Source organism: Tsukamurella asaccharolytica, assembly GCF_007858435.1.
In the GTDB taxonomy this organism is placed as follows: Bacteria; Actinomycetota; Actinomycetes; order Mycobacteriales; family Mycobacteriaceae; genus Tsukamurella; species Tsukamurella asaccharolytica.
The window spans coordinates 111,904-169,574 of the sequence record NZ_VIGW01000001.1 but is presented as its reverse complement, the minus strand read 5'-3'; the positions used below and the strand labels follow the sequence as shown (position 1 = coordinate 169,574).

The 57,671-nt window shown below is 70.5% G+C and carries 51 protein-coding genes (2 of these 51 only partly in view); 35 read left to right on the top strand and 16 right to left on the bottom strand.

The window, feature by feature from the left end; all coding sequences use genetic code 11:
- Positions 1–133 carry the final stretch of a DUF7373 family lipoprotein gene (locus FK529_RS00805; protein ID WP_146558650.1) on the top strand. 998 nt of this gene lie to the left of the window's left edge, so the window shows 133 of its 1,131 coding nt (coding positions 999–1,131); its start codon lies beyond the left edge, outside the window; the stop codon is at positions 131–133.
- 69 nt (positions 134–202) lie between these two features.
- Here the strand turns inward: FK529_RS00805 and FK529_RS00800 are convergent, their stop codons facing one another.
- Entirely contained in the window at positions 203–664 is a 462-nt protein-coding gene (locus FK529_RS00800; protein WP_146558649.1) for an SRPBCC family protein, read from the bottom strand.
- A 254-nt stretch (positions 665–918) separates the two neighbouring features.
- On the opposite strand from FK529_RS00800, the gene groL reads away from it, so the two are divergent.
- Complete coding sequence (groL, locus tag FK529_RS00795; RefSeq protein ID WP_146558646.1) at positions 919–2,541, top strand: chaperonin GroEL; 1,623 nt, start codon at positions 919–921, stop codon at positions 2,539–2,541.
- Between the two features lie 150 nt (positions 2,542–2,691).
- Here groL and FK529_RS00790 read toward each other — a convergent pair whose 3' ends face one another.
- Positions 2,692–3,510 carry a helix-turn-helix transcriptional regulator gene (locus tag FK529_RS00790; RefSeq protein WP_146558644.1) on the bottom strand — a complete coding sequence of 273 codons (819 nt, stop codon included), beginning with the start codon at positions 3,508–3,510 and terminating at the stop codon, positions 2,692–2,694.
- A 102-nt stretch (positions 3,511–3,612) separates the two neighbouring features.
- On the opposite strand from FK529_RS00790, the gene FK529_RS00785 reads away from it, so the two are divergent.
- From FK529_RS00785 to FK529_RS00775, 3 genes are all read left to right on the top strand, one after another.
- On the top strand, positions 3,613–4,359 hold the full coding sequence (locus FK529_RS00785) for an SDR family oxidoreductase (protein WP_146558642.1): 747 nt from the start codon (positions 3,613–3,615) through the stop codon (positions 4,357–4,359).
- 197 nt (positions 4,360–4,556) lie between these two features.
- The gene (gene htpG / locus FK529_RS00780; RefSeq protein WP_146558640.1) at positions 4,557–6,485 is read left to right on the top strand and encodes a molecular chaperone HtpG; all 1,929 of its coding nucleotides are present in this window, start codon (positions 4,557–4,559) and stop codon (positions 6,483–6,485) included.
- 33 nt (positions 6,486–6,518) lie between these two features.
- Positions 6,519–7,031: a mycothiol transferase gene (locus FK529_RS00775; protein WP_146558638.1), complete on the top strand. Its 513-nt coding sequence runs from the start codon at positions 6,519–6,521 to the stop codon at positions 7,029–7,031.
- Here FK529_RS00775 and FK529_RS00770 read toward each other — a convergent pair.
- From FK529_RS00770 to FK529_RS00760, 3 genes are read right to left on the bottom strand one after another with little or no spacing between them, the layout of a single operon-like run.
- Positions 7,009–7,644 carry a hypothetical protein gene (locus tag FK529_RS00770; protein WP_146558636.1) on the bottom strand — a complete coding sequence of 212 codons (636 nt, stop codon included), beginning with the start codon at positions 7,642–7,644 and terminating at the stop codon, positions 7,009–7,011. The genes FK529_RS00775 and FK529_RS00770 overlap by 23 nt on opposite strands.
- 29 nt (positions 7,645–7,673) lie before the next feature.
- The gene (locus FK529_RS00765) at positions 7,674–8,600 is read right to left on the bottom strand and encodes an LLM class F420-dependent oxidoreductase (RefSeq protein ID WP_146558634.1); all 927 of its coding nucleotides are present in this window, start codon (positions 8,598–8,600) and stop codon (positions 7,674–7,676) included.
- A 46-nt stretch (positions 8,601–8,646) separates the two neighbouring features.
- Complete coding sequence (locus tag FK529_RS00760) at positions 8,647–8,877, bottom strand: phosphopantetheine-binding protein (protein ID WP_146558632.1); 231 nt, start codon at positions 8,875–8,877, stop codon at positions 8,647–8,649.
- Positions 8,878–8,991: 114 nt separating this feature from the next.
- On the opposite strand from FK529_RS00760, the gene FK529_RS00755 reads away from it, so the two are divergent.
- Positions 8,992–9,888 carry a siderophore-interacting protein gene (locus tag FK529_RS00755; protein ID WP_146558630.1) on the top strand — a complete coding sequence of 299 codons (897 nt, stop codon included), beginning with the start codon at positions 8,992–8,994 and terminating at the stop codon, positions 9,886–9,888.
- A gap of 94 nt (positions 9,889–9,982) precedes the next feature.
- Here the strand turns inward: FK529_RS00755 and FK529_RS00750 are convergent, their stop codons facing one another.
- Both FK529_RS00750 and FK529_RS00745 read right to left on the bottom strand, forming a co-directional pair.
- A complete protein-coding gene (locus FK529_RS00750; protein WP_231702861.1) occupies positions 9,983–11,011 on the bottom strand; it encodes an iron-siderophore ABC transporter substrate-binding protein in 1,029 nt (342 codons plus the stop codon).
- A complete protein-coding gene (locus tag FK529_RS00745) occupies positions 11,008–17,628 on the bottom strand; it encodes a non-ribosomal peptide synthetase (protein ID WP_231702860.1) in 6,621 nt (2,206 codons plus the stop codon). Before FK529_RS00745 ends, FK529_RS00750 begins: the two co-directional genes overlap by 4 nt.
- 384 nt (positions 17,629–18,012) lie before the next feature.
- Between FK529_RS00745 and FK529_RS00740 the strand changes: the two genes are divergently transcribed.
- The 11 genes from FK529_RS00740 (at position 18,013) to FK529_RS00690 (ending at position 31,409) form a co-directional block, all read left to right on the top strand.
- Positions 18,013–19,320 carry a lysine N(6)-hydroxylase/L-ornithine N(5)-oxygenase family protein gene (locus FK529_RS00740; RefSeq protein WP_146558626.1) on the top strand — a complete coding sequence of 436 codons (1,308 nt, stop codon included), beginning with the start codon at positions 18,013–18,015 and terminating at the stop codon, positions 19,318–19,320.
- On the top strand, positions 19,320–20,255 hold the full coding sequence (locus FK529_RS00735; protein WP_146558623.1) for a methionyl-tRNA formyltransferase: 936 nt from the start codon (positions 19,320–19,322) through the stop codon (positions 20,253–20,255). The genes FK529_RS00740 and FK529_RS00735 overlap by 1 nt, the downstream gene beginning before the upstream one ends.
- Before the next feature lies 1 nt (position 20,256).
- On the top strand, positions 20,257–21,915 hold the full coding sequence (locus FK529_RS00730; protein WP_146558621.1) for an ABC transporter ATP-binding protein: 1,659 nt from the start codon (positions 20,257–20,259) through the stop codon (positions 21,913–21,915).
- Positions 21,912–23,723 (top strand): ABC transporter ATP-binding protein, encoded by a 1,812-nt coding sequence (locus FK529_RS00725; protein ID WP_146558619.1) that lies wholly within the window; start codon positions 21,912–21,914, stop codon positions 23,721–23,723. The genes FK529_RS00730 and FK529_RS00725 overlap by 4 nt, the downstream gene beginning before the upstream one ends.
- A complete protein-coding gene (locus tag FK529_RS00720) occupies positions 23,720–24,589 on the top strand; it encodes a siderophore-interacting protein (RefSeq protein WP_146558617.1) in 870 nt (289 codons plus the stop codon). The genes FK529_RS00725 and FK529_RS00720 overlap by 4 nt, the downstream gene beginning before the upstream one ends.
- The gene (locus tag FK529_RS00715) at positions 24,589–25,338 is read left to right on the top strand and encodes an SDR family oxidoreductase (RefSeq protein WP_146558615.1); all 750 of its coding nucleotides are present in this window, start codon (positions 24,589–24,591) and stop codon (positions 25,336–25,338) included. The genes FK529_RS00720 and FK529_RS00715 overlap by 1 nt, the downstream gene beginning before the upstream one ends.
- Entirely contained in the window at positions 25,335–26,981 is a 1,647-nt protein-coding gene (locus FK529_RS00710; RefSeq protein WP_146558613.1) for a (2,3-dihydroxybenzoyl)adenylate synthase, read from the top strand. Before FK529_RS00715 ends, FK529_RS00710 begins: the two co-directional genes overlap by 4 nt.
- Complete coding sequence (locus FK529_RS00705) at positions 26,978–27,601, top strand: isochorismatase family protein (protein WP_146558611.1); 624 nt, start codon at positions 26,978–26,980, stop codon at positions 27,599–27,601. The genes FK529_RS00710 and FK529_RS00705 overlap by 4 nt, the downstream gene beginning before the upstream one ends.
- A complete protein-coding gene (locus FK529_RS00700; protein ID WP_146558609.1) occupies positions 27,598–28,701 on the top strand; it encodes an isochorismate synthase in 1,104 nt (367 codons plus the stop codon). Before FK529_RS00705 ends, FK529_RS00700 begins: the two co-directional genes overlap by 4 nt.
- An 84-nt stretch (positions 28,702–28,785) precedes the next feature.
- The gene (locus tag FK529_RS00695) at positions 28,786–30,033 is read left to right on the top strand and encodes an amidase family protein (protein ID WP_231702859.1); all 1,248 of its coding nucleotides are present in this window, start codon (positions 28,786–28,788) and stop codon (positions 30,031–30,033) included.
- Positions 30,030–31,409 carry an acetamidase/formamidase family protein gene (locus FK529_RS00690; RefSeq protein WP_146558607.1) on the top strand — a complete coding sequence of 460 codons (1,380 nt, stop codon included), beginning with the start codon at positions 30,030–30,032 and terminating at the stop codon, positions 31,407–31,409. Before FK529_RS00695 ends, FK529_RS00690 begins: the two co-directional genes overlap by 4 nt.
- 11 nt (positions 31,410–31,420) lie before the next feature.
- Here FK529_RS00690 and FK529_RS00685 read toward each other — a convergent pair whose 3' ends face one another.
- Positions 31,421–32,071, bottom strand: a complete 651-nt coding sequence (locus FK529_RS00685; RefSeq protein WP_146558605.1) for a TetR/AcrR family transcriptional regulator — start codon at positions 32,069–32,071, stop codon at positions 31,421–31,423.
- 85 nt (positions 32,072–32,156) lie between these two features.
- On the opposite strand from FK529_RS00685, the gene ppk2 reads away from it, so the two are divergent.
- The 3 genes from ppk2 (at position 32,157) to FK529_RS00670 (ending at position 34,865) form a co-directional block, all read left to right on the top strand.
- Positions 32,157–33,098, top strand: a complete 942-nt coding sequence (ppk2, locus tag FK529_RS00680; protein ID WP_438947161.1) for a polyphosphate kinase 2 — start codon at positions 32,157–32,159, stop codon at positions 33,096–33,098.
- Positions 33,099–33,171: 73 nt separating this feature from the next.
- Positions 33,172–34,038: a hypothetical protein gene (locus FK529_RS00675; RefSeq protein WP_146558603.1), complete on the top strand. Its 867-nt coding sequence runs from the start codon at positions 33,172–33,174 to the stop codon at positions 34,036–34,038.
- On the top strand, positions 34,035–34,865 hold the full coding sequence (locus FK529_RS00670; protein ID WP_146558601.1) for an alpha/beta fold hydrolase: 831 nt from the start codon (positions 34,035–34,037) through the stop codon (positions 34,863–34,865). The genes FK529_RS00675 and FK529_RS00670 overlap by 4 nt, the downstream gene beginning before the upstream one ends.
- Positions 34,866–35,186: 321 nt before the next feature.
- Here the strand turns inward: FK529_RS00670 and FK529_RS00665 are convergent, their stop codons facing one another.
- The gene (locus tag FK529_RS00665; protein WP_231702858.1) at positions 35,187–35,879 is read right to left on the bottom strand and encodes a L,D-transpeptidase family protein; all 693 of its coding nucleotides are present in this window, start codon (positions 35,877–35,879) and stop codon (positions 35,187–35,189) included.
- An 80-nt stretch (positions 35,880–35,959) separates the two neighbouring features.
- The gene (locus FK529_RS00660) at positions 35,960–36,286 is read right to left on the bottom strand and encodes a thiamine-binding protein (RefSeq protein ID WP_146558599.1); all 327 of its coding nucleotides are present in this window, start codon (positions 36,284–36,286) and stop codon (positions 35,960–35,962) included.
- A 215-nt stretch (positions 36,287–36,501) separates the two neighbouring features.
- On the opposite strand from FK529_RS00660, the gene FK529_RS00655 reads away from it, so the two are divergent.
- Positions 36,502–37,005, top strand: coding sequence for a hypothetical protein (locus FK529_RS00655; protein WP_146558596.1), 504 nt, complete (start codon positions 36,502–36,504; stop codon positions 37,003–37,005).
- A 16-nt stretch (positions 37,006–37,021) separates the two neighbouring features.
- Here the strand turns inward: FK529_RS00655 and FK529_RS00650 are convergent, their stop codons facing one another.
- Positions 37,022–39,094 (bottom strand): prolyl oligopeptidase family serine peptidase, encoded by a 2,073-nt coding sequence (locus FK529_RS00650; RefSeq protein WP_438947160.1) that lies wholly within the window; start codon positions 39,092–39,094, stop codon positions 37,022–37,024.
- Between FK529_RS00650 and lpdA the strand changes: the two genes are divergently transcribed.
- The 3 genes from lpdA (at position 39,083) to thpD (ending at position 42,420) form a co-directional block, all read left to right on the top strand.
- Positions 39,083–40,465 (top strand): dihydrolipoyl dehydrogenase, encoded by a 1,383-nt coding sequence (gene lpdA / locus FK529_RS00645; protein ID WP_146558592.1) that lies wholly within the window; start codon positions 39,083–39,085, stop codon positions 40,463–40,465. The two genes, FK529_RS00650 and lpdA, sit on opposite strands and share 12 nt — an antisense overlap.
- 91 nt (positions 40,466–40,556) lie before the next feature.
- On the top strand, positions 40,557–41,390 hold the full coding sequence (locus FK529_RS00640; protein WP_146558590.1) for a DUF4253 domain-containing protein: 834 nt from the start codon (positions 40,557–40,559) through the stop codon (positions 41,388–41,390).
- Positions 41,391–41,547: 157 nt separating this feature from the next.
- Positions 41,548–42,420, top strand: a complete 873-nt coding sequence (gene thpD / locus FK529_RS00635) for an ectoine hydroxylase (protein ID WP_146558588.1) — start codon at positions 41,548–41,550, stop codon at positions 42,418–42,420.
- A 28-nt stretch (positions 42,421–42,448) separates the two neighbouring features.
- On the opposite strand, the gene FK529_RS00630 is transcribed toward thpD, so the two are convergent.
- The 3 genes from FK529_RS00630 to ramB are packed head-to-tail and all read right to left on the bottom strand — an operon-like array spanning position 42,449 to position 44,779.
- A complete protein-coding gene (locus FK529_RS00630) occupies positions 42,449–42,802 on the bottom strand; it encodes a VOC family protein (RefSeq protein ID WP_146558586.1) in 354 nt (117 codons plus the stop codon).
- Between the two features lie 2 nt (positions 42,803–42,804).
- Positions 42,805–43,329, bottom strand: a complete 525-nt coding sequence (locus tag FK529_RS00625) for a carboxymuconolactone decarboxylase family protein (RefSeq protein WP_146558584.1) — start codon at positions 43,327–43,329, stop codon at positions 42,805–42,807.
- A gap of 49 nt (positions 43,330–43,378) precedes the next feature.
- The gene (gene ramB, locus FK529_RS00620) at positions 43,379–44,779 is read right to left on the bottom strand and encodes an acetate metabolism transcriptional regulator RamB (RefSeq protein ID WP_146558582.1); all 1,401 of its coding nucleotides are present in this window, start codon (positions 44,777–44,779) and stop codon (positions 43,379–43,381) included.
- Between the two features lie 401 nt (positions 44,780–45,180).
- On the opposite strand from ramB, the gene aceA reads away from it, so the two are divergent.
- The 8 genes from aceA to FK529_RS00580 all read left to right on the top strand — a co-directional run bounded on the left by aceA (position 45,181) and on the right by FK529_RS00580 (position 53,163).
- Positions 45,181–46,473, top strand: coding sequence for an isocitrate lyase (gene aceA, locus FK529_RS00615; protein ID WP_146558580.1), 1,293 nt, complete (start codon positions 45,181–45,183; stop codon positions 46,471–46,473).
- 152 nt (positions 46,474–46,625) lie between these two features.
- Entirely contained in the window at positions 46,626–47,495 is an 870-nt protein-coding gene (locus FK529_RS00610; RefSeq protein WP_146558578.1) for a 3-hydroxybutyryl-CoA dehydrogenase, read from the top strand.
- A gap of 458 nt (positions 47,496–47,953) precedes the next feature.
- Positions 47,954–48,259 carry a hypothetical protein gene (locus FK529_RS00605; protein ID WP_146558576.1) on the top strand — a complete coding sequence of 102 codons (306 nt, stop codon included), beginning with the start codon at positions 47,954–47,956 and terminating at the stop codon, positions 48,257–48,259.
- Positions 48,256–49,677, top strand: a complete 1,422-nt coding sequence (locus FK529_RS00600) for a hypothetical protein (RefSeq protein WP_146558574.1) — start codon at positions 48,256–48,258, stop codon at positions 49,675–49,677. The genes FK529_RS00605 and FK529_RS00600 overlap by 4 nt, the downstream gene beginning before the upstream one ends.
- 28 nt (positions 49,678–49,705) lie before the next feature.
- Entirely contained in the window at positions 49,706–50,215 is a 510-nt protein-coding gene (locus tag FK529_RS00595; protein ID WP_146558572.1) for a hypothetical protein, read from the top strand.
- 679 nt (positions 50,216–50,894) lie between these two features.
- The gene (locus FK529_RS00590) at positions 50,895–51,257 is read left to right on the top strand and encodes a hypothetical protein (protein WP_158635014.1); all 363 of its coding nucleotides are present in this window, start codon (positions 50,895–50,897) and stop codon (positions 51,255–51,257) included.
- 78 nt (positions 51,258–51,335) lie between these two features.
- A complete protein-coding gene (locus FK529_RS00585; protein ID WP_146558568.1) occupies positions 51,336–52,271 on the top strand; it encodes an NAD(P)/FAD-dependent oxidoreductase in 936 nt (311 codons plus the stop codon).
- Positions 52,272–52,410: 139 nt separating this feature from the next.
- A complete protein-coding gene (locus tag FK529_RS00580; RefSeq protein WP_146558566.1) occupies positions 52,411–53,163 on the top strand; it encodes a class I SAM-dependent methyltransferase in 753 nt (250 codons plus the stop codon).
- A gap of 13 nt (positions 53,164–53,176) precedes the next feature.
- On the opposite strand, the gene FK529_RS00575 is transcribed toward FK529_RS00580, so the two are convergent.
- Entirely contained in the window at positions 53,177–54,061 is an 885-nt protein-coding gene (locus FK529_RS00575) for a LysR family transcriptional regulator (RefSeq protein ID WP_146558564.1), read from the bottom strand.
- A gap of 119 nt (positions 54,062–54,180) precedes the next feature.
- Here FK529_RS00575 and FK529_RS00570 point away from each other — a divergent pair, with 119 nt between their 5' ends.
- Positions 54,181–54,930: an SDR family oxidoreductase gene (locus tag FK529_RS00570; RefSeq protein WP_146558562.1), complete on the top strand. Its 750-nt coding sequence runs from the start codon at positions 54,181–54,183 to the stop codon at positions 54,928–54,930.
- Positions 54,931–55,018: 88 nt separating this feature from the next.
- Entirely contained in the window at positions 55,019–56,257 is a 1,239-nt protein-coding gene (locus FK529_RS00565) for a low temperature requirement protein A (RefSeq protein WP_331456309.1), read from the top strand.
- Positions 56,258–56,432: 175 nt separating this feature from the next.
- Here the strand turns inward: FK529_RS00565 and FK529_RS00560 are convergent, their stop codons facing one another.
- Positions 56,433–57,287, bottom strand: a complete 855-nt coding sequence (locus tag FK529_RS00560) for a polyphosphate kinase 2 family protein (RefSeq protein ID WP_146558558.1) — start codon at positions 57,285–57,287, stop codon at positions 56,433–56,435.
- Positions 57,288–57,457: 170 nt separating this feature from the next.
- On the opposite strand from FK529_RS00560, the gene FK529_RS00555 reads away from it, so the two are divergent.
- Positions 57,458–57,671: the 5' portion of a DUF445 domain-containing protein gene (locus FK529_RS00555; RefSeq protein WP_231702895.1), read on the top strand. Its footprint extends 1,010 nt past the window's final position; the window shows 214 of its 1,224 coding nt (coding positions 1–214); its start codon is at positions 57,458–57,460; its stop codon lies beyond the right edge, outside the window.

Sequence of the window (57,671 nt, the reverse complement as noted above, 5' to 3'; positions counted from 1 at the left end):
GAGTTCCAACTCGAAGGTGACGTGGTGTGCGGTCGCGGTCGGGCGGTACACGGCGGAGTTCAGTTCCTCGCAGCGGCAGCAGGCTCTCCAGGGTATCGGCGCCGCCTATCTCGTTCTGAAGAACAACTCCTAGCGCAGTAGCCGAGACGACGAAGGGGCGCCCCCGGCTGGCAGGAGCGCCCCTTGCTCGATCTCGGGGAGGCTACTTCGCCTCGGCCTCCGTCTTGATGTGCGAGAGGGTCTGCTTCATCCCGACCAGGAGGCCGCGCTCGAAGTCCTCGTTGCCGCCGAGGAGAGCGCCCACGAGGAAGCTGCTGACGGCTGTCGTCTTGCCGCCCGCCGCCTCGCGGCGCTGGACGACGGTGGTCTTGTCGCCGTCCGGGACCAGGGTGAAGCTCCAGACGGTGTGGTTCTCGGCCACGCGGAACGCGACGCGCTCGTTGGGCGTGAACTCGGTGACCTGGGTGTTCGTGGGCCACACCTTCCAGCCCTGACGGTTGATGTTCAGCATGCGGGTGCCCTGCTTGATCGGGCCGCCGAACACGAACACCTTCTTGCACTGCGGGCTGCGACGGCCCATCGCCTCGAGGTCGGACACGACCGACCAGACCTTCTCCACGGGCGCGTCGATCACGACGCTCGACTCCAGAACAGCGGTTGCCATGACTTGAGCGTACCGGGGAGGGAACGAGGGTCCTCGCTGCCAGCGGCGACGACCTTGCACTCGACCCTGTCGAGTGCTAGAAACGACTTAGCACTCGGATTACGTGAGTGCTAGGTCGAAGAGGTGAGACCGGGCCCTGTGCGCAACCCGCGCAGGTGACACGCCGGGTCGTCCGTCGCGGGCATCGAATCGACCTAGAAGACGTGTCCAAAGTACGGGCCGAACCGGCCCCTATCTGGAGGAATCACTTCGCAATGGCCAAGATCATCGCGTTCGACGAAGAGGCCCGCCGCGGTCTCGAGCGGGGCCTGAACGCCCTCGCCGACGCCGTCAAGGTGACGCTCGGCCCCAAGGGCCGCAACGTCGTGCTGGAGAAGAAGTGGGGCGCCCCCACGATCACCAACGACGGCGTTTCCATCGCCAAGGAGATCGAGCTCGAGGATCCCTACGAGAAGATCGGTGCCGAGCTCGTCAAGGAGGTCGCCAAGAAGACCGACGACGTCGCGGGCGACGGCACCACCACCGCCACCGTTCTGGCCCAGGCGCTCGTGCGCGAGGGTCTGCGCAACGTGGCCGCGGGCGCGAACCCGCTGGGCCTCAAGCGGGGCATCGAGAAGGCCGTCGACGCCGTCACGGAGCACCTGCTGAAGGAGGCCAAGGAGGTCGAGACCCGGGAGCAGATCGCTGCGACCGCAGGCATCTCGGCCGGCGACCCCGCCATCGGCGAGCTCATCGCCGAGGCCATGGACAAGGTCGGCAAGGAAGGCGTCATCACCGTCGAGGAGAGCAACACCTTCGGGCTCCAGCTGGAGCTCACCGAGGGCATGCGCTTCGACAAGGGCTTCATCTCGGGCTACTTCGCCACTGACGCCGAGCGTCAGGAGGCCGTGCTCGAGGACGCCTACGTGCTGCTCGTCGCCGGCAAGATCTCGACCGTCAAGGACCTGCTGCCCCTGCTGGAGAAGGTCATCCAGTCGGGCAAGCCGCTCGCGATCATCGCCGAGGACGTCGAGGGCGAGGCCCTGTCGACGCTCATCGTCAACAAGATCCGCGGCACCTTCAAGTCGGTCGCCATCAAGGCTCCCGGCTTCGGCGATCGTCGCAAGGCGATGCTGCAGGACATGGCGATCCTCACCGGTGGCCAGGTCATCTCCGAGGAGATCGGCCTGTCGCTCGACACCGCTGGCCTCGAGGTCCTGGGCCAGGCGCGCCAGGTCGTCGTGACCAAGGACGAGACCACCATCGTCGACGGTGCCGGCTCCAAGGAGCAGATCGAGGGCCGTGTCTCGCAGATCCGCGCCGAGATCGAGAACAGCGACTCGGACTACGACCGGGAGAAGCTGCAGGAGCGCCTCGCGAAGCTGGCCGGCGGCGTCGCCGTCATCAAGGCCGGTGCCGCCACCGAGGTCGAGCTCAAGGAGCGCAAGCACCGCATCGAGGACGCGGTCCGCAACGCCAAGGCCGCCGTCGAGGAGGGCATCGTCGCCGGTGGTGGCGCTGCTCTCGCGCAGTCGGGTGCCGTCTTCGAGAGCCTGGCTCTCGAGGGCGACGAGGCCACCGGCGCGAACATCGTCAAGGTCGCGCTCGACGCCCCGGTCAAGCAGATCGCGGTCAACGCCGGCCTCGAGCCCGGCGTCGTCGCCGAGAAGGTCCGCAACTCGCCCGCCGGCACCGGCCTCAACGCCGCGACCGGTGAGTACGAGGACCTCCTCAAGGCCGGCATCAACGACCCGGTGAAGGTCACCCGCTCGGCGCTGCAGAACGCAGCCTCGATCGCGGCGCTGTTCCTCACCACCGAGGCCGTCGTCGCCGACAAGCCGGAGAAGGCCGGTGCCCCGGTCGATCCGACCGGCGGCATGGGCGGCATGGACTTCTAAGAAGTCCTCTCCGCTGGGATCTCAGGGCCCGGCATCGTCATTCCCGACGGTGCCGGGCCCTTCCCGTTCAGAAACCGGCGTTCAACGCGGTGACACGGTGAATATCTCCGCGTGGCCCAGTTGAACGCCGGTTTCGGAACGTCTCCGGCATCACGACGAGCGGGCGACCCGCGTCACCAGGGCCTGCAGCGCCCGCTCCGACGCGGTTCCCGCCTGCGCCTGGTACGCCACCACGAGCTGCCCCGGAGCGGCGGCGACCTCGAGGGTGGACCACTCGAGTTCCAGCACGCCCAGGTCAGGATGCGCGATCACCTTCTCGCCGTTGGCCTTCGCCTGCACCTCGCCCTCGCCCCACAGCCGGGCGAAGTGCTCGCTCCGCACCGACAGCTCACCCACCAGCGCCATCAGGCGCGGGTGCGACGGATTCGGGCCGGACAGCGACCGCAGGTTCCCGACGGTCTCCCGGGCGACGGTGTCGTAGTCCAGGAAGACCTCGCGCGCACGGGGATCGAGGAACAGCGACCGGGCCATGTTGTCGCCCACGTGCAGCCCGATGCCGCGGTGCAGTTCCTCCCCGGCGGCGTTCACCGCGATCAGGTCCAGTAGCGAGTTCGCGACGATCGTCGGATTCGGCCACGAGTCCACCAGCCGCCGGAGTACGTCCGAGACCTCGTCGACCACCTCGCCGCGGCTGGCGGGCAGCTCGGCCAACTGCGCGAGGTGGGCGGCACCGTCGTCGTCGAGCTGCAGGACCTCTGCCAGCGCCGCGACGACGGCGGGCGACGGCCTGCGGTCCCGCCCGCGCTCCAGCCGCACCAGGTACTCGACGCTGATCCCCGCCTGCGCCGCCACCTCCTCCCGCCGCAGCCCGGGGGTGCGCCGCACGCCCATGGTGCGCAGGCCGAGCGTCGACGGGTCCACCCGTTCGCGCCGGGCCCGCAGGAATTCGCCGAGCAGGTTCTCGTCCACGGATGACACGGTACCCATTCGCGCAGGTCCAAGCAGGTAGTGCGACTACCCGGCAGCCGCACGGCCTCCCTGTCCCGCGCAGCGGACGAGATCGTTATCACCATGACTGAGACACAGAACCTGAAGAACCGTACCGCCCTCGTCACCGGAGCCGGCACCGGCATCGGCGCGGCCACCGCCGCCGCACTCGCCGCGGCGGGAGCCCGCGTCGCGCTGGTCGGGCGTCGAGCGGACCGCCTCGCCGCGGTCGCCGCTGAGACGGGTGCCGCGTACGCCGCCGCCGACGTCGGCGACCGGGCGGGCCTGACCGCCGCCGTCGCCGAACTCCGCGAGCAGGTCGGCCGGTTCGACCTCGTCGTGGCCAACGCCGGCGCCATGCTCGCCGCGCCGTTCGACACCGCCGACCAGGACGAATGGGACCGGATGGTCTCCACCAACGTCACCGGCCTGCTCAACACGGGCCGCGCGACGATCGACGACCTCACCGCGGCGGCCGAGAGCGGACCCGCCGACCTGGTGCTCGTCAGCTCGATCGGAGCCCACATGGTGCTTCCCGGCTACGCCGTCTACACCGCGACGAAGGCCGCGGTCACCCATCTCACCACCAACCTCCGCGCCGAGTTCGGGCCCCGAGGCGTGCGGGTCCGCGCGATCGAACCGGGGATGACGGAGTCCGACCTGGGGCAGGACATGTCCGACGAGGGCGCGCGGGAGTTCTTGCGGCAGTTCACCGTCGACAATCCGCCGATCCCCGCCTCGGCGATCGCCGACGCCGTGGTCTGGAGCTCCGCACAGCCCGCGAACGTCAACGTCGCGTCGATGATCGTGCTCCCGACGACGCAGGGCTGACCGCGCCTGCAACAGAAATCTCCCGCCGCGGCAGATATCTCCGCTCGCCCCGTGTATTCGCGCGGCGAGCGGAGATATCTGCTGCGTCCGGCGATTCCTGCCTCGCCGGGCACGCGACCGGTACCCCCTGAGTCCGGCCGACACCGAGTTGGCAGAATCGATGCGGCACCGTCAGTGAAGAAGAGGAAGGCGACGACGTGACCGCAGAGACCCTTCAGTTCCAGGCCGAGACCGATCAGCTGCTGTCGCTGATGATCCACTCCGTCTACTCGGAGAAGGACATCTTCCTGCGCGAGCTGATCTCCAACGCCTCGGACGCCCTCGATAAGCTGCGCCTCGAGGCGTACCAGGACAAGGACCTCGACGCGGACGCCTCGGATCTACACATCGAACTGCGCCCCGACGTCGAGGCCCGCACGCTCGCGATCAGCGACAACGGCATCGGCATGAGCCGCGACGAGGTCGTCGACCTCATCGGCACGCTCGCCAAGTCCGGTACCGGCGAGCTGCGGCAGAAGCTGGAAGCCGCGAGGCAGGCGAAGGAGCAGGGCGCGTCGGCGGAGCTCATCGGCCAGTTCGGCATCGGCTTCTACTCAGCGTTCATGGTGGCCGACCGCGTCGTGCTCGTCACCCGCAAGGCGGGCGAGGACACCGCCACCCGCTGGGAGTCCGAGGGCCAGGGCACGTACACCGTCACCGACCTCACCGACGACGACGTGCCTGCGCAGCACGGAACGACGATCACCCTGCACCTCCGCGCCACCGACGGCGACGAGAGCCTCCACGACTACACCTCCGAGCACGTGCTGCGCTCGGTCGTGCGGCGCTACAGCGACTTCATCGCCTTCCCCATCCGTCTGGTGAAGCCCGCGACCGAGGCCACCGGCACCGAGGGCGACGAGGGCGAGGGCGAGAAGGCCGGCCCCGAGACGCTGAACTCCATGCAGGCGCTGTGGGCCCGGCCGAAGGACGAGGTCACCGACGAGGAGTACGCCGACTTCTACCGCCACGTCAGCCACGCCTTCGACGAGCCGCTCGAGACGATCGCGGTCCGCGCCGAGGGCACCTTCGAATACCAGGCGCTGCTGTTCATTCCGACGATGCCGCCGTTCGACATGTTCTACCGCAACACCAAGCCGGGTCCCGCGCTGTACGTCAAGCGCGTGTTCATCATGGATCACTGCGAGGCGCTGCTCCCGCCGTACCTGCGCTTCATCACCGGCGTGGTCGACGCGCAGGACCTCTCGCTCAACGTCTCCCGCGAGATCCTGCAGAACGACCGGCACCTCGTGATGATCCGCAAGCGGCTGGTCAAGCGCGTCCTGCAGACGATCTCGGCGATGCGCGAGAACGAGCCGGAGAAGTACGAGACCTTCTGGACCGCGTTCGGCGCGGTGCTCAAGGAGGGCCTGCTCGACGACCAGGACAACCGCGAAACCCTGCTCAAGGCATCGTCGTTCGAGTCCACGTTCAGCGATACCGGCACCACGGGCCTCGCGGACTACGTCGCCCGCATGCCCGAGGGGCAGGACGTGATCTACTACGCCACCGGCGAGTCGCGGCGGCAGCTCGAGTCCTCCCCGCACCTGGAGGCGTTCGCCGCCAAGGGCTTCGAGGTGCTGCTCCTCACCGACCAGGTCGACGAGCTGTGGACCACGGGCGCGGAGTTCGACGGTAAGCGGTTCGTCTCCGTCGCCAAGGGCGAGGCCGACCTCGGCGAGGACACCCCCGACGCCGAGGGCTTCGAGCCGCTCACGACGTGGCTCGCCGAGGTGCTCACCGACAAGATCTCCGGCGTGCGCCTGACCTCGCGCCTGACCACCTCGCCCGCCTGCCTCGTGGGCGGCGAGTTCGACCTCACGCCGCAGCTCGAGCAGATGTACCGCGCCAGCGGCCAGGAGGTGCCCCGCACCCGCCGCACGCTCGAGCTGAACCCGGACAACGACCTCGTCAAGGGCCTGCGCGACCGCCTCGCCGGCGACGAGGCCGCGCGCGACGACGAGGCCCTCAAGGACGCCGCCGAGATCCTGTACGGCACCGCCGTCCTCGCCGAAGGCGGCGCACCGGCGGAGCCCGCCGAGTTCGCCGCGATCCTCGCCCGCCAGCTCGGCCGCAGCCTGGGCTGATAGTTCGTGGCGCAGCGGCGTACCGTCGGGGACATGGACTCAACCGCTGCACGGGACCTGCTCATCGACTCCTTCGCCCGCCTTCGCGAGCACGCGGAGGAAGTGACGGCGGGCCTCGACCCGGACATCGCGAACCGCCGGATCGTGCCGGAGGCCAACACGATCGCATGGTTGGTGTGGCACAGCGCCCGGGTGATCGACGCGCAGCTGGCGCCGATCGCCCGCGTCGAGGAGGTCTGGACGGCGAACGACTGGTACGGGCGGTTCGCACTCGACCTGCCGTCGGAGTCGACGGGCTACGGCCACAGCCGCGCCGAGGCGGCCGAGGTGCACGGCAGTGACGCGCTGCTCATCGGTTACTTCCGCGACGTGGACGCCATGGCGAGCCGCTACCTCGCGGACGTCACCCCGGACGCGCTGTCCCGCGTGATCGACGAGGCATGGGACCCGCCGGTCACCGTCGCGGTGCGGCTGGTGAGCATCGTCGACGACTGTGCGCAGCACCTGGGTGCTGCCGCGTACCTCAAGGGCGCTCTTCAGGACTGACGCCGAAGGCGCGCGCCCCGGTCGTGAAGGCTGCGAAGGCCTCGAGCATCTCCGTGCGCATGGCCGCCACCGCGGCGTCCAGGTGCGCTTGCGCAGCAGCCACGGCCCCCGCGTGCTCCCGGCACGGTCCGGCGTGCGCCTGACAGTCGTCGCAGTCCCGGCACGGCGCGAATACCGCCTCCGCCGCTGACTGCACCCGGTCCATCGCCTCGAGGATCGAGTACTCGGGCGGCTCCTGCGGGTGGCTGCGAAGGTGGTTCAGCGCGAACCGCTTGGCCTGGGCGGCCACCGTCGCGAGCCGGGCGTGTTCCAGGCACGCCTCTTCGAGTCCGTCCACGCCGGCTGGGCTCGCGGCGACGAGGTCCGGATCCGGGTCGCCCAGCCGCGCCCGATGTGCGTCGTACGCCCACTGGGCGGCCTCGTCCTCCTCGTCGAGCATCAGTTCCTCGATGTACTCGGCGTCGTTGCCGAGCACGAAGGCCGTCTGTGCCGGCGTCAGAGTCCCGGAAGGGCGGTCCAGGTACAGCAACGCCACTCCGCCCGGCCACCCGTCGGCGTCGCGGGCCGTCGGCCAGTCCTCCGAGTCATCCAGCGGGGAATCGTGGGTTTCCATGGCGCGACTCTCCACGCACGCACTGATGACTACAGCCCGGCGACCTGGGGCAGCACCTCGGCGCCGATCCATTCGACGTGGTCGAGGTCGCTCTGGTCGAGCACCTGCAGGTACACCCGCGAGGCGCCCGCCTCGGCGAACGTGCCCAGCTTGTCGACGATCTCCGCGGCGGAGCCGGTGAGCCCGTTCTCGCGCAGCTCGGACAGCTCGCGCCCGATGGTGGCGGCACGCCGCGCGACGGTGACCTCGTCGTGGCCGCCGCACACGACCTGGGCGGCCGACTTGACGATCGACTGCGGATCGCGGCCCGCGGCCTCGGAGGCCGCGTCGATGCGCGCCCACACCGCCGCTGCCTCATCGACCGGCACGAACGGGGTGTTGTACTCGTCGGCGAACCGCGCGGCGAGGGCGGCGCTGCGCTTCTTGCCGGCGCCGCCGAGCACGATCGGCACGTGCTGCTGCGCCGGCTTGGGCAGCGCGGGGGAGTCGACCAGCGAGAAGTGCTCACCGCGGAAGGTGTAGGGGCCCTGCGACTCCCACAGTCCGGTCACGATCTCCAGGGTCTCCTCGAAGCGGGCGAAGCGTTCCTTCACATCGGGGAAGGGGATCGCGTACGCCGCGTGCTCCTCCTCGAACCAGCCCGCGCCGAGCCCCAACTCCACGCGCCCGCCCGACATCTCGTCCACCTGCGCCACCGAGATGGCCAGCGGCCCGGGGAACCGGAAGGTCGCGGAGGTGACCAACGTGCCGAGGCGGATGGTGGAGGTCTCGCGCCCGATCGCGCCGAGGGTGATCCAGGAATCGGTGGGGCCGGGGGCCCCGTCGACGTTCATCGCCACGTAGTGGTCCGAGCGGAAGAAGGCCCCGAATCCGGCGGCCTCGGCGGTCCGCGCGACGGCGAGCTGGTCGGCGTAGGTGGCCCCCTGCTGGGGTTCGACGAAGATGCGTAGCTCCATGAAGACCACTGTGCCACCACACCCCGGGGCGTGTGCGATCGAAGGCCTATCCGTCCACTACGAGCTGCTGCCAGTGGGCCAGTTCAGGCTGCTCCGCGAGGTCGGGGAACTCGATGTCGTCGGCGCCCGCATCGCGCCAGCGCTGGATCAGCGTCATCACCCGCACCGAGTCCAGGCCCAGGTCGAAGAGGTTGTCGTCGTCCGCGATCGACTGCGGGGGCACCTGCAGCAGCTCGGCGATGTCGGCGCGCACGCGCTCAGCGGTCAGGGTGGACATGTCGGACTCCGTCTCCTTAGGGGTAGTCTGCGAGCGATAAGGTAGGTAAGCCTACACTTTGAAATACGAGTTGCGTGTGCCGCCCCCGCGGCGGCCCGTCTGTGGGAGTGACCAATGAAGTGGAACGATTTCGTCCTGACCCTCACCACCACCTCGCAGGTCGCGGAGAACCTTCTGCGCCTCGAATTCGAGGTGGGCGGCGGCACCGCCGGGGGCTACGTCCCCATCGCGCCGGGGGACGAATCGATCGCCTTCTACTTCTCGCCCGACGGTGACGAGCTGCGCGCCCGCCCCTCGGACGACCCCGCGGCCCTCGGCGGCTGGGAGATCGGCGATCCCGAGCGCAGCACGGGGCATCGCAACTACTCGGTGCGCGCGTACGACCCCGGCACCCGGCGCATGCTCGTCGACGTGGCCGAGCACGGTCACGGGCCCGCGATCGACTGGTTCCGCGCCGCCCGCCCGGGCTGGCGACTCCTCGCCGCCGGGCCCCGCTCGTGGTACGACCCCGCGGCGGACGCGTCGCGGCACGTGCTCGCGGGCGACCTCGCGGCGCTGCCGGCCCTCGCTCGGATCCTCGAGGAGACCCCGGCCGGTATCGACGTCACCGTCATCGCCGAGGTCCTCGACCGCAGCGAGATCGCCTATCTCCCCGAGCGCCCCGGCACCGAGATCATCGAGGTGATCGGCACCGGTAACGGCGCCGCGCCCAGCCGCCTGCCGGAGGTGCTGCGCACCGTCGACCTGCCGACGGACGGCTACCTGTGGCTCGCCGGGGAGGCGGCCGACACGCGCGCGGCGAAGAAGCACGTGCGGGGCCTGGGCTGGGCGCGGGACCGCGCCGACGTGGTGGGGTACTGGCGCCACGATGCCGAGGCCTGGACCAAGCGCTTCGAGGCCGCGGGCGAGGAGCGGCTGCGCGCTGTCTTCGCCGAGGCGCTCGCGGCGGGTAAGTCGCGCGACGAGGCCACCGATCTGTACGAGCAGGCGCTCGAGGCCGCCGGCCTCTGACGCCGAGCCCCGAGGCCGAGCCCTGACGCCCGCCTCCGACGCCGGACGCGCGAGGGCTCCGGGAGCGATCGCTCCCGGAGCCCCCCGCGGATCGTCAGCCGGCGTTCTTGGCGGCCGTGCTGAGCAGCGGCAAGTAGCGCTCCAGCAGCCACGGCAGGTTCAGCACGTTCGGCGAGCTCACGGCGAACACCAGCGGCGGATCCGTCAGCGGCACATAGGACTTGCGCTGCGGCGCGGTGAGGCCGGTGAAGACCGGGTTCGATTCGGCCGACTGCTTCTTCGCCGCGTCCAGGTACCACGAGGTGAGTACCTGGGGGTTGTACTGCGGCACGTTCTCCCAGCTCACCGGCGCGGCGAACTTGCCCGGCGGGGTCTGCTCGCGCAGCGCCGCCAGCGACGGCAGCGGCGTGAAGCCCAGGCTCCCGAGCAACTGGGTGCGCGGATCTGTGTCGAAGTAGATGTTGAGGCCGTCCGTGGTGGTGGCGCTCGCAGCGGCGACGGTCTTGCCGGCGAACTCCGGGTGCGCGGCCTTGGCATCGGCGATCTGCTTGTCGGCGGTCGAGACCAGCGCGGCCGCCTCCTTGTCCTTGCCCAGGGCCTTACCGACGGTGGTGGTCTGGTCCTTCCAGGAGGTCTGCCACGTGCGGCCCGGGTACGCCACCGTCGGTGCGATCTTCGACAGGTTCGCGTACTGGTCCGCGGTGAGTCCCGACTGGACGGCCAGGATCACGTCGGGCTTGAGCGCGGCGATCTGTTCGAACGGGATCGACTGGCTCGACTCGGCCAGGAGGGTGGGCTTCGCGTCGCCCAGCTTGTCCTTGACCCACGGCACGACGCCGTCCTCGCAGCCGCAGTCGGACTTCATGTCCCGCATGCCGACGGGGATGACCCCCAGGGCGACGGCCGCCTCGGTGCTGCCCCACCCGAGGGTGACGACGCGCTCCGGCTTCCTGGTGATCTCGGTCGTGCCGAGCGCGGACTGGATGGACACGGGGTAGCCCGCCGTGTCCTGCGACGACGAGGAGCCGTCGGACGATCCGCCCGAGCCGCAGGCCGTGACCAGCATGGTCATGGCCGCGGTGGCGGCGAGCGCGATACGCGCTCGACGGAATCGAAGTGTCACAGGGTGTTCCTTTCCTCTGCCCGCAGGAGTGCGGAGTTCAATGTGCGGCCGATCGCGGCGATCGGTCCGGGCTGCGTCATGTCCTTGTGCTCGCAGTCCACGTCGTGGTTGTCGATGGTGCCGGTGAAGTACGGCCGCCACAGCGGGTACGTCGCCGACGTCGCGGGGTTGCGCGCCGCGGTGAAGAAGACGAGATCACCGTCCACCTCGGCCTGGTACGGCTCGGCCTCCAGGTTCACCGCGTTGGCGAAGTTGTCGATCATGGCGTTGGGCGTGACCTCGGTGATGCCGGCCAGTGCGCTGCCCTCCGATCGCAGCACGTCGATCACGGCCTGCCGGGTGATCCCCTTGTCCACCAGGGGCTGCGGGTCGTAGCCCACCATGTAGAGCAGCGCCCCGAGGGCGTCCTGCTCGGTGGGGACCGACGGCCAGGCGTCCGACGGGAAGGAGTCGAGCATCGCGACCACGCCGACCGGTTCCCCGGCGGCCTGCAGCTCCGCGGCGATGGCGTGGGCCACGACACCGCCGAGTGACCAGCCGACCAGGTGGTACGGCCCGTGCGGGGCGATCTCGCGCATCCGCTCGAGGTACTCGAGCGCCATCGCGCGGAGCGTCCCGGGCGGCCGTGAGCCGGTCGCCAGGTTCGACGCCTGGATGCCGTACAGCGGGAAGCGCTGGTCGAGGTGGCGCAGCAGCCCCGCGTAGCCCCAGCTGATCCCGCCCGCGGGGTGGAAGCAGAACACCGGCGCACCGTCGCCCGTGATGCGGAACGGCAGGACCGGGCCCAGCCCCGAGTCCTCCTCGCCCGCACCGGACTCCAGACGCGCCACCAGTTCGCCCACGGTCGGCGCCGCGAACAGCGTGGCGACGGTGGCGTTCACCTCGAACTCCGCGCCGATCTCCGTCATCAACCGGGCGGCCAGCAGGGAGTGCCCGCCGAGATCGAAGAAGTTGTCGTCGATGCCCACCGCGTCCAGCCCGAGCGTGCGCGCGACCATCGCGCACACGCGCTCCTCGCGCGGGGTTCGCGGCCCGCGGCCCGCGATCTTATGCGCGGAGGCCGGTTCCGGCAGGGACTTCAGATCCACCTTGCCGTTGGGCAGGCGCGGGAACTCGGGCAGCGGCACGAAGATCGCCGGCACCATGTACTGCGGCAGCCGGGAGCGGGCGCGCCGGGTCAGCGCGTCGGCGTCGAACGCCGCGCCCGCGACGCTGGTCACGTACGCGACGATCCGCTCGCCGAGCACCGCGACCGCGACGTCGGCCACCGATTCGTCGGCGCCGACCACGGTCTCGATCTCGCCGAGCTCGATGCGGAAACCGCGCACCTTGACCTGTGAATCGGCCCGTCCGGCGAAGTAGAGCTGCCCGTCTTCGCCCCACCACACGAGATCGGAGGTGCGGTACATCCGCCCGCCCGGCACGAACGGGTCGTCGAGGAAACGCTCGGCCGTCTGCTCGGGCCGGTTGCGGTAGCCCAGCGCCACCGACGGCCCACCCAGGTAGAGCTCGCCGACGGTGCCGGGCGGCACGGGACGCAGCTCCTCGTCGAGGACGTAGCCGCGCATGCCGGGGTCGGGCGGGCCGATGGGTACCGGGCCGGTGTGCTCGGGCGCGATCGTCGCGAGCGTCGCGTTGACGGTGCACTCGGTGGGGCCGTAGGCGTTGAACAGGCGCCGTCCCGGGGCGAACCGTGCGATGAGCGACGGGGTCAGCTTCTCGGCACCGAGCATGAGGTCGATGCCCGGTGCCAGGTCCGCATCGGGCGGGAAGGCCGCGGCGAAGGACGGCGGCACGCCGACGAAGTTCACCCGCTCGGCCTCGATCACCTCCAGCAGCGGCCGGCCGGGGATCCGGTCCTCCTCGCGCGCGACGACCAGCGTCCCGCCCGAGCACAGTCCCCACATCAGTTGCCAGAAGCCGAGATCGAAGCTGATCGACGAGAAGTGCAGCGCGCGGGTGTGCGGGCCCATGCCGATCACATCGCGCTGCAGCACCAGCAGATCGGCGATGCCGCGGTGCGCCACCTCCACGCCCTTCGGGCGCCCCGTCGAACCGGACGTGTAGATCAGGTACGCCAGGTCGTCGGGCGACGGTGCCTCCCGACGGAGGGATTCCACGCCGGCGTCACCCCCGGTCGCGGCCAGCGCACCGCCCGGCGCGAAGGCCGCCACGAACTCCGGCTCGCGGAGGATCACCTTCGGGGCGGCGTCGTCGATCATGTCGGCCAGCCGGTCCGCCGGGTAGCCGGGATCGAGGGGGACGTAGGCCGCCCCCGCCCGCAGCACCGCGACCACCGCGGCGATCATCTCGGCGCTGCGGGGCAGGGCGACGCCGACCACGTCCCCGCGGCCGATACCGAGCGCCACCAGGTGCGCGCCGAGGGCATCGGTCCAGGCGAGCACGTCGCCGTACGTGTAGCGCGCGCCCCCGCAGACCAGCGCCTCCGCGTCGGGATCGGTGCGGGCGATGGGGAGGAAGATTTCCGCGAACTCGCGGGCCGGCTCCTCGTGCGCGGTGTACGACCAGGTGCGCAGGTGGTCGCGTTCGGCGTCGGTGAGCAGGTCGGCCGCGCTGAGGGGCGCCGTGGGCGCGGCGGGCAGTGCGGTCAGCGCGAGGCGGAACCGCTCGGCCAGGCGCTGTGCGGTCGACGGGGCGAACAGCTCGGTGGAGTACTCGAGGTCGATCGCGATCCCCGCGCCGCCGTCGGCGTCGGGTGTCTCGACGCATCGGAACGACAGGTCGAACTTCGCGGTGCCGGTGCCCACGAGGTCGGTCGTCATGCTCGCCTCGGTCGGGCTCTCCGCCCAGTGCGAGAGCATCACCTGGAACAGCGGGTGCCGGCCGCTCGCGCGCGGAGGGTTCACGGCGTCGACGGCCGCGTCGAACGGGACACCCGCGTGCGCGAAGGCGCGGAGGTCGCGGTCCCGGACGTGGGCCAGCGCATCCTCGAAGGTCACCGCCGCGCCCAGGTCGGTGCGCAGCACCACGGTGTTGACGAAGCAGCCGATGAGCGGGTCCGTCGCGGGGTGATCGCGGCCGGCCACCGGCGTGCCCACGCAGAGGTCGTCGCCGGAACCGAAGCGGCGCAGCGTGACCGCGAGCGCGGCGTGCAGCGCCATGAACACGCTGGCGTCGGCCGCCTCGGCCACGGCCCGCAGCCGCCGGTGCTCCGCGGCCCCGAGCCGGGCCCGCACGACGGCACCCTCGCCGGTCGGGAGCGCGGGCCGCGGAAAGTCCGTGCGCCACGACGGCTCGGTGGGGGCGTCGACGAGGGCCTCGCGCCAGAAGGCGAGGCCGCGCTCGTCGCCGGAGCTGTCCCGCTGCCACAACGTCACGTCGCGGTAGGTGGGTGCGTCGGCCGGCCAGTCCGCGCGCGGCTCGCCCGCGAGCCGGGCGGCGTAGGCGCGCCCGAACTCCTCGGTGAACCGCTCGCGGGAGGACTCGTCGCCGATGATGTGGTGCATCGCGACCCCGATGCCCTCCGGGGCGGCGAAGGTGCGGACCGGCGGCGCGGTGGCGAGGTCGAAGCCGCTCGCCAGCGCCTCGGCGACAGCGGCGCGGACGTCGGGGACCGCGGTCGGCCGCGGCGACCAGGCGAGCACCTCCTGCACCGGCGCGCCGTCCCGCACCGGGAAGCGCGTGCGCAGGCTCTCCTGCCGCCGGGCGACGTCGGTGAGGGCCGCGAGCGCGGCGTCCACGTCGAGGGGGCGGCCGCCTGTGGGGCGCAGCACCAGGCCGAGGAGGTAGGCGTCCGCGCCCTCGAGCCGGGAGAGCAGCCACAGGCGCTCCTGTGCCGGAGAGAGCGGGGTGGGGCCCGCACCGGCGGCGCCCGCCGTCGGTCCGTCCGTCGCCCGCCCCGCCTGCGCGCCGTCGCCGGCGAGCGCGGCGAGGGCGCGCGGGGTGGGGCCGGCGAAGACGTCCGCCAGGCGCACGGCGGCGAGTCCGGGCAGCTCGGCGAGGCGGCGCACCAGGCGCACGGCGAGCAGGGAGTGCCCGCCGAGGGCGAAGAAGCCATCGTCCGGATCGACCGCGCCCACGCCGGTGACCTCGGCGAAGACCGCGCACACCTCGCCGACGAGTCCGGTGGCGCGCGGTCCCGGGCCGGCCGCCCCCGCGAAGGCGGGCGCGGGCAGGGCGCGCTTGTCGATCTTGCCGTTGACCGTCAGCGGGAACCGCGGCAGCGGGATCACCCGCGCGGGCACCATGTAGCCGGGGAGCCGGGCCGCGAGGTGGGCGAGCACCGCGTCCTCGGACCCGGCGCGCGCGAGGACGTAGGTGACGAGCCCGTCGTCGCCGCTGGGCAGCGCCGTGAGCACGGTGACGGCGCCCGCCACGTCGGGGTGGTCGATCGCCGCGGCGTCGATCTCCGCCGGTTCGATGCGGTGCCCGCGCACCTGCACCTGATCGTCGGTGCGGCCGATGTACTCGAGCAGTCCCGCGGGGGTGACCCGCGCCCGATCGCCGGTGCGATACATCCGGCCCTCCCCGAAGGGATCGGGGACGAACCGCTCCGCCGTCAGATCGGGGCGCCCGAGGTAACCCGCGGACAGGCCCGGGCCGGCGACGTAGAGCTCGCCGATCCATCCGGGCGGCATCGGATCCCGGTTCTCGTCGAGGACGTAGGCGCGCAGATCGGCGAGGGGCCGGCCGATGATCGACGCGGGGGAGTCGGTCTCGCGCAGCACGTGCTCGGTGACGTGCACCGTGGTCTCGGTGATGCCGTACATGTTCACCAGGGCGGGCCCGGTGCCGGTGACGTGATCACCGAACCGGTCGAACCACGGCCGCAGTCGCGCGGGCTCGAGCCGCTCGCCGCCGAAGACGATGTGCCGCAGCCTTTCCGCGGCGGCGTCGGACAGCTCGTGCTGCAGCGCGTAGAACGCGGCCGGCGTCTGGTTCAGCACGGTGACCCCGTGCCGCTCGATGATGTCCGCGACCCGGGCGGGATCGGTGACGTCCTCGCGCGTGGGCATCACGACCGCGCCGCCGTGCAGCAGCGCGCCCCACAGCTCCCACACCGCGAAGTCGAAGGCGTACGAGTGGAACATGATCCAACGGTCCGCCGGGCCGAAGCGCAGGGCGGTCGCGGTGAACAGGCGCAACACGTGTTGGTGGCCGATGGGCACGCCCTTAGGAGTGCCCGTGGACCCCGACGTGTAGATCACGTAGGCGGTGCCGTGCGGTACCCGCGCAGCGGCCGGCTTCGGGGGCAGTGCGTCGACGGCGCCGCCCGCGCCGATCACCGCGGTGGGACCGGCGTCGGCGACGATGAAGTCCGCGCGGGCGGAAGGCGTCCCGGGATCGACGGGCAGGTACGCGGCCCCCGCGCGGAGCACGCCGAGGATGGCCGTGGCCACCTCGGGGCCGCGGGGAACGGAGATCTGCACCAGATCGCCCGCCGCCACCCCGGCCTCGCGCAGCCGGTCGGCGAGCTCCTCGGACGCCTCGCGCAGTTCCGCGTAGGTGACGGCGGCGCCGTCGGGGGAGAGGACGGCGGGCGCGTCCGGCGTCTCCTCGGCCCGGGCGTCGAAGGCCTGCACCAGGGTCCGCTCGCCGGTGGCGGCCGCCCAGGCCCGCGCGTCGGCGGCCGTGAACCAGTCGATCGCCGCGGCGGGCGCGTCCGGTGCGGCGAAGAAGGCGGCCGTGAATGCCGCGAGCCGGTCGGCGTGCCCGGCGACCTCGTCGGCGGTGTGCACCGCCGGGTTTGCGGTGAGGTCGATCCGCAGGCGCGGGCCCGCGTCGGTCTGCAGCGATTCGACGGTGACCGAGACGTCGGCGATCGGACCAGCGGCGAGCACCTCAAAACCGGACGAGCCGCCGGGGATCGGGAGGTTGGAGGCGAAGGGCTTGATGTTGACCAGCACGCCGGGGCCGGTGCGATGGTGCTCGCCGGCGGCTATGGCGCGCAGCCCGCTCTCGGCGGCGGCGGCCAGCTCGGCCGGGGTCGTGTCCGGTTCGACGGCGAGCGGCAGCGCGGCGATCCACGCCGCCGAGAGCGGCGAGTTCATGGTCGCGGACGTCCGGCCCAGGACGGGAACCCCGACGCGCACCTCGGACGTGCCGTTCAGGCGCGCGGTGTACGCGGCGACGGCGGCGACGGTCCACGGTGCCCAGGGGGTGGGCATCGTCCCCACGTCGATGGTGCGTACGGCGTGCAGCGGCCCCGGCGCCGCGGGGGCCTCGCCCTCGGACCAGCGGGTCAGGGGGCGGACGGCGGGATCGGGCTCCGGCGCGTCGGCGGGCGCGGGCAACGACTGCGGGGTGATCAGCCGGGACGCGGGCGGTTCGACGCACTCCGCGAGGGCGGCGTAGATCCGGCCGATCCGCCGCCGGAGCAGGGCGTAGCCGTAGCCGTCCAGGATCAGGTGATGCGCCCAGAGGCACCAGCCGATCCGCGGGCCGTCCTGCTGTGCGATGCGCACGATCAGGGCGCCCACGGTCCGGTCGCGCGCCGGGTCGATCGAGCGGTGCGCCGTGCGCCGGAAGAGGCGGCGGGCGGCATCGGCGTCCGCGACGTCAGTCCGCTCGATCATCGGCGTGGCCTCGGGGTCGCTGATCCGGCGCGGTGCGCCGTTTTCCTCGACGAAGCGCACCGCCGCCAGCCCCGACTCCACGAGCGCCCGGCGGGTGGCCTCGGCCAGCAGGTCCGGATCGGCGTGATCGCCCAGGTAGGCGGCCTCGGCGGTGGTGTAGACCGAGGGATGCGCGGCCGCGTGGTGGCCCAGCCAGAGGTCGTGGGCGGCCGCGGTCAGGTTCGTCGACGGCGCGGCCCCGGTGTCGATCGTGGAAATGGTGACTCCCTGTGGTCCGATGGAATGAGCGCGGCTCCGTTGCTAAGCTTCGGTTAGGCTAACCGACATCGGGATGGTGCCCGATCGGCAGCGTGCTGGGCCATCGCTGTGGTGATTGACACAGTGGATTCCTTCCCCGTGACTGGACTCAGGTTGCATAGGTGTGCCTACCCTACCTAGAGGCGGCCGAGAAGAGAATGGAGACTCATGGCAGAGCAAAGGACCATCGTCGACGTCGTCGGCATCGGGGCGGGACCGTCGAACCTCGCGCTCGCCATCGCGATCGACGAGCGCAACCGTGCCGGTGGCCCGAGGATCTCCATGGAGATCCTCGAACGCAGGCCGACCTTCGCCTGGCATCCGGGCATGCTGCTCGACGGCGCCACCATGCAGGTCGCCTTCCTCAAAGATCTGGCCACGCTCCGCAATCCCCGCAGCCCGTTCAGCTTTCTGAGCTACCTGGAGGCGCGCGGGCGGTTGGTGGACTTCGTCAACCACCAGACCTTCTTCCCCACCCGCGCCGAGTTCACCGACTACCTGCGGTGGGTCGCGGGCAGCGTCGACGCCCGGATCGACTACGGCACCGAGGTGGTGGCGGTCGAACGGGCCGAGCAGGATGCGGCCGACGGCGCCCGATGGATCATCGACTACTCCGGTCCCGACGGGGCGGGGAGGCTGCGCGCCCGGACCGTCGTCGCCGCCACCGGCCTGCGGGAGCGACTCCCGGACTGGGCGGCCGAGGGGCCGCGCCTGTTCCACAACCACCGACTGCTCGAGCACCTCGGCGCGGCCGCCTTCGACCCGCAGGGGGAGCATCGATTCCTCGTGGTCGGCGGCGGCCAGAGCGCCGCCGAGGTCGTGCAGTACCTGCATCATGAATTCTCCTCCGCCGTCGTCGAATCGGTGTTCAACTCGTACGGTTTCCAGCCGGCCGATGACAGTCCCTTCGCCAATCGGGTCTTCGATCCCGACGCCGTCGACGACTTCTTCGGCGCTCCCGAGCGCGTGCGCTCGGAGCTGATGCAGCGGCACGCCACCACGAACTACGGCTGCGTGAACCTGGAGCTGATCAACGAGCTCTACGCCACCGAGTACCAGGAGAAGGTGACGGGGCGCCGGCGGCTGCGCTTCCGGCCGGCGACGAGCGTCCGGTCCGCGATCACCGCGGACGACGCGATCACCGTCGCCCTGCACGACCGGCTCACGGACGCCGAGAGCGTCGAGCGGTACACGGCCGTGGTGTGCGCCACCGGTTTCCGCTCCACCGGCATCTCCGAGGTGCTCTCCGGGTGGGGGCTGACCCCCGAGCGCACGTCGGTGGCCCGCGACTACCGCCTCCAGCTCGACGGTGCACCCGTGCCCGGCCTCTACATCCAGGGCGCGACCGAGGCGACCCACGGCCTCGGCTCCACCCTCCTCTCCAACGTCGCCGTCCGCGCGGGGGAGATCCTGGACGGCATCGAACGCGAGAGGTCCGACGCCGAACTCACCGTCACCGCCGCGAAGGGAGCATGATGCGCGTCGTCACTTTCGGATTCCAGACCTGGGGTCACCGCACGCTGTCCGCCGTCCTCGACGCCGGGCACGAGGTCGCCCTCGCGGTGACCCACCCCGTCTCGAACAACCCCTACGAGATGATGTGGAACGACTCCGTCGAGGAACTGGCCACCCGCCGCGGCGTGCCCGTTCACCTGGCCAAGAAGCCCGACGAGGCGCTCTACGAGGCCGTCACCGATGCGCAGCCCGACATCATCGTCGCCAACAACTGGCGCACCTGGCTGCCGAAATCGATCTACTCGATGCCGCGCCTCGGGACGCTGAACATCCACGACTCGCTGCTCCCGCGCTACGCCGGCTTCTCCCCGCTGATCTGGGCGCTGATCAACGGCGAGACGCACGTGGGCGTCACCGCGCACCTCATGGACGAGGGCCTCGACACCGGGCCGATCATCGCCCAGGAGTCCGTCGCGGTGGGCCCGGCCGACCGCACCGTCGACCTGTTCCACCGCACCGTCGACCTGATCGGCCCGCTGGTCTCCCGCGCGCTGGGCGAGCTGGAAGCCGGGACGGCGCAGCCGATCCCGCAGGATCCCGCCGCCGCGACGTACTTCCACAAGCGCTCCGATGCCGACAGCCGGATCGACTGGTCCTGGCCGGCCGACGCGATCGAGCGCCTCATCCGCGCGCAGTCCGACCCGTACCCGAACGCCCACACCGTCTTCCGAGGCGAGCGGCTCGCGATCACCGCGGCCTCGGTATCCGACAAGCGCTACGGCGGCACGCCCGGTCGCGTCTGCGTGCCCGACGGTGACGGCATCGCCGTCGTCGCCGGTCCCGACGCGTGGCGCGGCGGCAACCCGGCTCTCATCGTCGAGCGCGTCCGCACCGCGGACGGCTCCGAGCACCCCGCGGCGAAGATCCTCGGGGATTCCGGGGCGTATCTCGGCTGACATGGACCAACAACCCCCGCACGGGCCCCGGAGAGCCGACAGCGTCGTCGGCGTCCCGGCCGTCGACGGCGACACCAGCCCCCGCACTCTGCTGTGGCGGGCGATGACGGCGCACCCGAAGTACATGGTGCCCGCCGTCGCGCTGTCGGCGCTGCACCAGGTGGGCGAGATGCTCGTGCCCGTCGTGGTGGGCAAGGCCATCGACCAGGGCGTCGCCACCGGCGACGGGGGAGCGCTGCTGCGCTGGATCCTGGTCCTCGGCGTGACCTTCGCGGTGCTCTCGTTCAGTTTCCGCTACGCCTCGCGGCTCGGCTGGATCGCGATGAACTTCGTCGATCACGCGCTGCGCATGCGGATCAGCGACCGCATCCTCGACCCGCACGGCCTCGGCGGGCCGAAACGGATGCCGGGCGAACTGCTGTCCATCTCCTCCGCGGACACCAACGCGGTGGCCCGCAGCAAGGGCGTGCTGATCTACCCGATCGGCAACATGGTAGGCATCGTCTTCGCCGCCGTCGTGCTGTTCACCATTTCCTGGCCGCTGGGCGTGGCCACCCTGCTCGGGGCCGTCGTCGTGGTGGTCCTGTCCGACAAGATCGGTGGGCCCCTGTCGAGGCGGGTCGCCGGCCAGCAGCGCGAGGCCGCCGGCGCGGCCGGCACCGCGGCCGATCTCATGTACGGCGTGCGGGTGGTCAAGGGCCTCGGCGCCGAGGGCGCCGCCGTGGAGCGCTACCGCCTGCGCTCGCAGCGCGCCCTGGCCGCCACGCTGCAGGCCAACCGCGCCTCCGCCGCGCTCTCGGGCACCCTGACCGTGGTCGGCGGCTTCTTCGTCGTCGGCATCGCGCTCATCGCCGGGCTGCAGGCCGTGGCCGGCGACATCACCATCGGCCAGCTCATCGCCGTCGTCGGGCTGGCCCAGCTCATCACCGAGCCCATCAACTTCATCGGGCGCGTCGCCAGCGTGATGTGGGCGTCGGGCAAGGCCTCCGCCGCCCGCGTCCTCTCGGTGCTGCAGGCGCCGCCCCTGCTGACCGGCCAGGGCGACGCCGACGTGCCGGCCGGGCCGATCACGCTGCGCCTCGGCGCCGACGAGGTGACCGTGCCGCAGGGCCAGCTCACCGTGCTCGACGTGGCACCCGAGCACGCCGCGGCCGCCACCACCGCGCTCGCCCTCGCCGCGGTGCCCGAGCCCGGCGTCGCCCGGATCGGCGACGCCGATGTCCGTGCCATCGCCCCCGGCCGGCTGCGGGAATCTGTGCTGGTGGCCCCGCACCTCGGGGACCTGTTCGACGGCACCGTACTCGAGAACGTCGAACTCGGCGCGGACCGTGCGGGGGCCGAGCGCGCCGTCACCGTCGATGCGGCCGTGCTCGCTGCCGGGCTCGACGATCTGATCGCCGACGACGCCCTCGGCACGGCCGTGGGCGAGGGCGGCACCGCCCTCTCCGGCGGCCAGCGCCAGCGGGTCGCGCTCGCACGCGCCCTCTACGCCGACCCGGACGTCCTGGTGCTCGACGACCCGACCACCGCCGTCGACTCCGTCACCGAGGCCGCGGTCGTGCAGCGGGTGCGCCGGCTGCGCGCGGGCCGCACCACCCTCGTCTTCACCGGATCCCCGGCGTGGCGCGCCGCCGCCCAGGCCGACGAGGTGTCCGCATGAGCGCCACCGAGAGCGGCCCGCCCGAGCAGCTGACCGTCGCGACCGGCGCGCAGGTGCGCGCCGTCGTCGGCGAGGCGGCCCGTCCCTACCGCGCCCGCTTCCTCGCGGCCTTCGTCCTGCTCGTCGCCGGCGCCGCGGCCGCCCTGGTCACACCCCGCCTGCTGGGCGCCTTCGTGGACCTGGTGCGCGACGACCGCGCGATCTTCGGGGCGCACGGCGCCGCCGCCGTGTGGACCTCCGCGGCCGTGATGCTCGGCGCCACCGTCGCCTCCGCCCTGTTCACCGCGTACGGCTTCGTGCTCATGGCCGGCGCCGTCGACCGGGTGATCGCGCGGCTGCGCGAGCGGGTCATCGACAGCGGCATGCACCTGCCGCTCGCGCGCCTCGAACGCGTGGGCCCGGGCGATCTGATCGCCCGCACCACCGACGACGTCACCGTGCTCACGCAGACCGTCAACGAGACATTGCCCGCCATCACCGGCGCGGGTTTCGCCGTCGCCGTCACCCTCGTCGGCATGGGTGTGCTGGACTGGCGGTTCGTGCTGGTCGCCCTCGTGCTGGCGCCCGTGTACTACTTCGCGATCCGCCGCTACCGGCGCCAGGCGCCCGCGCAGTACCTCGAGGAGCGCCGCCGCCGCGGCCGCCGCGCCGCCGAGCTGCTGGCGTCCGTCCGCGGCCTGCCGACGGTCCGCGCGTTCGGGCTGCAAGCGGACCGTCGCGCCCGGATCAGCGAGCACTCCTGGGCCGTGGTCCGGCTCGCCGTGAACATCCGGATCATCAACAACAGGCTGTTCGGGCGGGTCAACTTCGCCGAGTGGCTCGGCATGACGCTGCTGCTGCTCATCGGATTCCAGCTGGTGCGCGACGACGCCGTCACCGTCGGCGTGGTCACCGCGGCCACCCTGTACTTCCTGCGCCTGTTCGGGCCGATCGGCCAGCTGATGCTCGTCGTCGATCCCATCTCCTCGGCCTCCGCCTCCCTGCAGCGGGTGGTGGGCGTCATCGTCGAGAACGAGGGAGCGGCGGCCGCCGGCGGGACCGACGCGGACACCGGCGGCGCCGGGGCGATCGACGTGCGGGGGCTGCACTTCTCCTACGGCGAGCGCGAGGTGCTGCACGCGGTGGATCTCGCGGTCCCCGCGGGCCGCACCGTCGCCGTGGTCGGTGCCTCGGGAGCCGGTAAGTCGACGCTCGCAGCGATCCTCGCGGGCGCCCGCCCGGCGGGCACCGGCGCGGTACTGCTCGACGGTGCCGACATCGCCGACCTGGCCCCGGCGACCCGCGCGCGCCGCATCTGCCTGGTCACCCAGGACGTGCACGTCTTCGCCGGTACGCTCGCCGACGACCTGCGGCTGGTGGCGCCCGACGCCACCGACGATGAGCTGCGCGCGGCGCTCGCCACCGCCGGTCTCGACCTCGCGCTCGACCGCGAGGTCGGCGCCCAGGCCGGCGCGCTGACGCCCGTGCAGGCGCAGCAGGTGGCGCTGGCCCGCGTCGCGCTGCTCGATCCGCCGGTGGTGGTCCTCGACGAGGCCACCGCGGAAGCGGGATCGGCGGGCGCCGCCGAGCTGGAGGAGGCGGCGCACCGGATCACCGGCGGGCGCACCGCCGTGGTCATCGCGCACCGCCTGGCGCAGGCGGCCCGTGCCGACGAGGTCGTGCTCATGGCCGACGGCCGGATCGCCGAGCGGGGCACGCACGACGAACTCGTCACCGCCGGCGGCGCGTACGCGGAGCTGTGGGCCGCCTGGTCGCGGGGCCGCGCCCTCGACGAGCCGCCCAGCCCAGCGAGAGGAGCCGACGAATGACCGCACGGACGGATCACCGGGGCCGCCACCGGGAACGCATCGCGGAGGTCCTCGCGGGCGAGGTGGACGGTGCCGACCGCGTGCCGTACCCGATCGGACTGCGCGAGCTGACGGTGGTGCGCACCCGCCGCCTCGGCAGCGCCCTGATCCGGGTGACGCTGGGCGGGGCCGAGCTCGACGGCTTCCAGACCCACGCCGCGGACGATCACGTGAAGCTCGTGCTGCCCGGCGAGGACGGCGTGCTGACCCTGCCGGAGAAGAACGGCCTGATGCTGCGCTGGCCGCGCTATCCGCGGCCCACCACCCGCGAGTACACCGTGCGCCGCTACGACGTGCTCGCCGGTGAGCTCGACATCGACATCGCGCTGCACCGCGGCGGTCTCGGATCGGAGTGGGCGGAGGCCGCCGAACCCGGCGACACCGTGCACGTCGCGGGCCCGCCCGGCGGCGTGGTCGTGCCTCCGCTCTACAGCCGCTACCTGTTCGTCGGCGACCTCACCGCGCTGCCCGCGATCGACCGCTGGCTCGAGGAGCTGCCGCGCGACGCCCGCGGCTGGGCCCTCATCGAGGTGGCCGACGCCCGGGAACAGATCGCGCTCGATCCGCCGCCCGGCGTCGAGGTCCGCTGGTGCCACCGCGGCGGCGCCGCGCCCGGCACGTCGGACGTGCTGGAGCGCGCCGTCGCCGAGCTGCCGCAGGCCGTGCCCGACGGCGAGCGCTGGTATGCGTGGCTCGCGGGCGAGGCGGGCTCGCTCAAGCCGCTGCGCCGCTGGCTCGCGAGCACCTGGAAGCCCTCCGCCCGGGACTGCGACATCACCGGCTACTGGAAGCGCGGCGTCGCCGACTTCGACGAGGACGACCACTGATGCACACCTTCGTGACCGGCGCCGCGTCCGGGATCGGCGCCGCGACCGCCCTGCGGCTCGCCCGTCGTGGCCCCGTCGCCCTGGCGGATCGCGATGCCGACGGCCTCGTGGCGACCGCGCGGGCCGTCGCCGACGCGGGCGGCACCGCCACCTCGCACGTGCTGGACGTGACCGACGCGGACGCCGTCGTCGCCGCGCTCGACGCCGCGGAAAGGTCGGGCGGGCCCGTCGACGCGCTCGCGCACTGCGCCGGAATCCTCGTGGCGGGAACGGTTCTGGACACGGGGGTCGAGGACTGGGCGGCCGCACTCGCAGTGAACCTGACCGGCACGGTGAACGTGCTCACCGCCGCCGCTCGCCGGATGGCCGAGCGCGGCGCGGGCGCCGCAGTGGTGGTCGGCTCCAACGCCGGCAACGGCCCCCGGGTGGGGCTCGGCGCCTACGGTGCGTCGAAGGCCGCCGCGCACAGCGCGGCCCTCACGCTCGCACTGGAACTGGCGGGCAGCGGGGTGCGGATCAATGTCGTGGCGCCCGGCTCCACGAACACGCCGATGCAGACCGCGTTCGGTGGCGCGGCCGCCGCCGAGAGGGCGATCGCGGGCGACCTGGCGCGGCACCGGCTGGGCATCCCGTTGGGCCGCATCGCCGATCCGGACGACATCGCCGGGGCCATCGACTACCTGCTCTCGCCCGATGCGCGGCACGTGACCGCGCAGGTTCTCACCGTCGACGGAGGTGCCACCGCATGACCATCCCGCAGTCCCGGTACTTCCCCGAGGAGTTCGCGGCGCGCTACCGCGCGGCCGGCTACTGGACCTCGGAGAACTTCGCGGACTTCCTGCCCGATGCCGCGGAGCGGTACGGCGACGCAGAGGCTCTCGTGGCGCAGGACGTCGGGGGTGCGCCGGTCCGGCTCGGCTACCGCGATCTCGATGCCGCCGCCGCGCGGGTCGCCGTCGGTCTCAGCGCCCGCGGCATCGTCACGGGCGATCGGGTCGTGCTGCAGCTGCCGAACACCGCCGAGTTCGTCACGGTGCTGTTCGGGCTCTTTCGGATCGGCGCGGTGCCCGTCTTCGCGCTGCCCGCGCACCGGCGCAGCGAGCTGACCCACTTCGTGCGGGCGTCGGGGGCGAAGGCACTGATCACCGCCGCGACGATCAGCCGCTTCGATCACCGCGGCCTCGCCGCGGAGGTGGCCGTGGAGACCGGTATCGAGACCCTGGTCGTCGACGACGCCCCCTTCGACGCCTTCTTCGACGCCGGCGCCGACGAGGCGACGCCCGCCACCGTCGACCCCGAGTCCCTCGCGTTCCTGCAGCTCTCCGGCGGCACGACCGGTGTGCCCAAGCTGATCCCGCGCACGCACGCCGACTACCTGTACTCCGTCCGCGAGTCCGCGAAGATCTGCGGGCTCGGCCCCGGAAGCAGGTTCCTGGTGGTGCTGCCCGTCGCACACAACTTCCCCATGAGCAGCCCCGGCATCCTGGGCGTGCTGTGGGCCGGCGGCACCGTCGTGCTGGGGACGGATCCCGCACCGTCGAAGGCGTTCCCGCTGATCGAGGCCGAGCGGATCACCATGACCTCGCTCGTGCCGCCGCTCGCGATGCTGTGGCTGCAGGCGCGGGCCGGCGGCGGCGCCGACGCGGACCTGAGCAGCCTGCAGGTGCTGCAGGTGGGCGGCGCGAAGTTCCCGCCCGAGGCAGCGCAGCGCGTGACGCCGGAGTTGGACTGCCGCCTGCAGCAGGTCTTCGGCATGGCGGAGGGGCTGGTGAACTACACCCGCGACGACGACCCCGAGGAGCTGGTGCTGGGCACCCAGGGGCGCCCCATCTCGCCCGACGACGAGGTGCGCGTCCTCGACGAGGACGGGACGCCCGTCGCACCCGGCGAGCCCGGCCTGCTGTGGACCCGCGGGCCCTACACGATCCGCGGCTACCTCGGCGGCGTCGACGCCGAGTCCTTCGACGCCGAGGGCTTCTACCGCACCGGCGACATCGTGCGGCGGCTGCCGAGCGGCCACTTCGTGGTCGAGGGCCGCGCGAAGGACCAGATCAACCGCGGCGGCGAGAAGATCGCCGCCGAGGAGGTGGAGAACCATCTCCTCGCCCATCCGTGGGTGGTCGACGCGGCTGTCGTGGCCGTCGCCGACGAGTTCCTCGGCGAGCGCACCTGCGCGGTGATCCTCAGCGCTCCCGGTGGCGACCGCCCCACCGCCCCTGAGCTCAAGCGGTTCGTCCGTGCGCGCGGCGTGGCCGCGTACAAGGTGCCCGACCGGATCGAGTTCGTCGATGCGTTCCCCACCACCGGCGTCGGCAAGATCAGCCGCCGCGAACTGCGGCGCTCGCTCGCCGACCTGGTCGCTGTGCGCACCGACCCCGAGGAGAAGCCGTGAGCCTGCCCAAGACCGTCGCCTACGACCTGCCCGAGATCGAGTGCGCCGACACCGTCGACTGGACCGTGGAACCGCCCCGCGCCGTGCTACTGATCCACGACATGCAGGAGCATTTCGTCGGCCCGTTCGAGCGCGACGCGGAGCCGCTGCGCACCGTCGTGCCGAACATCGTGGCACTGCGCGCCGCAGCCCGTGCCGCCGGCGTGCCCGTCGTCTACACGGCGCAGCCGGGCGATCAGGACCCCGAGGAGCGGGCGCTGCTCACCGACTTCTGGGGCCCGGGCCTGAGGGCGGCGAACCAGCACATCATCAGCGAGCTGACTCCCGACGACGACGACGTGCTGCTCACCAAGTGGCGCTACAGTGCCTTCGCCAGATCGGACCTCGCCGAGCGGCTGCGGGCCTGGGGCCGCGATCAGCTGGTGATCGCGGGCATCTACGCCCACATCGGGATCATGACCACGGCGCTCGACGCCTTCATGCGCGACGTGCAGCCCTACGTGGTGCGCGACGCCGTCGCCGACTTCTCCGCGCGCGATCACGCCAACGCGCTCACCTACGTGGCGGGCCGATGCGGCAGAGTGGAGACGACGGACCGGGTTCTGGAGGCACTGCGATGACGACGACGGGCGGGGAGAGCGACCAGCCGCACTTCCTGCTGACCGCCGCCGGCCAGCGCCTCGCCGCCCGTGGCACCGCCGGGACCTTCACCGATCCGCATGCCGCGGCCGCAGCGCTGCGCGCCGGCACCGCCCCCGTCGTGGTGGGCGCCCTGCCCTTCGACCTCGCCGAACCCGCCGCGCTGACGGTGCCGGAGCACTTCGGCGAGGTGCCCGCGACCGCTCTCGCGGCCGCCGGCGAGTCGCCGACGTTGACCCAGACCGCGCAACACCCCGCGCCGTCCGAACACGTGGACCGGGTGCGCCGCGCCCTCGCGCTCATCGAGAGCTCCGAGCTGCGGAAGGTGGTGCTCGCGCGCGCCGTCGACTTCGAGGCCGCCGCGCCGCTCGACCCGCTCGCCGTGGCCGTCGCGCTGGAACGGCGCGACCTGGAGGGCAATGCCTTCGCCGTCGACCTCGCGGCCGCCGGCGACGCCCACCGCGGCCGGTGGATCGTGGGCTCGAGCCCGGAGATCCTCGTCGGGCGCATGGGCGGCACCGTCTTCTGCCATCCCTTCGCCGGCACAGCGACCTCGCCCGAGGGCCTCTTGGACTCGGAGAAGGACCGCGAGGAGCACGCCTACGTGGTCGACGAGATCGCGGCCGCGCTGGCTCCGTTGTGCTCGGAGCTGGACGTGCCCGCCGCACCGTCGGTGACCAGGGCCGGGCCGGTCTGGCACCTCGGCACCAAGGTCGAGGGCCGCCTCGCCGACCTCACGACCAGCGCACTCGACCTCGCGCTCGCCCTGCACCCCACTCCCGCCGTGTGCGGCTTCCCGCGGCGCATCGCCGCCCGCGCGATCGCCGACATCGAGGGCGAGCGGGGCTTCTACGCCGGCGCCGTCGGCTGGACCGCCGCGAACGGCGACGGGCACTGGCGCGTCAGCATCCGGTGCGCCGAACTCGACGGTGCGCGGCTGCGCGCCTACGCGGGCGGCGGCATCGTCGGGGCCTCGGACCCACGAGCCGAACTGGCCGAGACCCGCAACAAGCTGCGCACCGTCCTGGGCCCCTTCCGGTTCGCAGGAAGCTGCGATCCGACACAAGTAACTCGGTCGTAAAATTGCAATAATCGTTTTGCAATGACGTGTTGGAACTCTCGGCGGATGCACATGACACGCCGGAGGTTCCTGAGGAACGGTGCGGTGACTGTCGGGCTCGCGACGGGCGGAACGATGGTCGCCCTCAGTGCGCCGCCGCAGTCGCTGGGTGCGCCGCGCATCGACGGCACGATCTGGCGGGAATATGGAACGCCGCTGGTTCCGAGCGCCGGTTCGGGGCCACTCACTGGCCGCACTGTGGCGGTCAAGGACCTCTTCGCGGTGCGGGGGTACCCGCTGGGAGCCGGCAACCCGACGTTCCGCCGTGCCGCGGCGCGCACGAGCACGGCGGACGCGGTGACGCGCCTGCAGAGGGCAGGTGCGGCGATCGCGGGTATCGCCGCCACTGATGAGTTCGCCTACAGCCTGGCTGGAACGAACGGCCACTACGGGACTCCGCCGAACGGGCTCGCGCCCGACCGCATCCCAGGCGGCTCCAGCTCCGGGTCCGCCAGCGCCGTCGCGCTCGGACTCGCGGACATCGGGTTGGGTACCGACACGGGAGGATCGATTCGTGTGCCCGCAAGTTATCAGGGGCTATACGGGCTGCGCACGACACACGGAGCAGTGGGGACCTCCGGTCTGCTCCCCCTCGCGCAGAGCTTCGACACCGTGGGGTGGATCACGCGAACGCCGGACCTCCTGGCCGAGGTGGCGGATGTGCTGCTAGGCGGGGGTGTGCCGGTGCGCGAAGCTCTGTTCGCGCCTGCGCTTGCGGATCTCGCCGAGCCCGCGGTGGCGAACCGGGTGCGTGGCGCTGTGACTCGTTGGCGAGTGACCGCGAGCCTGCCTGTGGTGACTGAGACCGCTTGGGACACTTCTGCTCAGGCTGATGCGGTGCGCGCATTCCAGACCGTGCAGGGGTACGAGGCGTGGCGCAACCACGGGGCATGGGTCTCCAGTCGGTGGGACTCCCTCAACCCCGATGTACGAAGCAGGTTCGAGAAAGCGGCCACCTACACCGGCGCTGCGCGTGATGCCGCTGCGGCGGAACTGGCTGAATTCCGTGCCGGGATCGACCGACGACTCGGCGACGCCGTGCTGGTGCTGCCGACCGCGTCATCGTGGGCGCCGTTGCGGTCCGAGGCCGCGATAGGCGGGCCGGCTATCGAGAGGACCCGCGCGGCGACCTTCCAACTGACCTGTATCGCCGGAATCACGGGGCGCCCGGCGGTATCCGTCCCGATCGCCGCAGATCCGGGAACGGGCCTCTGTGTGGTGGGGCCACGAGGCTCGGACCGAGCGCTCGGTGAGCTTGCAGTCCGCCTGCGCGCGAACGGTATCGCCCGATGACGCAGGGGCGGCCGGGAAACGCCGTGCCCACCTCGGCGGAGGCGGCCGCGACCCTTCGCGAAGGCCTCGGGCGCCGACACTTCCTCCGCGCGGTTTCGGCGATCGGCGTCCTCGGCGCGGCCGGTGGGGCCACCGCGGCCTGCGGAGGTGCGGGTTACGCGGGCGGGCCGTCGACACCGCTCACGCCCAGCGGAGGCGACGTCCTGCAGCCGGGCACCGGGCGTATTGTCGGCGACCACTACCTGGCCGGTCGGCCCGACCAGGTGCTCTGGGGATACGTGCCAACGGTCCACGCGACACCGGTGCTGCGTATGCGCTCCGGGCAGACGGTGACCATCGACGCGCTCTCCCATGAGGGACTCATGGAGGACCAGGGGCGCGACCCAGTCGCCTACTTCGGCGCCAAGGGCGTTCCGCGCGACTCAGTGCTCAAGGACGCCGTCGACGTCGCAGCCGACTACCAGCGCACCCCCCGCGACTTCGACAACGACGGGCCGCACATCGTGATCGGGCCGATCTTCGTTGAGGGGGCGCAGCCGGGCGACGTGCTCAAGGTCGAGCCGTTGGAGGCCGCGCCGCGTGTCCCCTACGGCGTAATCTCCAGCCGCCACGGCAAGGGGGCTCTCGCGGCCGGTCCTGGAGGATTGCCCCTAGCGGGGATCACGGCAGCAGAGGTGTTGCCGCCCCTCTCGACCGACGGCCGCGCCGGAAGGGATCCGCTGCGTTACGGCAATGTGTCCACCTTCACTCCGATCGACGGGGACCGGGCGGTCCTGGCTGCTGGCGCGGGAGCAGTACGCTTTCCCCTGCGGCCGTTCCTCGGCATGATGGGCGTCGCATTCGCGCGGGGGACGGACCTCACCTCCCCCGAAGCGAATTCCATCCCGCCGACGCTGGGAGGAGGCAACATCGACATCCGCCTCCTTGGCGTGGGATCGGCGTTCTATCTCCCGGTGTTCGCCGAGGGCGCGCTGTTCTACGTAGGCGATCCGCACCTGTCGATGGGCGATGGCGAGGTCGCTCTCACTGCCATGGAGGGCTCACTGCGATCCACACTTCGCCTCACGGTATGCAAGCCGGGTACAGGCGACGCGCCGACGGTGGCGTACCGATACCCGTTCGGCGAGACCGCGGATTCGTGGATCCCGATCGGCCTTTCCGATCCTGACGGCGCGGCCGGCGGACAGGGGACGGATCTCGACGTGGCAATGCGGCGCGCGGTGGTGAATGCGCTCGATTTCCTGGAGCAGGACCGTGGGATGGACCGTGCCACCGCGTACGCCTATCTTTCGGCAGCGTCGGATTTCGTTGTGAGCCAGGTCGTCGACCGTACCGTTGGTGTGCACGGACAGATCTACAAGGACCACTTCTCCTGAGACAGGGCGCGTCAGGCGCCGTGGAAGGCCCGGTAGACGGCGGAGCCGTAGAACTTCCCGATCCCCTCGGAGTCGCCGCGCCACTGCGGCCCGGCGTCGTCGGGGCGGCCGGCGAGCATGGAGCGCACGGCTGCCTCGCACGTGGAGACGAAGAGCTCCATGAGCATGGGCAGCTTCGCGTCGAGGTCCTGCATGTCCCACCAGCGGATCAGGGCCGGCTGGATCCAGTCCTCCGCCTGCTTCGCCAGAGTCGCGCGGGCGTTCCGAACGCGGTGCACGACCTCCGGGTCGGTGACGCCGGAGAACAGCAACTGCCAGGTGTCGGCGCGCTCGTTCACGGCGGCCAGCAGGCCGCGCATGCCGATGATGAACGCGGTCTCCGGGTCCTCGCCGCGGGCGTTGTGCAGCGACGTCAGCACGTAGGTCATCATCGTCTCGGTCTCCCGGTCGAGCAGCTCGGTGATGAGCGCGACGCGGTCCGGGAAGCACGAGTAGATGACGGGGCGCGTGACCTGCAACCGGTCGGCGACGGTGCCGATGGTCACGGCGGCGAGCCCGTCGCGGGCGGCGATCTCCAGCGCGGCGTCGAGGACCTGGGGGCGGCGGCGCTCGGGCCCGAGGTGTTCGGCGCGCCGGCGCCCGCCGGTGGCGGCGGTAGGCATTGCGCACAGCCTACCGACTCACCGGGCACCACCCGTTCATACGACGTTCACTCGGCGGTACGAGCCTGCCCGTACCCTTCCGCGTGTGATAGATCTCGATCTGCCGGCGGGCATCGACTTGAGCGCGGTCAGTGGCCGCGAGGCACTGCAGAAGATCGTCGACCTGCGGGCGACCGAGGGCTTCTCGGTGAACGACGACGACGACGACGATCCGGTGCTGCTCACCCCGGAGCGGCACGTCGTGGACACCTGGCGCGAGGGTTACCCGTATGCGGAACGGCTCGCCCGGTCCGAATACGAGCGCGACAAGCGGCTATTGCAGATCGAATTGCTCAAGCTGCAGCGCTGGGTCAAGGACACCGGGCAGCGGCTGGTCATCGTCTTCGAGGGCCGCGACGCGGCCGGCAAGGGCGGCACCATCAAGCGCTTCACGGAGCACCTCAACCCCCGAGGCGCGCGCGTGGTGGCGCTGGTCAAGCCCACCGAGCGCGAGGCCGGCGAGTGGTACTTCCAGCGCTACATCGACCACTTCCCGACCAAGGGCGAGATCGTCCTGTTCGACCGATCCTGGTACAACCGCGGCGGCGTCGAGCGGGTCATGGGCTTCTGCTCCGACGAACAGCACGAACGCTGGACCCACCAGGTGCCGCTGTTCGAGAAGATGCTGGTCGAGGACGGCATCGATGTGACCAAGTTCTGGTTCTCGGTGACCCAGCTCGAGCAGCGCACCCGCTTCGCGATCCGACAGATCGATCCCGTGCGGCAGTGGAAGCTCTCGCCCATGGACCTCGCCTCGTTGGACAAATGGGACGCGTACACCGCGGCCAAGGAGGAGATGTTCAGCGCGACGGACACGGACTACGCGCCGTGGACCGTGGTGAAGAGCAACGACAAGAAGCGCGCCCGCCTCAACGCGATGCGCTACGTCCTCGACAAGTTCGACTACGACAACAAGGACATGGACGTCCTGGCCACCGGGCCCGACCCGCTCATCGTCGGCCGGGGCCGCGACCTGATCAGCGACTGACGGTGTCGGGAGCGCGGCGCGCGCGGCCCGGAGCGGGACGGGGCCGAAGGGACCGTCGAGTACCGTTGTCCCCGTGCGCTCCCTGACGGCTTTCCTCCTCGTGCTCGTGGCGATCGCGGCCACGTTCGTGGCGGTTCCCGCCGCCTGGGCGAAGAACACGGTGCTCGATCGCGCCGAGTTCACCACGCTCATGGAGCCGCTCGGTCGCGATCCCTCCGTGCAGGACGCGATGGCGCAGGAGATCGCGCAGCAGGTGCAGCGGCTGCTGACCGAGCAGGGCGACGCGCGGCCGCCGCTGGACGCGATCACGCCGTACGTCTCGACCTATGTGCGCGGCCCGCAGTTCCCGGGCGCGTTCACCGAGGCCGTGGGGCAGGTCCACACCTGGCTGCTGGTGCGGCCCACTGCGGAGCAGAGGTTGCGTGGTGCTACCACCGCGGAGATCGATCTTGCGCCGATGATCCGCGACGTGGCCGCCGCGAACAACGTGAAGGTGTCCGTGCCGGAGCGGGTCACCATCGACCTATCCGGGACGGGCGCGAATCGGGACCTGTTCCGGGCCGGACGGTACGCGTCCGCCGCCGATGTCATCCGGTCCGCGGCGTGGATCGCGCCGCTGACCGCACTCGTCGCTGCGGTGCTCGCACTGCTCGCGGCGCACCGCCGCGGCTTCATGATGTTCTACCTGGGGCTAGGCGTGGCCGTCGCCGCGGGCGTGACCTGGATGCTGTGCGTGGCGGCACCGTCGTACGTGACGAACCGCAGCGGGACCGGCGGGCTGAGCCCCGTGGTGGACGCCGCTCTCGGACAGGTGACGAAGAACCTGACACCGTGGATCATGACCGAGGCGGCGGTCGGCGGGGCGCTCGCGCTGCTGGGGCTGATCTTCGGCGGGCTCGGGGCGGTGGCCGCCCGTCGGGCGGAACGGCGCGCCTGGTGACCTCGACGGCGCGGCCCACCGTCGCGACGCTCACCTACAAGGACGGCACCACCAACCCCGTGCGGATCTTCCGCGGCCCCGACCCCGAGGCGCCCGTGCTGATGATCTGGCCCGGTGTGAACGTGCCCGCCGGGTACTTCGACGACTTCGGGCGCGGGCTGATCGACGCGGGCTTCAACGCCGTCGTCGCCGAACTGCGCGGGCAGGGCGACTCGCGCCCCCGCGGCGCCGCCGGCACGCACGGCTTCCAGGACGTGGTGGTCGAGGACTATCCGGCCGTCTCCGCTCTGGTGCGGCAGAAGTTCCCCGGCGCACCCCGGATCCTGCTGGGGCACAGCCTCGGCGGGTTGATGGGCGTCATGTATGCGGCGCGGGCCCGCCGGAACCTCGCCGGGGTGATCCTGATCGCCTGCGGCACGGGCTTCTACAAGCTCGACGGGCTGTCGGGCGCGGCCCGTCGGATCGGGACGTCCGTCGCCGCCCGTGCCGCAGCCCGACGGGGCCACTGGTCCGGCCCGGACGGACTCGGAGAGGTGCCCGCCGGGATCGTCGCCGACTTCGATCACCTGGTGCAGACGGGCGACTTCAACGTCGACGGCGCCGACGTGGACTACGAGGCGCGCATCGCCGGCACGCGGACGCCGGTGCTGACCGTGGCGATCGCCGGCGACGGGTTGGTCTCGGACCGACAGTCGCGCTTCGTGGGGGAGAAGTTCCCGTCGTCGGTGCACCGCCGGATCGAGGAGCCGCTGGGGCACAACCAGTGGATCCTCTCGCCCGGTGCGGTGATTCCCGCGCTGTCGGGGTGGATCGCGCAGACGGTCTAGCCCGCGCGGCTGAGGGTGCGGTCGGCGCCGGGGCGGTGTCGTCGGTCGCGAAGGCTATGCGTCCGACGCATACCCTATGAAAGACCAGGTCAGAGCGGTTTCCTGGAGAATGGGCCATGCGGGCGGCGCATCGCTGCGCCGCCGGGTGAGTGGTGCACCCGGGCGACGTCACGTTTCGTCCCCTCCGCGACGCCGATCCGCGGGCCCACCGTTCGCTCCCCGACTGGAAGCCGCGCGTTCGGTGAGGGATCGGTTGACCCCCGCGCGGCGTTCGGTCCCCCACTGGGCGCCGGGAACCGTCGGCGGTGTGCGCCGGGCGCGTCAGCCCGTGAGGCCCGTGACCAGTACCGGGTTGTGCGCGGGCGCCAGCCATTTCAGCAGGGTGATCATGCCCTCGCGGCTGATCGAGATGCACCCGAGCGTCGGATTGCCGTCGGTGACGTGCAGGAACATCGCGCTGCCCTTGCCCGGGGTACGGCTGGGGTTGTTGTTGAAGTGGACCGCGTAGTCGTACACGGGGCCCATGTCGTAGAGGTTCTCGCTCTCGGGCCCGGGGCTGGCGGCCTGGACGACCATGCGGTCGTAGGTGGGGGAGTTCACGTTCCCGTCCCACCAATGCTGATTCGTCACCGTCGTGTACGGCAGCGCGGTGCCCGGGTTGTCCTGCCGGCCGAAGGCGAGGTCGAGCGCGAAGACGCCGAACGGCGTGCGCGGGACGCCGTCCTTGCCCTCGCCGATGCCCTGCTGGCCGACCTTGCCCGGGACCGGGCCGTAGACCTTCGTCCAGCCCTGCGCGAGGAGGGCCCACGCCGAGACCTGCACGTCGGTCGAGGTGAACGACGGTGCCGCCACCGTGATGACCTCGCGGGCGGTCGGTGCGGCCGCGACGGCGGCATCGAGCAGCGCCTTGTCGGCGTCGGCGGCGACGGCGTGCGGGATCGTCAGCGACGAGGCGACGGCGGCGGCCGGCAGCGCCGCAAGTCCCACCAGCATCTGACGCCTCTTGAGCAACATGCGTCACAGTATCGCACGGACTGATGATGCACGTGAAGCCGACGGCCGCCCACTCGACGCCGGGCCGCGGGCGTGGAGCCCTACCGCGCGGTATCCCGCAGGTGCTGCTCCACCCGCTCCAGTTTGGCGGTCAGCTGCCCCGTACGGCCGGGGCGGATGTCGCACTTGACGACGAGGGAGACGCGCGGCGCGGACTCGGCGAGGCGGTCGACGCACGCCTTGATCACCCCCATCACCTCGTCCCACTCGCCCTCGATGGTGGTGAACATCGCCGTGGTCTCGTTCGGCAGGCCGGACGCGCGCACGATGGCGACGGCCTCCGCGACCGCCGCGGCGACGCCGCCGTCGGCGGAGCCGCCGGTGCCGTCCAGGCTGCCCATGGGGCTGATCGAGAATGCTGCGAGCACGGTCATCTCCTTCGTCGCCGATACCACCGAGAGTAACGATCCGCGGCCCAGCGACGACGGAAAACCAGGAGCCGACCAGGGGAGACGGGAGGCGGAAGTGGAGCGCGCTGCTGGCGATCGTGGCGATCGTCGGGTGCCTGGCCGGGTGCGATCGGGCATCGGAGGGCGCGAGTCCGACGGTGACCGTCACGGCGTCCGGCCAACCGGGGCCTGCGGTGCCCAGCACGGTCGATCCCGGCAGGCCCGGAGAGACGGCCGCGACGTCCCCCGCCGCGGGGCCGGCGGACGGCGATCCACCGTCGACGACGGTCGCGGCCGAGGACTACCGGCTGCGGGAGGGCGGCCTGGGCGGCGACGTCTACTTCGTGAGCCCCACCGGGAACATCCACTGCCGGCTCGGCGATTGGACGGTGGCCGCGGCGGGCTGCCAGGCGAAGGGGGCGCCGGTGCCGCCGGGCGGCGAGAAGGAGTGCGCGGGCAACGAGATCTATCCCGCGTCGTCGCTGAGCCGCGGGTACCTCCTGTACCCCGATCGGGCCCGGCCGATCTGCTTCAACCAGGGCTACCTGGGTGCCCCGAACGCGAAGAAGCTGCCGTACAACAGCTCCGTCGCCGCGAACGGCTACACGTGCACGTCCCGCGTGGAGGGCGTGACGTGCCTGACGGCCGCCGGAGCCCACGGCTTCTTCATGTCCACGCAGGCCCTGCGCTCGTGGTGACCCGCGGAGCGGTGACCTAAACCGAGTCGCCGCCCAGCTCGCGCCACAGGAACTCGTACGCGAGCGCGGATTTGAAGGCGGCCTGCTTGTTATCGGCCGCGCCGCCGTGGCCGCCCTCGATGTTCTCGTAGTAGTCCACCTCGATACCGCGGTCGCGCAGCGCCGCGACGAACTTGCGCGCGTGACCGGGATGGACGCGGTCGTCGCGGGTCGACGTGGTGACCAGCAGCGCGGGCAGGTCCGCGTCCGCGGCGGGTAGGTTCTGGTACGGCGAGTACTCGCTGAGGTACGCCCACTGCGCGGGATCGTCGGGATCGCCGTACTCGGCCATCCACGACGCACCCGCGAGGAGCTGGTGGTAGCGCCGCATGTCGAGCAGCGGCACCTGGCAGACGATGGCGCCGAACAGCTCCGGGTACCGCGTGTACATCACGCCCATGAGCAGCCCGCCGTTCGACCCGCCCTGCGCACCCAGCTGCTCGCGCGTCGTGATGCCGCGGGCCACGAGATCCCGCGCCACGGCGGCGAAGTCCTCGTAGGCGCGGAGTCGGTTCTCCTTGAGAGCCGCAGTGTGCCAGTCGGGTCCGTACTCGCCGCCGCCGCGGATGTTCGCCAGCACGTAGACGCCGCCGCGCTCGATCCACGATCGCCCCGACACCGCCGTGTAATCCGGCGTGAGCGAGACCTCGAAGCCGCCGTAGCCGTAGAGCAGGGTCGGCTGCGGCCCGGCCGCGGGCCTGCGCACCACGAAGTAGGGGATCTGCGTGCCGTCGTCGCTCGTGGCGAAGAACTGCTCGGCCGTGACGTCCGTGGCGTCGTAGAAGGCGGGCGCCGACTTCAGGGGCTCGACCGATCCGCCGGCCGTGCCGTGCAGCAGCGTCGGCGGCAGCGTGAAACCGCTGGCGGTGGCGAAGATCTCGTCCCCCTCGCGGGGATCGGTGTAGTAGACGCCGATCTCGGCCAGCTCCGGGAAGCCGCGCGTCTCCCGCTTCTCCCACGTGCCCGGCTCCAGGGTGTGCAGCTCCGAGCGCACATCCCGCATCGTCGACAACAGGAGGTACGACTTGGTCCACGAGTACCCCGCGAGCGCGGTGTGCGCGTCGGGGGTGAAAACGGTGCTGTACTCGCGCGAGCCCGCCCGGTAGGCGTCGAAGTCGAAGGCCACCAACGCCCCCGGCGCGACGACGCCGCCGGGAAGCTCCCATGCGGACTTCGGGCGCACCAGCAGGCGCGACTCGTGGACGTCCGCGTCGGCGTCCGTCGGAACGTCGATCCGCTCCAGCGCCAGCGTGTCCGGGTCGAGGAGGTAGATCTCGCTGTTGTAGAAGTCGATGGCGCGCGAGACGAAATGCCGCTCGTAGCCGGGGGTGTCGTCGTATCCTGCGCCGATCGAGACGTCCGAGTGGTGGCCCTCGTAGACGAGGTCCGCGTGGCCGAGCGGCGTGTCGCGGCGCCACCGCTTCACCAGGCGCGGGTACCCGGAATCCGTGAGCGAGCCGGGCCCGAAATCGGTGCCCACGTATACGGTGTCCTTGTCGATCCACGAGATCCGGCTCTTCGCCTCCGGGAGGGAGAAGCCGCCGTCGACGAACTCGCGCCGCGAAATGGAGAATTCCCGCACCACCGTCGCGTCCGCGCCGCCGCGCGAGAGGGAGACGAGCGCGCGGTCGTACCGCGCACCGTCGGGCGAGGGCGCGCGGAGGACGGCCGCCCCGCCCCACACCCAGTTCTCGCCCTCGGCCTCGCGCAGGGCGTCGACGTCGATGACGACCTCCCACTCCGGGCTGTCGGTGCGGAAGGACTCCATTGTGGTGCGGCGCCAGAGCCCGTACGGGTGCTCGGCGTCGCGCCAGAAGTTCCACAGGTACTCGCCGCGGCGCACCGGGTAGGGGATGCGCTGGTCGGTGTCGAGGATGGCGAGGACGCCCGCCTCGAGCTCCTCGAACCGCGGTCCCGTCAGGCGCGCGGTGCTCTCGGCGTTGCGTTCCCGGGCCCAATCCAGGGCAGTGGCGGATTCCACTTCTTCGAGCCATGCGTACTGGTCCATGGACTCCACACTAGGGCTAGGCTGAAAGCCGTGGCTGATCACTTTGACACTGTTGTTCTCGGCGCCGGCCCAGGAGGCTACGTCGCCGCAATTCGCGCCGCCCAACTCGGGCAGAAGGTCGCGGTCATCGAGGAGAAGTACTGGGGTGGTGTGTGCCTGAACGTGGGCTGCATCCCGTCGAAGGCGCTCCTCAAGAACGCCGAGCTGGCGCACACCTTCACGCACAAGGCGCAGCTCTTCGGCATCTCGGGTGACGTCTCGTTCGACTTCGGGGCCGCCTTCGACCGCAGCCGCAAGGTGTCGGACGGGATCGTCAAGGGCGTTCACTTCCTGATGAAGAAGAACAAGATCACCGAGATCAACGGCTACGGCACGTTCGTGGATGCCAAGACCATCCAGGTCGGCGACCAGACCGTGACGGGCGACAACATCATCATCGACACGGGTTCGACGGTGCGCCTGCTCCCGGGCGTCTCGCTGTCGGACAACGTGGTCACCTACGAGGAGCAGATCCTCACCCGCGAGCTGCCCGAGTCGATCGCCATCGTCGGTGCCGGCGCCATCGGCATGGAGTTCGCGTACGTCCTCAAGAACTACGGCGTGGACGTGACCATCATCGAGTTCCTGGACCGCGCCCTGCCCAACGAGGACGCGGACGTCTCCAAGGAGATCGCCAAGCAGTACAAGAAGCTGGGCGTGAACATCCTGACCTCCACCAAGGTCGAGTCGGTCGACGATCAGGGCTCGCAGGTCGTCGTGAAGTACACCGGGCCCAAGGGTGCGGGCGAGATCACCGTCGCCAAGGTGCTCATGAGCATCGGCTTCGCGCCGCGCGTCGAGGGCTTCGGCCTCGAGAAGACGGGCGTCGCCCTCACCGAGCGCGGCGCCATCGCCATCGACGACCACATGCGCACCAACGTGCCCGGCGTGTACGCCATCGGCGACGTGACGGCGAAGCTGCAGCTGGCGCACGTCGCCGAGGCGCAGGGCATCGTGGCCGCAGAGACCATCGCCGGCGCGGAGACCCAGACGCTGGGCGACTACCGCATGATGCCGCGCGCCACCTTCTGCCAGCCGCAGGTCGCCTCGTTCGGCCTCACCGAGCAGCAGGCGAAGGACGAGGGCTACGACGTCAAGACCGCGACGTTCCCCTATTCGGCGAACGGCAAGGCGCAGGGCCTGGGCGATCCCGTCGGCTTCGTCAAGCTGATCTCGGACGCGAAGTACGGCGAGCTGCTCGGCGGCCACCTCATCGGCCCGGACGTCTCCGAGCTGCTGCCCGAGCTCACCCTCGCGCAGAAGTGGGACCTCACGGTGAACGAGCTGGCCCGCAACGTGCACACGCACCCGACGCTGTCGGAGGCGCTGCAGGAGTCGATCCACGGCCTCGCCGGCCACATGATCAACCTGTAGGAACAGACCCTCGCCGGCCCGGCATCGTCATCGACGGTGTCGGGCCGACGTGCACTTCCCGTCCCTCTCCCCGCGACCGAAGGAGCCCACAATGTTCCGTGCCACCCCCGGCGAGCCGCCCGCGTCCGACGCCACCGAGGTGGGAGGGGTGACGCTCCCGCCGGGGCGGACCGTGGCCTCCCGGAGCGGCGAGGCGATCGCGTGGATCAGCGCCGACGCACTGCCGGGCGACCAGCTGGGCGCCCTGATCCGGGATCTGGCCGCCGCCTTCGCGACGACAGGGCTGTGGCCGCTGCAGGCGCACGGCCGCGGCCAGGAGGGCCCGGACTCGTGGGACGGCGACGTCCCCGGCGAGGCCGCGGACGACGCGGCGTGGAGCGAGGGAGATCTCGCGCAGCCCTGGGGCGACGGCGAACTGGCCGGCCCGCAGGGCACCGTCGGGGACGCGCTGCCCGTGCTGGTGAGGCTGGGGGCCGAGAACCCCGAGAACGAGGATCCCGACGCGGACCCCGACCGCCCCGCGGCCGTGACCGCGCTCGCCGAGGCGGTGCCCGGTGCGGACCTGCCGGCGGGCGCGCTCGACGTCGAGGGGGCCGGCGCGCTTCTGCTCGTGCCGGTCGCCCGCCCCGCCGACGTGCCGTACGCGCTCGGCTGGGCCGGTGCGGCCGACGGAGGTCTGAGCGGCACCGACGTCTCGTCGGTGTTGCGCTCCTGGGAGGATCGGTTCGGTGCGGTCCCGGTATCGATCGGCGACGACGCCCTGATGGTGCAGGTCGCGCGCCCGCCGCAGTCGCCCGCGCAACTCGACGGTGTGCTCGCAGAGCACTACGCGTTCTGCGCGGACAACATCGACCGGGGCGAGGGCGCCGAGGCCTACCGCGAGGGCCTCACGGAGTGGACCCACTGGTCGTTCTGGTGGGAGTGACCGGCTGGGTTGGACACTCGTCCCGGACCCTGGCAGGGTCGGGGATTGCGGCGTGGCGTGGCCACGGCGCCGGGTCGAGAACGGGCATCGGTCACCGTCGTCACGTCCGCGTCGCGCGGCACGCAGTGGAACGAGCACTGCCGGACGGAAGGAATCGATGAACAACGCAGCGATGCTCACCGACCACTACCCGACGCGCGTCGACCGGAGCGAGATCCACGACCGACACGACCCCGTCGTCTGGAGCGGGCGCTCCGGCCCCTGGCCCGAGGCCGCCGTCGACGATTTCGCCACGCGCGGCTTTCGCAGTGTGGAGTCCGTGCTCGGCGGCGCCGATCTCCGCGACGTGCGCGCCGAGATCGACGCCGTGACGACCCGGCTCGGAGACGACGAGCGGGTGATCCGGGAGACCTCCGACGGCAGCGTGCGGTCGGTCTTCGCGGTGCACGAGCTCAGCGAGAGGATCGCGTCGATCATCGCGCGCGAGGAGATCGCCGGGGTGGCCCGGCAGTTGCTCGGCGACGACGTCTACGTGCACCAGAGCCGAGTCAACCTCAAGCCGGGGTTCGCCGGAGGGCCCTTCTACTGGCACAGCGATTTCGAGACCTGGCATGCCGAGGACGGCATGCCGGCGCCGCGCGCGGTGAGCGTCTCGCTGGCGCTCACGCCGAACACCGCCGTCAACGGCTCGCTGATGATCATGCCCGGCTCGCACCGCCGGTTCGTCTCCTGCGTGGGGCGCACCCCCGGCGAGTACCACCGCGAATCGCTCAAGTCCTACCGGCCGCCGTTCGGTACGCCGGAGGAGCGCGACATCGCCGCGATGGCCGACGAGTACGGGATCGAGCAGGTCACCGGCGGTGCGGGCAGCGCCCTCTATTTCGACTGCAACTGCCTGCACGCTTCCGCCGGGAACATCTCGCCCTACCCGCGGTCGAACCTGTTCGTCGTCTTCAACGCGATCTCCAACCGGCTGGGCGAGCCCTTCGCCGCCGACGCCCGTCGCCCGGAGTACCTGGCGACGCGCTAGCTGTTCACGAATTCGACAGCGTGAGCGGTCAGCGCGGGTGGCCGACGACGTTGACGACGGTGCCGTCGGGGGCGCGGACGAAGAACCGGCGCGGACCCCACTCCTCGCTGGTGAGCGGGTGGACGATCTCGTAGCCGGAGCGCTGCGCCTCCGCGTAGGCCGCGTCGACGTCGTCGGTCATCACCGACAGGTCCGAGTCGATCTCCGCGGTCCGATCGCCGGTCACGAGCTGCACGCTGGCGTCGCGGTCGGGGGAGGAGAAGCGGGCGACCCACCCGAGGTTGAACTCCTCGTCGCCGAGGCCGAGGAAGTCGGCGTAGAAGCCGCGCGCGGCGGCGATATCATCCACAGCGATGTTCGGGATCACCTTGTGCACACGCATGATCAGGGCTTCTCCGGCTGGATGCCGAGGACGTCGATGGCGGTGGCGAGGCCGTCGTAGTTGGTGGTGAGCATGACGATCTCCACGAGCCTGCGGTCGTCGTAGAACGCGGCGAGTCGGGCCCAGGACTCGTCGGTGACCGCCTTGTCCTCGACCAACTCGGTGACCACGTCGAGCAATGCGGCGCTGCGCTCGTCCCAGCCGGAGCCGTCGAAGATCCGCTCGAACTGCGTCTCCGTGAGCCCCGCCCGGGCGCCGATGCGGCGGTGGTGACCCAGCTCGTAGTCGCTCCCGCGTAGGAAGGCGACGCGCACGATGACCGTCTCCGACTCCGAGCGCTTGAGCGCGCCGAAGGGCATGAGCATGCCGGAGTAGCCGAGCCAGCCGACGAACAGCCGCTTGGTGCGGCCGAGCGTGGAGAACAGGTGCATGTCGTCGGCGCGGATCGCCTTGGCGCCGATCTTGGCGATGGCGAAATTGATGGGGCCGAGCTGGCGGAGCCCGCCGGGCGTCACACGGGGTGTCATGACCCGACGCTACCGCGTGGGGGAGGGGCCGCCCGGACGGCGGCGGGATCTATCGGACGAGGTACGGCGAGATGGTGGAGCGGTGCTCGTCGATGTCGAGGGCCTTGCCGATCGCCGGGAAAGCGCGCTGGGGACACCCCGCGCGCTCGCAGACGCGGCAGCCGGCGCCGATGGGGGTGGCGTTGGCGTCGGAGAGGTCGAGCCCGCGGGCGTAGACCAGGCGGTGCGCGTGCCGCAGCTCGCAGCCGATACCGATGGCGAAGGTCTTGCCGGGCTGGCCGTACCGCGCGGCGCGCCGCTCGACGGTGCGCGCGACCCAGAGATAGTTGCGGCCGTCGGGCATCTCGACGATCTGCGTGATGATCTTGCCCGGCCACGCGAAGGTCTCGTACACGTTCCACAGCGGGCAGGTGCCGCCGGACGCGGAGAAGTGGAAGCCGGTGGAGCTCTGCCGCTTGCTCATGTTTCCCGCGCGGTCGACGCGGACGAAGGAGAGGGGCACGCCGCGCAGGTTGGGCCGCTGCAGAGTGGACAGACGGTGCGCGATGGTCTCGTAGCTGACGGAGAAGAACGCGGAGAGCCGCTCGATGTCGTACTCGAACTCCTCCGCGGCGCCGTGGAACTGCGTGTACGGCAGCACGACGGCCGCGGCGTAGTAGTTGGCGAGCCCCAGGCGCGCGAGCCGGCCCGCCTCCTCCGAGCCGAAGCCGGCACCGTCGACCAGGGCGTCGATCTCCCGGCCGCACTCGAGGTAGGCGAGCTCGGCGGCCATCTTGAAGACCTGCTGCCCGTCCGAGAGGTGGCGGTTGATCTCCAGGACGCGGGTGCGGGGATCGTAGCGGTGCAGGACCGTCTCCCCGAGGTCGACGCGGCGGCGGATGGACACGTTGTGCACCGCCTCGAGACGGGTGACGATCTCGGCCCGGACGTCGGCGTTGTGCATGCGCATCCGCGCCGTGAGCTCCTCGGCGGCCACGTCGACCTCGTGGAAGTAGTTCTGCCGCTGGTAGAAGAAGTCGCGCACCTCCTCGTGCGGGTTCGGGATGGCGCCCCGGGCCCCGGGGTCGCTCCGGCCGTCGGTGGCCTGGGCCAGCTGGTCGGCGGCGCCGAGGTAGCGGCGGTGCAGGGCGACCATGGCGCGGGCGAAGCCCGGATGATTGCGGGCCAGTTCGGACAGTTCGTCGGTGCTGGTGGGTGCGTCGACGTCCATCGTGACTTCGCGCAGCTCCGCGATCAGCCGCGTCTGGTCCTGGGAGTTGAAGAAGGAGGTGTCGACGCCGAAGACGTCGGTGATCTTGAGGAGGACGGGCACGCTGAGCGGCCGCACGTCGTGCTCGATCTGGTTCAAGTACGACGGAGAGATCTCCAAGGCCTCCGCCAGGGACGCCTGCGATAGCCCGCGCTCCTTGCGCAGGCCGCGGAGGCGTGCCCCTACGAAGGTCTTGGACATGGAGCGAAGTTTAGCCGCGGACGCCCAGCTACCGACCGGTTCTCAAGGTTCACCTCCGGCTTCGCAGTGAAGTGCGTCACAGCGTAGCGCCCGCGGTACGCGCGGCGGCGGTGGCGGACCGTCGGGAACCGGCGAGGGGGCGCGGCGCCGCGGGTCCACAAACTCCCAGTACGAGCGTACTTTTTAAGCCGGCGTCCGCCACGAACCTTCGCAGGATTAGCAAGTTCATCCTGATTTCATGGCTTGCTTTGGCATTGGCGACTACCTTGGCCTGCGGCTTTAGGTGTGGCACAGTAGGCGAAGGCGCAACGCCGGGACTGCGATTGGGGTTAGCGATACCCTCGCCCAGCCGCCCGGTGGCCGATCAGATCCGCATCGAAGCAACGAAGAACGGGGAGCCAATGAGCACCGTCGGACAGCCGAGGACCGCCGCCGAGATCCAGCAGGATTGGGATACCAACCCGCGCTGGAAGGGCATCACGCGTGACTACACCGCCGCCCAGGTGGAGGAGCTTCAGGGCACCGTCGTCGAGGAGCACACCCTCGCTCGCCGTGGCGCCGAGATCCTGTGGGAGGGCGTGACCAAGGGCGACGGCAGCTACATCAACGCCCTGGGCGCCCTCACCGGCAACATGGCCGTGCAGCAGGTGCGCGCCGGCCTCAAGGCCGTGTACCTCTCGGGCTGGCAGGTCGCCGGTGACGCGAACCTCTCGGGCCACACCTACCCGGACCAGTCTCTGTACCCGGCCAACTCGGTGCCGAACGTCGTCCGTCGCATCAACAACGCGCTGCTCCGCGCCGACGAGATCTCCCGCGTCGAGGGCGACACCTCGGTCGACAACTGGCTCGTCCCCATCGTCGCCGACGGTGAGGCCGGCTTCGGCGGTGCGCTCAACGTCTACGAGCTGCAGAAGGCCATGATCGCCGCGGGTGCCGCCGGTACCCACTGGGAGGATCAGCTCGCCTCGGAGAAGAAGTGCGGCCACCTCGGTGGCAAGGTGCTCATCCCGACCGCGCAGCACATCCGCACGCTGACCTCGGCTCGTCTGGCTGCCGACGTCGCGAACACCCCCACCGTTGTCATCGCGCGCACCGACGCCGAGGCCGCCACCCTGATCACCTCGGACGTGGACGACCGCGACAAGCCCTTCGTCACCGGTGAGCGGACCGCCGAGGGCTTCTACAACGTCAAGAACGGCATCGAGCCCTGCATCGCGCGCGCCAAGGCCTACGCGCCGTACGCCGACATGATCTGGATGGAGACCGGTACCCCGGATCTCGAGCTCGCCAAGAAGTTCGCCGAGTCTGTCAAGGCCGACTTCCCCGATCAGCTGCTGTCCTACAACTGCTCGCCGTCGTTCAACTGGAAGCAGCACCTGGACGACGCGACCATCGCGAAGTTCCAGAACGAGCTGGGTGCCATGGGCTTCACCTTCCAGTTCATCACGCTGGCCGGCTTCCACGCCCTCAACTACTCGATGTTCGACCTGGCTCACGGCTACGCCCGCAACCAGATGTCGGCCTACGTCGAGCTGCAGGAGCGCGAGTTCGCGTCGGAGGCCCGTGGCTACACCGCCACGAAGCACCAGCGCGAGGTCGGCGCCGGCTACTTCGACCGCATCGCCACCACCGTCGACCCGGAGAGCTCGACCACCGCGCTCAAGGGCTCGACCGAAGAGGGCCAGTTCCACTAGGAACTGTTCCGCCTCCCCGGGAATCTAGCCGATCGCAGGCGGTCCGTGACTTTCGTCGCGGGCCGCCTGTGGCGTACGTGGGTACGGTCTGGGCGTACCCCTGCGGAGTTACCTCGTCTCACCTCAAGCCGTTGTTACGTTAGGAAAGTTTCATGAGTGAATCCGTATCTCGGGTCGGCGTTGTCGGCGCCGGGCAGATGGGCGGCGGTATCGCCGAGGTGTCCGCACGCGCGGGCGCCGACGTGCTGGTGTGGGAGGCCACCGAGGAGCTCGCGGCCGGCGGCCGCGCCCGCATCCTCAAGTCGCTGGACCGCGCCGTGTCCAGCGGCAAGATCACCGAGCGTGAGCGCGACCAGGCCGCCGAGCGGCTGACGTTCACCACCGACCTCGCCGACTTCGCGGACCGTCAGCTGGTGGTCGAGGCGATCGTCGAGAACGAGGCCGTGAAGGCGGAGATCTTCGGCAAGCTCGACGAGGTCGTCACCGACCCCGACGCCGTGCTCGCCTCCAACACCTCGTCGCTGCCGATCCAGCGCATCGCCACCGCCACGAAGAACCCCGGCCGCGTGCTGGGCCTGCACTTCTTCAACCCGGTGCCCGTGCTGCCGCTGGTCGAGGTGATCAGCTCGCTGTCGACGTCGGAGTCCGCGGCCGCCCGCGCCGAGCAGTTCGCCTCCGAGGTGCTGGGCAAGCAGGTCGTGCGCGCGACGGACCGCTCCGGCTTCATCGTCAACGCGCTGCTGGTGCCGTACCTGCTCTCGGCGATCCGCATGTACGAGTCGGGCTTCGCCACCGCCGAGGACATCGACAAGGGCATGATGCTCGGCTGCGCGCACCCGATGGGCCCGCTCAAGCTGGCCGACCTCGTCGGCCTCGACACGGTGAATTTCATCGCCGACGCGATGTACGCCGAGTACAAGGAGCCCACCTACGCCGCGCCGCCGCTGCTGCTGCGCCTGGTGGAGGCCGGCTACGTCGGCAAGAAGTCGGGCCGCGGCATCTACGAGTACCCCGCGAAGTAGTCCCCTGGTAGGTAGCTCAGCAGCGGTAGCCCGGTGGTGTCGAGAGGGGTCGCCAGGGCTGCCGCTGGTATGGGCGGGCGCGATTGCATGCATCGCGATATTATCTTTGATGAATCGCACGCGGAGCGAAGGAGGCAGCGTGACCGAATCGGGGCGGGTTGAGGTTGACTTCGCGTTCGTTCAGTCGGCCGTCGCGCGCGAAGTTTCCGCACACGATGCGTCCCTGGACGCCTTCGTCAGATCGAAGCAGCAAGTCAGTGAGGTTACTGCTCGATGGAGTGGTATCGGATCGCAGGCGTTCGACAGCCGCTGGACCGAGTGTCCGATCAGGTCGAGTCGGTCCTGAAATCGTGGCAGTCGAGGAATACGGCAGCCGATCTTGCTATCAACAACTATTCCGCTCAGGAGTCGGACAACTCATCTGACCTCGGCGGCGGATCGATCGAGCTGAATCTCTGATGGCCGTCGATTACGAAGCGCCGATCAGCATGATGAGCGGCCTGATCGATGATCTCACCGCGTATTCGCGAAGTCTGAGTGAGGTGTTGGATCAGTCCAGGGTCGAGAACGTTCGCATGGAGACGTCGTGGACAGGCGGCGCAGGCGAAGCTCGGGCGGAAGAGCACCAGAAGTGGCTCACGAACGCTGCGGATGTCCGTGCGAATATCGAAGCGCGAGTGCAGCACCTCACCACCGCGAAGACCGCCTATCTCAAGGCCTATGACACGAACCGGTCGATGTTCGGTGCCGACGGGGCGTTGTGACACCGACAACGATCAAGGTAAGTTCCCAGGTCTACTACGGGTTGGCGTCGATCCTTTCCACCGCGACTGACAAAATCGGCTCGACGCTTCTTACATGCGCGACCTCGCTCGACGGGTGCGAAGGAATGGCCGGTTCCGACGAAGCGGCAGCCGATTGGGCTGCGGGCTACGACGCGCAGATCAAGAGTCTCCTGGCCGCAACCGCGCTACTGGGGAATGCCACGGACGCGCTCGGTTTCAGGGTACATCAGGCCGGCGTGAACCACGAGGTGACAGAAAATCATGTGGCCGGGAAACCGGCACCGACGACGCCGTCGTACAAGGACGGTTCCAAATGTCTGTACAACGACCCGCCTACGGCGCTCGGCAACAACGGACCGGGGCTGCAAGGGCTTGTCGACCTGATCAATGAGATCGGCATCCCGGTGCCGAACGGTCACCTGGACCGCTTGACGGCTGCGTCCGCGGCGCTGAAGGCCCTTGGACAGGGAGTCCGTTCGGCGTTCACGACGATCAATCTGATGAAGAGTATGGGGGTCAGCCAGTGGGTGGGGTCGGGCCTCGCGGAGGGCTCCGACATCATCGCGCGCGTCAACGGTCTGTCCGCAGCCGCAGAGAGCATCGCCAATGACGCAGACCACTTGGCCACGAAGATTTCGGAGTTCGCCCAAGAGGTGAGCAATGTTCGGAACGACATTCTTGAAGAGATTGAGATCGCGGCGATTACGGAAATGGCTTTTGTCATCGTTGCCTCCATCTTCGCAGTACCTACGGGTGGTGCTACCGCGGTCGGTGGTGCTGCTGCAGTTGCTGCCAGAACAGCCTTGGCGGCGAGCAAGATTCGAACTCTTATCGTCCAGGCCGCGACCAAGGTTCGTATACTTCGCCCTAGTGTCGCCACCGTCGGCAAGGGCAAGATCGAGCCGGGACTGGCAGCGGTACGCGACGCGCCCGTGAAGAAGCTCGAGGTCGGCGAAGGGGGGAAGCTCAAGGAAACCACCGGGTTCTCGCCCGAGAAAGAACGTAGCTGGCAGAAGTATCTCAAGACAAAGGAGGAGGAAGGCAAGACGCCTTGGCCGCAGGATCGTTGGTCGAAGAACTATGATCAGAATATTCTCAATCGAGTGAATGGTGCGGCTTGGGAGAAGGAGGCGGGCGAACTCTACGGATACAGCAAGGAAGCGGGCTACCGGGCTCATTTCGATCCGGATGGAACCGGCGCTAGACGTTATGATTTCGGCAAGCCGGGTGACTACGTAGAGATGAAGTCCGGGGGGATGGACCGAGGTCAGATGAGGATTGATGAAGCTGCGCTTGGGCAGGGCAACAAAGTTACCTATCATCTTTTGCAGAAACCCACCAACTCCGAGCTGGTATGGCTCGAAAGCATGAAATCGAAGTATCCGGGGGCGATTTGACTATACGGTTGGAAGGTGATGGGCTGTCATGGCTAAGCGAAGCGAGCGACAGATTCGTGAATTTGAAGAAGCGCAAAATGCGCCGAAATTCCGTGGCTGGCTAGACTATCAATCTGCGTCGTGCGAAATTGGTGAAGGCTTCCTGGATGGCCGCGACTTCTCGTCGCTGGATTTCGACGGGAACGGACTGCGAGTTGCTGAGAAATGGGCCCTTGAGCTCTGGAGTGACTCGGACGAGCCGTATCGTACGCCTGACGATCTAAAGGTTTCGCAGAGTTTGACCTACTTTGTTGGAGAGGTCTATATTCGATCGTTTGAAGGTTGGTGGGTCAATACGCGAATCCAGGTGGGCGACCGAACGGGGTGGACTCATATGGTTCACCTGCCGTATAGTCAGCGTTTTCTTGCGCCCAATGAGCAGTTGATCATTGCCTTGTCGAGGCGCACTGGGGAAGAGTGGTCAATGGTGTATCAATGGCAGAAGGAGGCTTATGCGGCATGGGTTGCGAGTGGGCGACCTCCCGTTGAGGAGCCTTAGCGTCTGGCCTTGATCTTTCGAGCGGGTGACGTAGAGCTGATTCAGATCACTGGTTCCGACCTGGATTCGGGGTGTGGGGCCATAGTCGTACCGCGGCCATGTTGCCGATTGCTGAAACGCAAGAAGGCTTGCCGTTTCAGTCGTTGTCGGCGCACAGTTCGATAATCTGTGTGCGTAACACGCGAAGTGGGTTTCTGAGAACGACGCTGACGAGGAGATGCAAGTGTGCGAACTGACACCTGCACGGTTGGCGCTAGTCAGGCGCGGCCTTGTGGCCGGTTTGGTCGTGGCCGCCGTCGCTGCCGGAGCAGTGGGCTGCGCCCGGGGTGACAGGTACGTCGTGGGTGCGTCAGGTATAGGTCCCGTCTCGTCCTCCGGCGAGGAAGGGGAGGCAGGCTCGGCGATCAATTCGGGAGGGTTGACCTCTATCGAGTGCAGGCCGGACGTCACATCACCCTCCTACTGTGCAACCTCGGGGGTCGTGCCGCGGGCCGTTCCTCGCGGATCGGTGGTCAAGCTCGCAGCCGGTGATGTTCTCCGCTTCCCGCAATCCGATGGAAGCGACCGGGTCTGCGCGATCGGCCTGTTTGCTCGCGATACGACGAACGCGGTATGGGCGGTGTCGGGACCCTCATGCGCGACGGGAGCAGGCGTTGCGCGTACCGCTGATGGGTATGCGGTGGGCGAGGTCAAGGTCGTTGCCTTACGCACCGACCCGAAGCGCTCCCTTTCTGTCGTAGAGCTGTCTCACTACGTGCGATGGTCGCAGTCCGCGAAATCGATCAGTGAGGCGATAGCGGGCGCGGCCGTCGTCTCACACAGCCCGCATGGCCCGGTCGAGTGGTGGAAAGCCGAGAAGAAGTCGCTCGTCTGGGATGGTGATGGAGTCGCTCCGAGGATGATGCCCGGCGATGCGGGGGCACCGGTCATGCAGGGCGCCAAGCTTGTCGGAATCTGCGATCGGGATCAGGGGATGGCGCCGTACGACGAGATTCTCGACGTCCTCGCCCAGCTGAGATCCGGAGCCAATCTCGCATACTGATCCGCCTTCTCCATTGTTGATTGCTGAACCGGCAAGGAAACTTGCCGGTTCAGCCGTTTCTGGAGCACGGTGGATCTCATGAACGAGATGCAGATCCTGGACACCGTCATCGTCGGCGGCGGGGCCGCCGGGCTCACCGCCGCGCAGGTCCTCGGCCGGGCGCGACGGGCGGTCACCGTCGTCGACACGGGCGCGCCCCGCAACGCCCCGGCCGAGCACATGCACGGCTATCTCGGGCACGACGGCCTGAACCCGGCCGAGCTACTCGCCCTCGGCCGGCGCGAGGCGCAGGCCTACGGCGTGCGCGTCCTCGCCGGCGCCGCGACCGCCGTGCGCCGCGACGGCGACCTGGTCGAGGTCACCGTCGGCGGCGAGGTGCTGCGCGCCCGCACCCTGCTGGTCGCCACCGGCCTCACCGATGTCCTGCCCGACGTCCCCGGCGTCGCCGAGCGCTTCGGCCGCGACGCCATCCACTGCCCCTTCTGCCACGGCTACGAGGTGCGCGACCGCCCGCTGGCGGTGCTCGGCGGCGACAACCCCGCCATGTCGGTGCACCAGGCGCTGATGATCCCGCAGTGGTCGCGCGACCTGATCTTCTTCACCAACGGCCTCGAGATCGACGGGGCGGACCGGGCGCGGATCGAGGCCCGCGGGACCCGCATCGTCGACGGTGCCGTGGCCGGGCTCGTCGTCGACGGTGACGCGCTGCGCGCCGTCCGCCTCGCCGACGGCACCGAGATCGAGCGCGAGGCCGTCTTCGTCGGCCCGCGGTTGGTGCCGCAGGACGAGCTGCTGCTGCAACTGGGCGCCGTGCGCGGCGAGAACGGCTTCGTCCCCGTCGACCCGATGGGCGGCGTGCTGCCTGGCGTGTGGGCGGCCGGCAACGTCGTGAACCCGATGGCGCAGGTCATCGTCGCCGCCGGCGCGGGCTCCACCGCCGCCGCGGCGATCAGCGCGCACCTCCTCGAGCGCGACATCGCGGCGGATCTGGACGCTGCGGCGCTCGCCCGCTGACTTACCAGCGTTAGCTGCAGACGTTTCCCCATGAAGCGGCATGGGCTAACGCTGTTAAGTCGGGCGGAGTGGGGCGGGGGGTGGGGCGACGGTCCGCGGTCTCGACCCGGCCCGGAGGGTGGCGCGCTAGCGTGGCGGCATGACCAGCGCACTGGACCGGGTGGAGGCTCTCCTCGATCCCGGCCGGCTCGGCCGCGAGCCCGACCGCAGCCACGGCTACCTCGACGTCCTCGCGCCCGACAGTGCGAAACCGACGGGCTTGAGCAACGCGCTGATGCACAACCCGGCGCTGGCCGCGGTGTACGAGAAGGCGTGGCGGCCCGCCTTCACCCGGCTGTTCAGCCTCGGCGGCAGCGGCACGCTCAGCCGCACCGATGTGCTGCTCGAGGAGCTCACCGGCAGGGGCGAGCAGACGGTCCTCGACGTCGCCTGCGGGCCCGGCCTCTACACGAAACCGCTGGCCCGCAAGCTCAGCGGCGAGGGGGTCGTCGTCGGCCTCGATGTCTCGGACGCGATGCTGCAGCGCGCGGTGCGCGACAACGCCGACGACCGCGTCGCCTATGTCCGCGGCAGCGCCCTCGAACTGCCCTTCCCCGACGGCACGTTCGACACCGTGGTCTGCCTGGCCGCGCTGTACTTGATCCCCGCACCGCGGCTCGCGGTGCGCGAGATCTGCCGCGTCGCGAAGCCGGGGGGCCGCGTCGCGCTGTTCACGTCGCTGCAGACGCCGCTCACGTCGGTCTTCGGCTCGTCGACCGCGGAGCGGGTCTCCGGGTTCCGCTGGTTCGGCAAGGACGAGGTCACCGGCTGGCTGCGCGAGTACGGCCTCGTCGACGTGCAGCAGACCGTCAGCGGGCAGGGGCAGTTCGTGACCGCCCGCAAGGCGCAGTGAACCAGCCCCGGGGTCACCCCGGGGGATAGGCGGCGAGCAGCTCGGTGCGCAGCGGGTGAGTCGTGTGCGGCGCCCACAGCGCCTGGACGGGGACCTGCGGCGCGTCGTCGAGGTCGAGGACGACGACCCGCCCGTCGGACCGCGGCTCCGCCGGATCCGTGACGAACGCGGTCGCGTGCGGCGAGGTCAGCACGGCTGTCGCCGGCGGAGTGCCTTGCACGTGGTTCACCAGCAGGTCCGGTTCGAAGCCCGCGCGACGGCACTGCGCGACGAGGAAGTCCGTGTAGAACGACGCGTGGGGCGGCGCCCACACCACGATCGGCGAGCCCGCGAGATCCGCCAGCGCCAGCGATTCCCGGCCGGCCAATTCGTGATCGCGGTGCAGCGCGACCCGCATCCGGTGGTAGGTGAGCGTGACCCCGGCCAGCCGGTCCGGGAGTGCGACGCCGCGGCGCAGCACCAGGTCGACGGTGCCCCGCTCCAGTTCGTCGGTCATCGCCGACGGGAACAGCTCCCGGACGGTGATCGACGGCGACTCCGGCCTGTCGATGAGCGGTTCGAGCAGCTCGTAGGCCTCGTCGGCGGTCACCGCTGGGCTGCGGCCCACCACGAACGGACGGCGTCGCTCGGCCCCCGCCTCGCGGGCACGCGCGGCGAGGAGGCGGGCGCCGGACAGGACGGCGGGCGCACCGTCGTACAGGGAACGGGCGGCGGCGGTGGGCGTGAGGCGACGCCCGGACCGCGTGAACAACGGCGTGCCGAGTTCGCGCTCCAGCTGGCGCATCGCGGCGGACAAGGCCTGCTGGCTCAGGTGCAGGCGAGCGGCCGCGGCGGCGAGGGAGGGTTCCTCCATCGCGGCGACGAACTGCTCGAGACGACGGAGGTCGGGCGTGGTCACCCGAGCATCATTGCACAACCAAAACTGGTGAATAGACCCGAAACGTTCGATTGTTGGTTGTCTGTTGCGTCCCTAAGTTGGAGATCGCACGCGTTTCCCCGACACAAGGAGGAGAAGATATGACGAAGCTCGCAGGGAAGACCGCCGTCGTCGCCGGTGGCGGCAAGAACCTCGGCGGCCTGGTCAGCCGTCACCTCGCCGGCCTGGGCGCGAATGTGGTGGTGCACTACAACAGCCCGTCGTCGGAGGCGGAGGCGCGCGAGACCGCGGCCGCCGTCGAGGCCGCGGGCACCAAGGCGCTGCTCTTCCAGGGCGACCTCACCGTGCCCGCGAAGGTCACCGAGCTGTTCGACGCGGCCGTCGCCGAGTTCGGCGGCGTGGACGTGGCCGTGAACACCGTCGGCAAGGTGCTGCGCAAGCCGATCCTCGAGACCAGCGAGGAGGAGTACGACTCCATGCTGGACATCAACGCGAAGGCCGCCTACTTCTTCATCAAGGAGGCCGGCCGCACGCTGAACGACGACGGCACGCTCATCACCATCGTGACCGCGCTGCTCGGCGCCTTCACCGACGGCTACTCGACCTACGCGGGCGGCAAGTCGCCGGTGGAGCACTTCAACCGCGCCGCGGCGAAGGAGTTCGGCGTTCGCGGAATCAACGTCAACGCCATCGCGCCCGGCCCGATGGACACGCCCTTCTTCTACGGCCAGGAGACGCCGGAGCGCGTCGAGTTCCACAAGTCGCAGGGCATGGGCAACCGCCTGACGTTCATCGAGGACATCGCTCCGATCGTCGACTTCCTCTCGACCGACGGTCACTGGATCACCGGTCAGACGCTGTTCGCGAACGGCGGCTACACCACGCGCTGACGCGGTGCGCGCGGGTGGGCCCGGCGATCTACCATGATCGACGGTTCGGACGATCACGACGACGCGACGACGAGCAGGGGAAGCAGTGGTGGATGGACCGTCGGCGGCACGCCGCCGCCTGACCCGGATGCTGGGGCGCGACCCCCACGAGGAGGGCCGGACGGCGACGACGCTGGAGCTGTTCTTCGACCTCACCTTCGTGGTGGTCTTCTCCCTCGCCGGGGTGCAGCTCGCGGACGCGATCGCGGAGGCGCACTACTTCACGGCCTTCCTCGGCTTCGGGTTCTGCGCCTTCGCCGCGATCTGGGCGTGGATCAACTTCACGTGGATGGCCTCGGCCTTCGATACCGACGACTGGCTCTTCCGCGCCGTCACCATGCTGCAGATGATCGGCGTCTGCATCATGGCACTCGGTATCGAGCCCTTCTTCGCCTCCGTCACCGCGGGCGACCGGCCGAACAACACGGTGCTGGTGATCGGCTACGTGGTGATGCGCGTGGCACTGCTCGCGCAGTGGGCCCGCGTGGCGGTCTCCTCGCCGCAGTACCGGACGGCCGCGGTCACGTACCTCGCCGCGATCACCGTCGCGCAGGTCGGCTGGCTCTTCACCGCCTTCGCGCCGCTGACGCTCGCCCAGATCATCGTGGTCGGCCTGGTGCTCTACGTGGTGGAGCTCGGCGGGCCCGTGATCGCCGAGAAGCGGCAGCGCACCCCGTGGAACCCGCATCACATCGCGGAGCGCTACGGCCTGCTGACCATCATCACCCTCGGCGAGGGTGTCGTCGGCACCGTCGTCGCCCTGCAGGCGCTGCTCGAGGCGCAGGGCTGGAGCCCCGACGTCGCGGTGCTCGGCGTCGCGGCGATGGTGCTCAACCTGTCGATCTGGTGGATCTACTTCTCGATCCCCGTCGGGCACGCGCTGGTCCGCAACCCCGACAAGTGCTTCATCTGGGGCTACGGGCACGTCGTGATCTTCATGGCGATCGCCGCCTTCGGCGCCGGTCTGCACGTCGAGGCGCTGGGCATCTCGCACGAAGCACACGTGAGCAACGTGGTGGTCGCCTCGGCGTTCGTCGTTCCGCTGGCGGTGGCGGTGCTCGGGATCGAGCTCATGGACGCGTACCTCACCGGGTACGACGGCCACCGCGCCCTCACCGTGGCGATCACTCTCGCACTGCTCGGCGCGGGTGTCGCGGCCGTCGCCGCCGGGGCGACGCCGCTGGCCGCGCTGGTGTGGAGCGCCATCGCCCTGCTGGTGCAGGTCGTCGTCGAGGAGCTGTGGTCCGGCAAGCGCCGGGCCGAGCGCCTCGCGTATCGCTCCCTATAGGGGCGGTGCACTCCCTACGTCCATGGACATGGGGAATGCACGACACGCCATGGCTCTGCACGGCCCGCTAGGGAGCGCCGACGGGGCCGGGGCCGTGCGGGCCGACGGGGCCGGGTCCTTACGACGGGGCCGGGCAGTGCGGGCCGGCACCGTCGGAGCCGACGGGGCGGAGCGGTCAGGCCGGGGCGAGGCGCGCCTTCTCGTGCTCGACGTCGAAGTCGGCGGGAGGCCAGTCGAGGTTCAGGCCCTCGAGCGCCTCGATGAGCAACTCGGTGACCGCGAGCCTGCTGAACCATTTCCGGTCGGCCGGGATGATGTGCCACGGCGCACCGTCGACGCTGGTGCGGTCCAGCATGGCCTGGTAGGCCTCCTGGTACTTCGGCCAGTGGCCGCGCTCGTCGATGTCGCCGGGGTTGTACTTCCAGTACTTGTCGGGGCGGTCCAGCCGCTCCGCGAGCCGCTTCTTCTGCTCGTCCAGCGAGACGAACATGGCGCACTTGACGAGGGTGACGCCCGACTGGGCCAGCTCCTCCTCGAAGCCGTTGATGATCTCGTAGCGCGGCTCCCAGACCGACTGCGGCACCAGCTCGTGCACGCGGACCACCAGCACGTCCTCGTAGTGCGAGCGATCGAAGACGCCGAGCTGGCCGCCCTTCGGCGTCTGCCGGCGGATGCGCCACAAGAAATCGTGCGCGAGCTCCTCCTCCGTCGGCTTGCCGAACGAGGCGGGCCGGACACCCTGCGGGTCGACCATGCCGATGACGTGCCGCACGATGCCGCCCTTGCCCGCCGTGTCCATTCCCTGCAGTACCAGCAGCACCGAGCGGTGATCGCCCGCGCGGCCGTTGGCGTACAGGAGCTCCTGCAAGTGCGAGAGCCGCTCGCCGTGCTTGGCGAGGAGCTTCTCCCCGAGCGCCTTGTCGCCGTCGAAGCCCGGCTTGCCGGACGTGTCGATGTCCTGGACCAGGGAACCGGGCTGCCAGCGCAGAGCTGCGGACGCGGAACCGGACCACCCCTTCTTCTTCGCCATGGAGCCACCCTATCCGGCGCGCCGGCCCGACCTTCGGGCAAGATCGACTCGTGACGGTGTCATCAACCGCGGGTACCCCGCAGTCGTCCGGGACGGGTTCGGCGTCCCGCGTCCCGGCGAGTCCGTTCGGCGGCACGCCCGACGAGCAGAAGCGTCGTGACCTCCGCAAGATGAAGGCGCTCGCCCTCTCCTTCCTCATCGGCGCGGCGATCATCTACCTGTTCTGCGAGTACCTGGACACGAAGGGCTCGGGCCTGGCCATCGCCGGGCCGTGGGTCGGCTACGTCAAGGCCGCGGCCGAGGCGGGCATGGTCGGCGGCTTCGCCGACTGGTTCGCGGTGACTGCGTTGTTCCGGCACCCCCTCGGGCTGCCGATCCCGCACA

Coding starts and splice junctions, on each gene's coding strand:
- FK529_RS00800 (WP_146558649.1), bottom strand. CDS start 664: ATGGCAACCGCTGTTCTGGAGTCGAGCGTCGTGATCGACGCGCCCGTG.
- aceA (WP_146558580.1), top strand. CDS start 45,181: ATGAGCACCGTCGGACAGCCGAGGACCGCCGCCGAGATCCAGCAGGAT.
- FK529_RS00605 (WP_146558576.1), top strand. CDS start 47,954: ATGGCCGTCGATTACGAAGCGCCGATCAGCATGATGAGCGGCCTGATC.
- FK529_RS00740 (WP_146558626.1), top strand. CDS start 18,013: ATGGCAGAGCAAAGGACCATCGTCGACGTCGTCGGCATCGGGGCGGGA.
- FK529_RS00595 (WP_146558572.1), top strand. CDS start 49,706: ATGGCTAAGCGAAGCGAGCGACAGATTCGTGAATTTGAAGAAGCGCAA.
- FK529_RS00710 (WP_146558613.1), top strand. CDS start 25,335: ATGACCATCCCGCAGTCCCGGTACTTCCCCGAGGAGTTCGCGGCGCGC.
- FK529_RS00690 (WP_146558607.1), top strand. CDS start 30,030: ATGACGCAGGGGCGGCCGGGAAACGCCGTGCCCACCTCGGCGGAGGCG.
- FK529_RS00725 (WP_146558619.1), top strand. CDS start 21,912: ATGAGCGCCACCGAGAGCGGCCCGCCCGAGCAGCTGACCGTCGCGACC.
- FK529_RS00700 (WP_146558609.1), top strand. CDS start 27,598: ATGACGACGACGGGCGGGGAGAGCGACCAGCCGCACTTCCTGCTGACC.
- groL (WP_146558646.1), top strand. CDS start 919: ATGGCCAAGATCATCGCGTTCGACGAAGAGGCCCGCCGCGGTCTCGAG.
- FK529_RS00730 (WP_146558621.1), top strand. CDS start 20,257: ATGGACCAACAACCCCCGCACGGGCCCCGGAGAGCCGACAGCGTCGTC.
- FK529_RS00720 (WP_146558617.1), top strand. CDS start 23,720: ATGACCGCACGGACGGATCACCGGGGCCGCCACCGGGAACGCATCGCG.
- FK529_RS00685 (WP_146558605.1), bottom strand. CDS start 32,071: ATGCCTACCGCCGCCACCGGCGGGCGCCGGCGCGCCGAACACCTCGGG.
- FK529_RS00640 (WP_146558590.1), top strand. CDS start 40,557: ATGTTCCGTGCCACCCCCGGCGAGCCGCCCGCGTCCGACGCCACCGAG.
- FK529_RS00735 (WP_146558623.1), top strand. CDS start 19,320: ATGCGCGTCGTCACTTTCGGATTCCAGACCTGGGGTCACCGCACGCTG.
- FK529_RS00765 (WP_146558634.1), bottom strand. CDS start 8,600: ATGGAGCTACGCATCTTCGTCGAACCCCAGCAGGGGGCCACCTACGCC.
- FK529_RS00560 (WP_146558558.1), bottom strand. CDS start 57,287: ATGGCGAAGAAGAAGGGGTGGTCCGGTTCCGCGTCCGCAGCTCTGCGC.
- FK529_RS00610 (WP_146558578.1), top strand. CDS start 46,626: ATGAGTGAATCCGTATCTCGGGTCGGCGTTGTCGGCGCCGGGCAGATG.
- FK529_RS00585 (WP_146558568.1), top strand. CDS start 51,336: ATGAACGAGATGCAGATCCTGGACACCGTCATCGTCGGCGGCGGGGCC.
- FK529_RS00625 (WP_146558584.1), bottom strand. CDS start 43,329: ATGACACCCCGTGTGACGCCCGGCGGGCTCCGCCAGCTCGGCCCCATC.
- FK529_RS00570 (WP_146558562.1), top strand. CDS start 54,181: ATGACGAAGCTCGCAGGGAAGACCGCCGTCGTCGCCGGTGGCGGCAAG.
- FK529_RS00665 (WP_231702858.1), bottom strand. CDS start 35,879: ATGTTGCTCAAGAGGCGTCAGATGCTGGTGGGACTTGCGGCGCTGCCG.
- FK529_RS00770 (WP_146558636.1), bottom strand. CDS start 7,644: ATGGAAACCCACGATTCCCCGCTGGATGACTCGGAGGACTGGCCGACG.
- FK529_RS00775 (WP_146558638.1), top strand. CDS start 6,519: ATGGACTCAACCGCTGCACGGGACCTGCTCATCGACTCCTTCGCCCGC.
- thpD (WP_146558588.1), top strand. CDS start 41,548: ATGAACAACGCAGCGATGCTCACCGACCACTACCCGACGCGCGTCGAC.
- ramB (WP_146558582.1), bottom strand. CDS start 44,779: ATGTCCAAGACCTTCGTAGGGGCACGCCTCCGCGGCCTGCGCAAGGAG.
- FK529_RS00785 (WP_146558642.1), top strand. CDS start 3,613: ATGACTGAGACACAGAACCTGAAGAACCGTACCGCCCTCGTCACCGGA.
- FK529_RS00580 (WP_146558566.1), top strand. CDS start 52,411: ATGACCAGCGCACTGGACCGGGTGGAGGCTCTCCTCGATCCCGGCCGG.
- FK529_RS00630 (WP_146558586.1), bottom strand. CDS start 42,802: ATGCGTGTGCACAAGGTGATCCCGAACATCGCTGTGGATGATATCGCC.
- FK529_RS00755 (WP_146558630.1), top strand. CDS start 8,992: ATGAAGTGGAACGATTTCGTCCTGACCCTCACCACCACCTCGCAGGTC.
- FK529_RS00760 (WP_146558632.1), bottom strand. CDS start 8,877: ATGTCCACCCTGACCGCTGAGCGCGTGCGCGCCGACATCGCCGAGCTG.
- FK529_RS00715 (WP_146558615.1), top strand. CDS start 24,589: ATGCACACCTTCGTGACCGGCGCCGCGTCCGGGATCGGCGCCGCGACC.